The 57671-nt window shown below is 29.7% G+C and carries 56 protein-coding genes (2 of these 56 running past the window's edge); 29 read left to right on the plus strand and 27 right to left on the minus strand.

The features are described 5' to 3' along the window. The 3 genes in view from rfaE1 to gmhB are tightly spaced (each overlapping or abutting the next) and all read right to left on the minus strand, a layout consistent with a single transcriptional unit that may run on beyond the window. Positions 1-858 carry the 5' portion of a D-glycero-beta-D-manno-heptose-7-phosphate kinase gene (gene rfaE1 / locus CPIN18021_RS04375; RefSeq protein WP_078423315.1) on the minus strand. The gene continues 540 nt to the left of window position 1, outside the view, so the window shows 858 of its 1398 coding nt (coding positions 1-858); the start codon lies at positions 856-858; its stop codon lies off the left edge, out of view. After that, complete coding sequence (gene rfaD / locus CPIN18021_RS04380) at positions 851-1840, minus strand: ADP-glyceromanno-heptose 6-epimerase (protein ID WP_078423316.1); 990 nt, start codon at positions 1838-1840, stop codon at positions 851-853. Before rfaD ends, rfaE1 begins: the two co-directional genes overlap by 8 nt. Continuing rightward, positions 1837-2343: a D-glycero-beta-D-manno-heptose 1,7-bisphosphate 7-phosphatase gene (gene gmhB / locus CPIN18021_RS04385; protein WP_069636851.1), complete on the minus strand. Its 507-nt coding sequence runs from the start codon at positions 2341-2343 to the stop codon at positions 1837-1839. Before gmhB ends, rfaD begins: the two co-directional genes overlap by 4 nt. A 77-nt stretch (positions 2344-2420) precedes the next feature. Here gmhB and CPIN18021_RS04390 point away from each other — a divergent pair, with 77 nt between their 5' ends. The 12 genes from CPIN18021_RS04390 to pgtP all read left to right on the plus strand — a co-directional run bounded on the left by CPIN18021_RS04390 (position 2421) and on the right by pgtP (position 14247). Further along, positions 2421-2726, plus strand: a complete 306-nt coding sequence (locus CPIN18021_RS04390; protein ID WP_078423317.1) for a c-type cytochrome — start codon at positions 2421-2423, stop codon at positions 2724-2726. A 123-nt stretch (positions 2727-2849) separates the two neighbouring features. Further along, a complete protein-coding gene (gene cuyB, locus CPIN18021_RS04395) occupies positions 2850-3533 on the plus strand; it encodes a cysteate racemase (RefSeq protein ID WP_078424505.1) in 684 nt (227 codons plus the stop codon). A gap of 77 nt (positions 3534-3610) precedes the next feature. Further along, positions 3611-4318 carry a YebC/PmpR family DNA-binding transcriptional regulator gene (locus tag CPIN18021_RS04400; RefSeq protein WP_078423318.1) on the plus strand — a complete coding sequence of 236 codons (708 nt, stop codon included), beginning with the start codon at positions 3611-3613 and terminating at the stop codon, positions 4316-4318. Between the two features lie 19 nt (positions 4319-4337). After that, positions 4338-4826: a peptidylprolyl isomerase gene (locus CPIN18021_RS04405; protein WP_069632135.1), complete on the plus strand. Its 489-nt coding sequence runs from the start codon at positions 4338-4340 to the stop codon at positions 4824-4826. After that, positions 4826-6151, plus strand: coding sequence for a cation:dicarboxylate symporter family transporter (locus CPIN18021_RS04410; protein WP_078423319.1), 1326 nt, complete (start codon positions 4826-4828; stop codon positions 6149-6151). Before CPIN18021_RS04405 ends, CPIN18021_RS04410 begins: the two co-directional genes overlap by 1 nt. 14 nt (positions 6152-6165) lie before the next feature. Beyond that, on the plus strand, positions 6166-6825 hold the full coding sequence (gene nfsB, locus CPIN18021_RS04415; RefSeq protein WP_226995998.1) for an oxygen-insensitive NAD(P)H nitroreductase: 660 nt from the start codon (positions 6166-6168) through the stop codon (positions 6823-6825). A 178-nt stretch (positions 6826-7003) separates the two neighbouring features. Beyond that, positions 7004-8239 (plus strand): M20 family metallo-hydrolase, encoded by a 1236-nt coding sequence (locus CPIN18021_RS04420; protein WP_078424506.1) that lies wholly within the window; start codon positions 7004-7006, stop codon positions 8237-8239. Positions 8240-8269: 30 nt separating this feature from the next. Further along, entirely contained in the window at positions 8270-9595 is a 1326-nt protein-coding gene (locus CPIN18021_RS04425; RefSeq protein ID WP_078423321.1) for an amidohydrolase, read from the plus strand. Between the two features lie 3 nt (positions 9596-9598). Continuing rightward, entirely contained in the window at positions 9599-10297 is a 699-nt protein-coding gene (pepE, locus tag CPIN18021_RS04430; protein ID WP_078423322.1) for a dipeptidase PepE, read from the plus strand. Between the two features lie 9 nt (positions 10298-10306). Continuing rightward, positions 10307-11617, plus strand: a complete 1311-nt coding sequence (dcuC, locus tag CPIN18021_RS04435) for a C4-dicarboxylate transporter DcuC (protein WP_078424507.1) — start codon at positions 10307-10309, stop codon at positions 11615-11617. Between the two features lie 16 nt (positions 11618-11633). After that, positions 11634-12860 carry a peptidase T gene (gene pepT, locus CPIN18021_RS04440; RefSeq protein ID WP_078424508.1) on the plus strand — a complete coding sequence of 409 codons (1227 nt, stop codon included), beginning with the start codon at positions 11634-11636 and terminating at the stop codon, positions 12858-12860. Between the two features lie 49 nt (positions 12861-12909). Then, positions 12910-14247, plus strand: coding sequence for a phosphoglycerate transporter protein PgtP (gene pgtP / locus CPIN18021_RS04445; RefSeq protein ID WP_078424509.1), 1338 nt, complete (start codon positions 12910-12912; stop codon positions 14245-14247). Positions 14248-14275: 28 nt separating this feature from the next. Here the strand turns inward: pgtP and CPIN18021_RS04450 are convergent, their stop codons facing one another. The 3 genes from CPIN18021_RS04450 to CPIN18021_RS04460 form a co-directional block, all read right to left on the minus strand. After that, complete coding sequence (locus CPIN18021_RS04450) at positions 14276-15622, minus strand: sodium-dependent transporter (protein WP_078424510.1); 1347 nt, start codon at positions 15620-15622, stop codon at positions 14276-14278. Positions 15623-15796: 174 nt separating this feature from the next. After that, positions 15797-16513: an ankyrin repeat domain-containing protein gene (locus tag CPIN18021_RS04455; protein WP_078424511.1), complete on the minus strand. Its 717-nt coding sequence runs from the start codon at positions 16511-16513 to the stop codon at positions 15797-15799. A 149-nt stretch (positions 16514-16662) separates the two neighbouring features. Next, entirely contained in the window at positions 16663-18078 is a 1416-nt protein-coding gene (locus CPIN18021_RS04460) for a Do family serine endopeptidase (protein ID WP_078424512.1), read from the minus strand. 255 nt (positions 18079-18333) lie between these two features. On the opposite strand from CPIN18021_RS04460, the gene gatB reads away from it, so the two are divergent. The 4 genes from gatB to CPIN18021_RS04480 are packed head-to-tail and all read left to right on the plus strand — an operon-like array spanning position 18334 to position 22848. Next, positions 18334-19755, plus strand: a complete 1422-nt coding sequence (gene gatB / locus CPIN18021_RS04465) for an Asp-tRNA(Asn)/Glu-tRNA(Gln) amidotransferase subunit GatB (protein WP_078424513.1) — start codon at positions 18334-18336, stop codon at positions 19753-19755. Continuing rightward, complete coding sequence (locus CPIN18021_RS04470) at positions 19752-20642, plus strand: NAD(P)H-dependent glycerol-3-phosphate dehydrogenase (RefSeq protein WP_078423330.1); 891 nt, start codon at positions 19752-19754, stop codon at positions 20640-20642. The genes gatB and CPIN18021_RS04470 overlap by 4 nt, the downstream gene beginning before the upstream one ends. Then, positions 20639-21682: a glycoside hydrolase family 3 N-terminal domain-containing protein gene (locus tag CPIN18021_RS04475; RefSeq protein WP_078423331.1), complete on the plus strand. Its 1044-nt coding sequence runs from the start codon at positions 20639-20641 to the stop codon at positions 21680-21682. Before CPIN18021_RS04470 ends, CPIN18021_RS04475 begins: the two co-directional genes overlap by 4 nt. Continuing rightward, positions 21682-22848 carry an NAD(P)/FAD-dependent oxidoreductase gene (locus tag CPIN18021_RS04480; protein ID WP_078424514.1) on the plus strand — a complete coding sequence of 389 codons (1167 nt, stop codon included), beginning with the start codon at positions 21682-21684 and terminating at the stop codon, positions 22846-22848. Before CPIN18021_RS04475 ends, CPIN18021_RS04480 begins: the two co-directional genes overlap by 1 nt. Positions 22849-22884: 36 nt before the next feature. Here CPIN18021_RS04480 and CPIN18021_RS09155 read toward each other — a convergent pair whose 3' ends face one another. The 18 genes from CPIN18021_RS09155 to CPIN18021_RS04575 form a co-directional block, all read right to left on the minus strand. Further along, entirely contained in the window at positions 22885-24039 is a 1155-nt protein-coding gene (locus CPIN18021_RS09155; protein WP_193431658.1) for a methyl-accepting chemotaxis protein, read from the minus strand. 124 nt (positions 24040-24163) lie between these two features. Further along, complete coding sequence (locus CPIN18021_RS04490; RefSeq protein WP_078424515.1) at positions 24164-24673, minus strand: PAS domain-containing protein; 510 nt, start codon at positions 24671-24673, stop codon at positions 24164-24166. A 26-nt stretch (positions 24674-24699) separates the two neighbouring features. Beyond that, positions 24700-25944, minus strand: coding sequence for a type II secretion system F family protein (locus CPIN18021_RS04495; protein ID WP_078424516.1), 1245 nt, complete (start codon positions 25942-25944; stop codon positions 24700-24702). Then, on the minus strand, positions 25941-27683 hold the full coding sequence (locus CPIN18021_RS04500; protein WP_078424517.1) for a GspE/PulE family protein: 1743 nt from the start codon (positions 27681-27683) through the stop codon (positions 25941-25943). The genes CPIN18021_RS04495 and CPIN18021_RS04500 overlap by 4 nt, the downstream gene beginning before the upstream one ends. Next, complete coding sequence (locus tag CPIN18021_RS04505) at positions 27683-28228, minus strand: hypothetical protein (protein WP_078423336.1); 546 nt, start codon at positions 28226-28228, stop codon at positions 27683-27685. Before CPIN18021_RS04505 ends, CPIN18021_RS04500 begins: the two co-directional genes overlap by 1 nt. After that, positions 28228-29091 (minus strand): CDC27 family protein, encoded by an 864-nt coding sequence (locus CPIN18021_RS04510; RefSeq protein ID WP_078424518.1) that lies wholly within the window; start codon positions 29089-29091, stop codon positions 28228-28230. The genes CPIN18021_RS04505 and CPIN18021_RS04510 overlap by 1 nt, the downstream gene beginning before the upstream one ends. Then, the gene (locus CPIN18021_RS04515) at positions 29084-29902 is read right to left on the minus strand and encodes an ATP-binding protein (protein ID WP_078424519.1); all 819 of its coding nucleotides are present in this window, start codon (positions 29900-29902) and stop codon (positions 29084-29086) included. The genes CPIN18021_RS04510 and CPIN18021_RS04515 overlap by 8 nt, the downstream gene beginning before the upstream one ends. Next, positions 29892-31448 carry a pilus (MSHA type) biogenesis protein MshL gene (mshL, locus tag CPIN18021_RS04520; protein ID WP_078423339.1) on the minus strand — a complete coding sequence of 519 codons (1557 nt, stop codon included), beginning with the start codon at positions 31446-31448 and terminating at the stop codon, positions 29892-29894. The genes CPIN18021_RS04515 and mshL overlap by 11 nt, the downstream gene beginning before the upstream one ends. Next, positions 31429-31854: a hypothetical protein gene (locus CPIN18021_RS04525; RefSeq protein WP_141080412.1), complete on the minus strand. Its 426-nt coding sequence runs from the start codon at positions 31852-31854 to the stop codon at positions 31429-31431. Before CPIN18021_RS04525 ends, mshL begins: the two co-directional genes overlap by 20 nt. Further along, entirely contained in the window at positions 31854-32501 is a 648-nt protein-coding gene (locus tag CPIN18021_RS04530) for a pilus assembly protein PilO (RefSeq protein WP_078423341.1), read from the minus strand. Before CPIN18021_RS04530 ends, CPIN18021_RS04525 begins: the two co-directional genes overlap by 1 nt. Continuing rightward, positions 32501-33586 (minus strand): hypothetical protein, encoded by a 1086-nt coding sequence (locus tag CPIN18021_RS04535; RefSeq protein WP_078424520.1) that lies wholly within the window; start codon positions 33584-33586, stop codon positions 32501-32503. Before CPIN18021_RS04535 ends, CPIN18021_RS04530 begins: the two co-directional genes overlap by 1 nt. Next, positions 33583-34032, minus strand: coding sequence for a hypothetical protein (locus CPIN18021_RS04540; RefSeq protein ID WP_078424521.1), 450 nt, complete (start codon positions 34030-34032; stop codon positions 33583-33585). The genes CPIN18021_RS04535 and CPIN18021_RS04540 overlap by 4 nt, the downstream gene beginning before the upstream one ends. Before the next feature lie 60 nt (positions 34033-34092). Then, positions 34093-34962 carry a GTPase Era gene (gene era / locus CPIN18021_RS04545; RefSeq protein ID WP_078423343.1) on the minus strand — a complete coding sequence of 290 codons (870 nt, stop codon included), beginning with the start codon at positions 34960-34962 and terminating at the stop codon, positions 34093-34095. Beyond that, positions 34959-36281 (minus strand): ATP-dependent protease ATPase subunit HslU, encoded by a 1323-nt coding sequence (gene hslU, locus CPIN18021_RS04550; RefSeq protein WP_078423344.1) that lies wholly within the window; start codon positions 36279-36281, stop codon positions 34959-34961. The genes era and hslU overlap by 4 nt, the downstream gene beginning before the upstream one ends. Further along, on the minus strand, positions 36281-36826 hold the full coding sequence (gene hslV / locus CPIN18021_RS04555; protein WP_078423345.1) for an ATP-dependent protease subunit HslV: 546 nt from the start codon (positions 36824-36826) through the stop codon (positions 36281-36283). Before hslV ends, hslU begins: the two co-directional genes overlap by 1 nt. Before the next feature lies 1 nt (position 36827). After that, positions 36828-37277, minus strand: coding sequence for a 50S ribosomal protein L9 (gene rplI / locus CPIN18021_RS04560; RefSeq protein WP_078423346.1), 450 nt, complete (start codon positions 37275-37277; stop codon positions 36828-36830). A 23-nt stretch (positions 37278-37300) separates the two neighbouring features. Then, complete coding sequence (locus CPIN18021_RS04565) at positions 37301-38521, minus strand: argininosuccinate synthase (protein WP_078423347.1); 1221 nt, start codon at positions 38519-38521, stop codon at positions 37301-37303. Between the two features lie 777 nt (positions 38522-39298). Further along, positions 39299-41545 carry a glutamine--tRNA ligase/YqeY domain fusion protein gene (locus CPIN18021_RS04575; protein ID WP_078424522.1) on the minus strand — a complete coding sequence of 749 codons (2247 nt, stop codon included), beginning with the start codon at positions 41543-41545 and terminating at the stop codon, positions 39299-39301. Between the two features lie 596 nt (positions 41546-42141). Here CPIN18021_RS04575 and CPIN18021_RS04580 point away from each other — a divergent pair. From CPIN18021_RS04580 to CPIN18021_RS04595, 4 genes are read left to right on the plus strand one after another with little or no spacing between them, the layout of a single operon-like run. Beyond that, entirely contained in the window at positions 42142-42387 is a 246-nt protein-coding gene (locus CPIN18021_RS04580; protein WP_078424876.1) for an RNA-binding S4 domain-containing protein, read from the plus strand. Continuing rightward, positions 42384-42797 (plus strand): tRNA (adenosine(37)-N6)-threonylcarbamoyltransferase complex ATPase subunit type 1 TsaE, encoded by a 414-nt coding sequence (gene tsaE / locus CPIN18021_RS04585; RefSeq protein ID WP_078423351.1) that lies wholly within the window; start codon positions 42384-42386, stop codon positions 42795-42797. Before CPIN18021_RS04580 ends, tsaE begins: the two co-directional genes overlap by 4 nt. Continuing rightward, positions 42790-43518 (plus strand): LPS export ABC transporter ATP-binding protein, encoded by a 729-nt coding sequence (lptB, locus tag CPIN18021_RS04590; RefSeq protein ID WP_078423352.1) that lies wholly within the window; start codon positions 42790-42792, stop codon positions 43516-43518. Before tsaE ends, lptB begins: the two co-directional genes overlap by 8 nt. Before the next feature lie 3 nt (positions 43519-43521). After that, complete coding sequence (locus CPIN18021_RS04595) at positions 43522-44769, plus strand: RNA polymerase factor sigma-54 (protein WP_078423353.1); 1248 nt, start codon at positions 43522-43524, stop codon at positions 44767-44769. A gap of 1 nt (position 44770) precedes the next feature. Here the strand turns inward: CPIN18021_RS04595 and CPIN18021_RS04600 are convergent, their stop codons facing one another. The 3 genes from CPIN18021_RS04600 to CPIN18021_RS04610 form a co-directional block, all read right to left on the minus strand. Then, positions 44771-45595: an adenylosuccinate lyase gene (locus CPIN18021_RS04600; RefSeq protein ID WP_078423354.1), complete on the minus strand. Its 825-nt coding sequence runs from the start codon at positions 45593-45595 to the stop codon at positions 44771-44773. 109 nt (positions 45596-45704) lie between these two features. Beyond that, on the minus strand, positions 45705-47564 hold the full coding sequence (gene htpG / locus CPIN18021_RS04605) for a molecular chaperone HtpG (RefSeq protein ID WP_078424523.1): 1860 nt from the start codon (positions 47562-47564) through the stop codon (positions 45705-45707). 88 nt (positions 47565-47652) lie between these two features. Next, on the minus strand, positions 47653-50511 hold the full coding sequence (locus CPIN18021_RS04610) for an autotransporter domain-containing protein (protein ID WP_078424524.1): 2859 nt from the start codon (positions 50509-50511) through the stop codon (positions 47653-47655). A 165-nt stretch (positions 50512-50676) separates the two neighbouring features. On the opposite strand from CPIN18021_RS04610, the gene CPIN18021_RS04615 reads away from it, so the two are divergent. The 9 genes from CPIN18021_RS04615 to CPIN18021_RS04655 form a co-directional block, all read left to right on the plus strand. After that, positions 50677-51891, plus strand: coding sequence for a DUF2157 domain-containing protein (locus CPIN18021_RS04615; RefSeq protein ID WP_157888046.1), 1215 nt, complete (start codon positions 50677-50679; stop codon positions 51889-51891). Further along, a complete protein-coding gene (locus CPIN18021_RS04620) occupies positions 51888-52349 on the plus strand; it encodes a GDYXXLXY domain-containing protein (protein WP_078423358.1) in 462 nt (153 codons plus the stop codon). Before CPIN18021_RS04615 ends, CPIN18021_RS04620 begins: the two co-directional genes overlap by 4 nt. Positions 52350-52421: 72 nt before the next feature. Beyond that, positions 52422-53225 (plus strand): hydrogenase nickel incorporation protein HypB, encoded by an 804-nt coding sequence (gene hypB, locus CPIN18021_RS04625; protein ID WP_078423359.1) that lies wholly within the window; start codon positions 52422-52424, stop codon positions 53223-53225. Then, positions 53225-53518 (plus strand): HypC/HybG/HupF family hydrogenase formation chaperone, encoded by a 294-nt coding sequence (locus tag CPIN18021_RS04630; protein ID WP_078423360.1) that lies wholly within the window; start codon positions 53225-53227, stop codon positions 53516-53518. The genes hypB and CPIN18021_RS04630 overlap by 1 nt, the downstream gene beginning before the upstream one ends. Continuing rightward, the gene (gene hypD / locus CPIN18021_RS04635) at positions 53502-54587 is read left to right on the plus strand and encodes a hydrogenase formation protein HypD (RefSeq protein ID WP_078424526.1); all 1086 of its coding nucleotides are present in this window, start codon (positions 53502-53504) and stop codon (positions 54585-54587) included. The genes CPIN18021_RS04630 and hypD overlap by 17 nt, the downstream gene beginning before the upstream one ends. A gap of 3 nt (positions 54588-54590) precedes the next feature. Further along, positions 54591-55580, plus strand: a complete 990-nt coding sequence (gene hypE, locus CPIN18021_RS04640) for a hydrogenase expression/formation protein HypE (RefSeq protein WP_078424527.1) — start codon at positions 54591-54593, stop codon at positions 55578-55580. Next, complete coding sequence (gene hypA, locus CPIN18021_RS04645) at positions 55580-55921, plus strand: hydrogenase maturation nickel metallochaperone HypA (protein ID WP_069637408.1); 342 nt, start codon at positions 55580-55582, stop codon at positions 55919-55921. The genes hypE and hypA overlap by 1 nt, the downstream gene beginning before the upstream one ends. 10 nt (positions 55922-55931) lie before the next feature. Next, complete coding sequence (locus tag CPIN18021_RS04650) at positions 55932-56567, plus strand: DUF1722 domain-containing protein (protein WP_078423363.1); 636 nt, start codon at positions 55932-55934, stop codon at positions 56565-56567. After that, positions 56564-57671, plus strand: partial view of a cryptochrome/photolyase family protein gene (locus tag CPIN18021_RS04655; protein WP_078423364.1) — the 5' portion only. 230 nt of this gene lie beyond the right edge of the window; the window shows 1108 of its 1338 coding nt (coding positions 1-1108); the start codon lies at positions 56564-56566; its stop codon lies off the right edge, out of view. Before CPIN18021_RS04650 ends, CPIN18021_RS04655 begins: the two co-directional genes overlap by 4 nt.

Here is a 57671-nt window from a genome sequence, read left to right on the forward strand (position 1 = left end):
TGCCAAGTTTGCTGTTTTTATAGCATCTTTTATATCGTAATTGCTTGCAAGCATAAATCCAAGTGTGGCAAGTACTGTATCGCCAGCACCGGTAACATCAAACACCTCTTTACTCTCGGCTTCAAATATTTCTAAGTCTTCATTAAAAAGTGCTATGCCTTCTTCTGATAGTGTTATGATTGAATATCTTAGTGAAATTTCATCTTTAAGTTTTTTTATAGCTTTTATTAGGCTATCTTTGTCTTTTATATTTATATTTGTTGCTTGAGAAGCCTCTTTTTTGTTTGGCGTTAGAAGTGTTGCATTTTTGTATTTTGTATAGTCATCTCCTTTTGGATCAATTAATACATATTTATTATGCTTATTGCACTCTTTTATTATACTTTGACATACATTATCTGTTAAAACACCTTTTGCATAATCACTAAGCAATACAAGATCAAAATTGCCAAGATTTTTTGTTACCATAGAGACAAAATCATCTTGCATATTTATATCGCCGATACTCTCTTTATCTATTCTAACAACTTGTTGATGAGATGCCATAACTCTACTTTTTATAGAGCTTTCACGACCTTTTTCTTTTATAATAAGGCTTGTATCGGCACCAACTTGTCTTAAAATTTCTATTATTTTTTCTCCTGTACTGTCTTCTCCAATAACACTTGCTACATTTACTTTTGCTCCAAGAGATATTAGATTTTCTACAACATTTCCAGCACCACCAAGCTTATATGTTTCGTTTGTTGTTTTTACAACTTGAACCGGTGCTTCTGGAGAAATTCTATCACACTGACCCCATATATAATGATCAAGCATCAAATCACCAACTACTAAAATTTTAACATCTTTATGCATTGATTTCTTCTTTATGTATTCTTATTATTTCTGGTAGATAGTCTTTAATTCCGTCTTCTAAGCTCCATTCGCTTTTGTATCCAAGCTCTTTCTCGCTAGACTCAATATCAGCTTGTGTATGAAACTGATATGAGCCTAAAAATGGATTTTTTATATAGGTATTTCCTAGATTCGTGCCAAGTTCTTTTTGCAATATATCTGCTATATCTTGAAAGCTTCTTGCTATTCCAGTTGCTGCATTGTATGTGCCACTTTTTGCATTTATGGCTTTTATATTTGCTCCAATTATATCTTTTATGTATACAAAATCACGCCTTATTTTATCACTATTTTCAAAAAGGCAAGGTGCTTTTCCTGAGAGTATTTGAAGCCCAAATTGCAAAACCATGGATGCTGTTTTGTTTTTAAAAAACTCGCCTTTTCCATAAACGTTAAAATATCTAAGACCAACTATTTGCAATCCCTTTTTTAGATATATTTTGCTTATATTGTCCATACTTAGTTTTGAAAAACCATAAGCATTGTTGGGGCTTTCGCACTCTCCGACTTTTTGAGGACTTTTTGCGTTTCCGTATGTTGCAGCAGAGCTTGCATATATCATTTTTGAGTTTATATCTTTGCAAATATCAAGCAAATCAACAAAAGCATTTACATTTGTTCTTATTATCTCATCTTGTTCTTTTACTGTTGTGTCTGAAATAGCAGCTTCATGATAGATTATATCTGGTTTGAATTTTTTTATTTTTTCAAGAGTTTTTTTGCTGTTTATATCGCCTTCAAAAACCTCTCCTTTAAACCCCATTAAGTTCTTATAGTGTCCAAAACTCTTTAAATTTCCATTGCTAAATGTTTCGTTGTTTCTAAATTTATCAACAACTAAAACCTCTGTATCTTTAAAATTTTCATCAAAATAATGTGCTAAAGCCGAGCCTATAAATCCAGCCCCGCCAGTAATTACTATTTTTTTATTATCTAAGTTCATAAATTTTCCTTATCTTTTAAAAAATCAAAAACATCTTTTGCGTTTTTAAAATTTATATTGTCTATTAAAAAATTAAGCCCAACACCAGCATTTTTACCAGCCAAAATATCACTTTTTTTATCTCCTATCATTATAGAATCTTTTAATGATATATTAAATTCACTAGATGCATCTAGTATCATTTTAGGGCTTGGTTTTCTGCAATCACACATTTGTTCAGGAGAATGTGGACAAAAAAACACTTTTTGTATGCAAATTCCTTCATTTTTGAGCTTTTTAATCATAAAATTTGTGATGTTTTCAAAATCCTGTAATGTATAATAGCCTCTTTGTATTCCTGATTGATTTGTTATTATTATCAGTTTATATCCAAATGATATAAAACCCTTTAATGCTTCAAAAATACCATCACAAAATACAAAATTTTCAGGCTTATATACATATCCAAAATCTACATTTATAACGCCATCTCTATCTAAAAATATTGCTTTATTTTTATTCATAATCAAAATTATACCAAAAAATTATATTTACTTTTATGTTATACAATAAAAGCCATTTTATTAAAAAAGGATAATGTATGAAAAAATTACTTATTATTTCTGGAGCTATTGCTATGTTTGCGACCTGTAGTTTTGCTGCTGATGGTTCTACTTTGTATAAAAAATGTATAGCTTGTCATGGAGCTAAAGCGGAAAAGAAATTTAATAATAAAGTTGGACCTTTAAATATGCTTTCAAAAGAAGATATTGTTTCTTCTTTAAAAGGTTATAAAGACGGTAGCGTAAATAAATATGCTATGGGTGCTATGATGAAGCCTGTTGCAAAACCTCTTAGCGATGATGATATGAATGCTGTTGCTGAGTATATACAGACTTTAAAATAATAATTGGGTGGATTTTTCCACCTAATTTTGAAATTTTTCTTAATTTTTAAAATTTATTTTATTTTTTAAAATTAAAGTGATATAATTTGTTTTATTGTTCATAAATTATTTTTAGGAGTAACAATGAAGCAAATTGGAATTATAGGCGGAATGGGTCCGCTTGCTACTATAGATCTTTATAATAAAATAGTGTCTTTAACCCCAGCCACTTGTGATCAAAAACATATTCATGTAGTCATAGACAGTTATCCACAAATTGAAGATAGAACAAAATTTATCATAGATAATGAAAAAAGTCCTATCGATAAACTCGTTGAGAGTGCAAAGAGATTAAAAGCAGCCGGTTGTGATGCTATAATAATTTCTTGTAATACTGCTCATTACTTTGCCAAAGAGATTGAAAAACAAGCAAATGTAAAAATTTTATATATAACAAAAATAGCTGTTGAAACTATAAAAAAACTATATCCAAATGCAAAAGATATTGCTGTTATAGCAACTAGTGGAACAAAAAAAGGTAGGGTGTATGACAAGATACTAGAAGAAAATGGATTAAATAGTGTTAGTTTTACAAATGAGCAGCAAGAAGCTTTAATGGACTGTATATACAAGGGTGTAAAAGCTGGCAAAACCAAAGATTATATCTCGCTTTTTAATAAAACTATTTCAGAAATCAAGGCTGATGTTTATATAGCTGCTTGTACTGAAATTCCAATGTTTTTGGAGTATTTGGATAAACCATATAATTTTATAGATGCTACGTTAGAATTAGCTAAATATACTGTTGATTATGCATTGGAAAAATAGTATATTTTATATAAATTTTTAAGTTTAAGTATCTGTGATGTATAATTTGTGGATTTTATTTTAAGGATAGGACATATATGGGAAGAGCGTTTGAATATAGAAGAGCTGCCAAAGAAGCTAGATGGGATAAAATGAGTAAGGTTTTTCCAAAACTTTCTAAAGCTATAACAGTTGCTGCAAAAGAAGGTGGAACTGACCCTGATATGAACCCAAAACTTCGTGCAGCAATAGCAGCTGCTAAAGCTGAAAATATGCCAAAAGACAATATAGACTCTGCTATAAAAAGAGCAAATGGTAAAGATAGTTCTGATATAAAGACTATATTTTATGATGGAAAAGCTGCTCACGGAACACAAATAATAGTAGAATGTGCTACTGACAATCCAACAAGAACAGTTGCCAATGTAAAAGCTATTTTTAATAAAAATGGTGGCGAAATATTGCCAAGTGGAAGTCTTAGTTTTATGTTTTCAAGAAAAAGCGTTTTTGAGATTGTAAAGCCTGATTGCGATTTGGAAGAATTAGAACTAAATTTGATTGATTTTGGTCTTACTGAGCTTGAAGTAGAGGAAGATAGTGTTGTTATTTATGGTGAATATACTAGTTTTGGAACTCTTAGTGAAGGCATAGAAAAAAATGGGCTTGAACTTAAAAAAGGTTCGCTTCAATATATTCCAAACTCTACAATACATTTAAATGAGTCTGAAATGGTAGATATAGAAAAGCTTCTTGATAAGTTAGAAGACGATGATGATGTTCAATCAGTATATACAAATATAGAATAATAAAAAATTAGGAGATAAAATGAGAGAAGAATTAAAAGTTTATGATATAAATTTAGATGAACTAAAGAAAAATGAATTTGCTGTATTGCATACCGAAAAAGGCGATATAAAGCTTGAGCTTTTCCACGAAGAAGCACCACAGGCTGTTATGAATTTTGTAAGTTTGATAAACTCAGGATTTTATAACGGATTAAATTTTCATAGAGTGATTAAAAACTTTGTAATACAAGGTGGTTGCCCTCATGGAAATGGAATGGGTGGACCAGGATATAGAATCAAATGCGAATGTGATAATCAAAATGTAAGACACGAAAGAGGAAGTCTTTCTATGGCTCACGCTGGTAGAGATACTGGTGGTTCTCAGTTTTTTATATGCCATAGTGCTCAACCACATCTTGATGGCGTACATACTGTTTTTGGAAAATGTGCTGATAACGAAAGCTTGAAAGTTCTAGATAGTATAGAAGCTATGAATAAGATAGTTTCAGCTGAAATTTTATCAAAATAATGATTTTTGCAAACTTTGTCAATAAAAGACAGAACAGTAAAATCCTAAAGATTTTTACAAGTCTTGCTTTCTGGGTTATATTTGCTATTATAGCTGGTATTGTTGTTGGGATACAATTTCCAGACATAGGAGTTGGCAGTAAGCCTGGGATTGATTATTTTATAAAGACTCTAAAACTTCTTATAGGGCCAATTATATTTTTAACAATAGTTTCTGGGATAGTTGGTCTTGAGAGTTTAAAAGAGCTTGGTAGTATAGGTTTAAAATCGTTTATATATTTTGAGATAGTAAGCACGCTAGCTTTGTCTATTGGTATATTTTTTGGAGAAACAATAAAACCTGGACATGGCATGCATCTTGATTGGACAAAGCTTGATGCTAGTAGTGTTGATAAATATACACATATAGATAGAGATGTTGGCTCTATGTGGTCTATATTAAAAAGTGCCGTTCCTAGCGATCCTATAAGTCCTTTTATATATTCAAATACTCTGCAAGTGCTTTTTATGGCTCTTGTGGTTGCAATATTTTTGTCATTTTTAAACCCAACTCGTAAAAAACAATGTTTAAAACCTCTGGAATTTATACAACATTATGTTTTAAAACTACTTAGTTTTTTAATGCTTTTTAGCCCTATAGCTGCATTTTCTGCTATGGCGTATTTGATTGGAAAATTTGGCATAGGTTCTTTGCTTGGAATGATGGAACTGCTTGCTGTAATGGCATTATCTAGTTTGTTTTTTATATTTGTGGTTTTGGGTATTATATGCTATTTTGCTAAGATAAATATATTTAAATTTATGAGGTTTATTGCCAAAGAAGTTTTAGTTGTATTTGCAACTAGTTCAAGTGAAACAGCCTTAGGACCACTTATGCAAAAACTGGAGAATGCTGGTATAAATCGTGGTGCTGTAGGACTTATAATACCTACTGGCTACTCTTTTAATTTAGATTGCACAAATATATATCTTAGCTTAAGTGTGATATTTTTGGCTCAAGCTTTTGATGTGCCTCTTAGTTTTGAAAACCTTATTAGTGTTCTCATTGTTTTAATGATAACAAGTAAAGGCGCAGTTGGAGTAACTGGATCTGGTTTTATTGTTTTGGCCGGAACACTTGCTGCTTTACCAAATACCGGTATACCTGTTGTTGCTGTTTCTGTTTTACTTGGTGTTGATAAATTTATGTCAGAAATGCGTGCTGTTGGAAATTTATGCGGTAATGCCGTTGGTTGTGCTGTCATATCCATGTGGGATAAAAAAGTCGATCTTGCAAAATTTAAGTATGCTCTTGATAATCCTAAGGAATTTGAGTTTAAAGTTTAAATAAAGGAATATATATGAGAAGTATTAGAGATATTATGAATGAGCGTTATACGACAAAGGTATTTGATAGTAATAAGAAAATTTCTGATGAAGATTTTGATCAAATAGAAAGTATTTTGGAATTAACACCAACTAGTACAAATTTACAACCTTTATATTTTGTGATAGCAAGTAATGATGAAAGTAAGGCTAGAATTTCTAAAGCTACACAGGGTCAGTTTGAGTTTAACTTAAAAAAGATCCAAAATGCTTCTCATATTATAGTTTTTTGTTCTAAGTGTTTTGTAGAAGATGCTCATTTGCAAAATGTAATAGAACAAGAAGATGCCGATGGTCGCTTTTTAAAGCCTGAGTTTAAAGACAAGGTTAGGCAAACTAGGGAATATTTTTTAAATTTTCATAGATTTGATTTAAAAGATGAAGCTCATTGGCATGCAAAACAAGCATATTTATCTTTGGGTAGCGTTTTGATGGCAGCTGCTACCCTTGGTATAGATACAACAGCTATAGAGGGCTTTGACTCCAATGCTTTAGATAATGAGCTTAAAATTAGAGAACTTGGATATACATCTCAAATTATCTTAGCCTTAGGCTATAAAAAAGAAAATGGAGATTTTAATTATACTCTTCCAAAATCTCGCCTGAAAAAGAATTTAATAATAAGAAAAAATTAATTTTTTATACTTTAAATATTGTAATTTTTTAGATTATGTCTCATATTGTAATTTAAAATTTTACAATATCTTTTTATTTTTATATCTTTAAGTTTCGATTATGTTTGTATTTTATAAAATCAAATTTCTAGTTTATTTATTTTAGATTATTTTGATTTTAAATCACAAGGATTCCTTTATGATAAATACAAAACGACTTAAAGAAGAGTTTCAAGAAATATCTAGATTTGGTGCTTTAAAAGATAAAGGAATTACTCGTTTAGCTTTTAGTAATGAAGATAAAGATGCTAGGGAATATCTCATAAAACTCATAAAACAATCCGGACTTAAAATAAAAATTGATAATGTTGGAAATATGTACGCTAGGTTTGATGATGTAAAAGAGCCAAATTTATCCGCAATTAGTGTTGGTTCTCATATAGATAGCGTTCCAAATGGTGGTTTTTATGATGGAACATTGGGTGTTATGTCTGGACTTGAAGCCATAAGAAGCATAAAAGAGAGTGGTCTTGAGCTAAAAAGACCATTGGAGCTTATCGTTTTTGTTTGTGAAGAGTCAAGTAGATTTAAAATGGCTACGATAGGTAGTAAAATAATAAGTTCAAAACTAGATATAGCAAAGCTTAAAGATTTAAAAGATGATAATGGTATAAGTGTTTTTGATGCTATGAAAAATTTTAATCTAAATCCAGAAAATTTACAAGAGTGCATTTTAAAAAATGGCACATACCTAGCATACCTAGAGCTTCACATAGAACAAGGTCCAGTTCTTGAAAGGCATAATATTCCTGTTGGTTTGGTTAGCGGGATTGCAGCACCTATAAGATATGAGTTAAAAGTTAAAGGAAAGGCTGATCATAGCGGTGCAACTCCCATGAATATGAGAAAAGATGCTTTGGTTTGTTCTAGTGAAATAATTTTAAATATAGAAAAACTCGCAAAAACACATAAAACATCGGTAGCCACCGTTGGATATGTAAAAACTTCTCCTGGAGTTTTAAATGTTATACCGCAAGAGTGTGTTTTAGGTATAGATATAAGGGATATAGATAGTTTGCAACTACAAAAACTTGATAGCGAAATTTATAATTGCATAGTAGAAATTTGTAAAAATAGGGCTTGTGATTTCGAACTTTTGCAACTTACAAAAGATACACCGGTTGTTTTAGATGAAAAAATAATAAAATTAATGAAAGAACAAGCAGAAAAATTAAAAATAAAAACTCTTGTATTGCCAAGTGGTGCAGGGCATGATGCTATGCATATGAAGGGCATAGCTTATTTTGTCGGTATGATATTTATACCTTGCAAAGATGGGATAAGCCATAATGTAAATGAGGATATAAATTTTGATGATGCTTTTAAGGGCGCTGAATTATTAGCTAAAACTATGTTTAGTTTGGCTAATTTATAGTAAAAAAGATTTTACAACGGGGTAAATAAAATGGATGATATATCTAAAAAGGTTTTAGAGCTAAAAGATGAGAGTATTAAGTGTAGAAGATTTTTTCACTCTCATCCAGAAACTGGTTGGTTTACCTTTTTTACAACGGCTGTTATAGCTGATAAAATGAGTAGGCTTGGATATAACCTAAAAATGGGGCGAGATATTATCGTGCCAGAAGAAAGGACTGGGCTTGGTAGTGATGAAAATTGCAAACAAGCTATACAAAGAGCAAAAAGTTTATTAAATAAAGAGCAGATTAAATATCTAGACATTATGGAAGATGGGTTAACTGGACTGGTTGCTGATATAGATACCGGTAGAGATGGTAAGTTTATCGCTTTTAGATTTGATATAGATGGTGTTGATGTTACGGAGAGTAAAGATAGTGACCATAGACCTTTTGTAGATGGTTTTAGTTCTGACATAAATGGTATAACTCACGCTTGTGGACATGATGGCCATATTACTATAGGGTTGTTGTTAGCAAAGCTTATATCTGAAAATTTAAATGATTTTAATGGTAAATTTAGGTTTATATTTCAAACAGCAGAAGAAGGCACTAGGGGAGCTGTTGGTATGGAGCCAACTGGCATCTTAGATGGTGTTGATTATTTATTTGGCGGACACATAGGATTTCAAGCAAAAGATATGGGCGGTATTATATGTGGGACTAATAAATTTCTTGCTACAAGTAAGTTTGATATAGTTTTAAAAGGTCGTTCTGCACATGCAGCTGGTTCACCACAAGACGGAGCAAATGCATTACTTGCTGCAGCTCAAATAGCTTTAAATATGCACGGTATAACAAGACATAGTGATGGTGTTACAAGGGTAAATGTTGGTATTTTAAGAGCTGGAGAAGGAAGAAACGTAATAGCTCCAAATGCCTATCTTGCCTGCGAAACAAGGGGAGAGACAACAGAACTTAATGAGTTTATGAAAGCAAAATCTTTTGATATAATAAAAGGTGTTTGTTTGGCTTATGGTGTGGATTATGAGATTGTGCATACTGGTGGAACTTCTGGTGGTGATAGCGATGATGAAGTGACTTATTTGTATGAAGAGTGTGCTAAAGAGTCACCTTTTGTTCAAAATGAAAAAATAGTTCAAAAACTTGATTTTGGTGCTTGTGAAGATTTCGCTCATTTTATGCAAAGTGTGCAAAAAAGCGGTGGAAAAAGTGGTTATCTTATGATAGGAACTACACTTGCCGCAGGACATCACAACTATAAATTTGACTTTGATGAGGACTCTTTGTTGGTCGGAATAGATGTATTTTTAAGAGCTATTTATAAAACAAACGGAATTTATAATAAAGGATAAAATATGAAAAAAGCTTTACTTTTAAGTGCTTCAAGCTACAAAGACACTGGTTATTTAACTCACAGTAAGGGCTGGATAAATGATTTTTTAGGTAGCGCAAAAGATGATGAAATTTTATTTATACCTTATGCTGGTGTAAGAAGAAATAATGAAGAATACGAACAAAAAGTTATAACTTGCTTAGAAAATAAAAATATCAAATCCATACATAGATATGATGACAAAATATCTGCTATAAAAAACGCAAAAACAATAGCTGTTGGTGGTGGAAATACCTTTGTTTTAATGCACTATCTTTATAAATTTAATCTAATAGATGCGATAAAACAAGCCGTAAGTGATAGTTGTTTGTATTTTGGCTGGTCTGCTGGTGCAAATATAGCTGGTAGTAGCATGATGACTACAAATGATATGCCAATAATAATGCCAAAATCATTTGATTCTTTAAACATCTTTCCTTATCAGATAAATCCACATTTTATAAGCGGTAAGATACAAGGCCATAATGGAGAGAGTAGAGAAGAGCGTTTGGAAGAGTTTTTGATAGTAAATCAAAATAGTATTGTGTATGCTATGCCTGAGGGAACTGGACTTTTGATAAATGATAATGAAGTGGAAGTTATAGGCTATGCTGATTTGATTAAATTTGAGTATAAAAAAGAGAATACTTTTATAAAAGTAGGTGATAAAATCAAAATATAAAGGAACTTTGTGGAAAATTTAAAAGTTATTTTTGCTTTACTAGGTATAGTTGCCGTTGTTGTTTTGCTTGTTAAAAAGTATGAAACAAAGACGGTTTTAATAGGCATTGGTCTGCTTTTATGTATACTTTCTCTTAAACCAATGGATGCTTTCTCTGCATTTACTGCTAATATGACAAAAGCTGGTCTTATAAAGGCTATATGTTCTAGTATGGGCTTTGCCTTTGTTATGAAATACACAAAATGCGATAAGCATTTGGTCAGACTTTTGACAAGTCCGCTTAAAAATGTTGGATTTTTCTTAATCCCTATAACCATAGCAGTTACTTACTTTATAAATATAGCTATACCTTCTGCGGCTGGTTGTTCAGCAGCTGTTGGCGCTACTTTAATACCACTTTTAATGTCGGCTGGAATAAAGCCTGAGATGGCAGCAGCTTCTGTTTTTGCTGGAACTTTTGGTGGTGTTTTGAGTCCTGGCTCTGCACACAATATTTTTGTTGCAGATTTGGTAAAAAAGACAAATCCTGAATTTACAGTTCAAGAGATTATTAAAGTCCAGTTTCCAAGTGCTATAACTTCTCTTTTGGTTGTTCTTGTTGCTATAACAATCGTTGCTTTGTTGTTTAAAGACTATCAAAAAGGACAAAATTTTTCAGTTTCTGCAAATGAAGTTTCACAAACAAAACAAGATGATGAAAGTGTAAATTATTTATATGCTTTGATGCCTTTGGTTCCACTTGTTATTTTAATTATCGGCGGAACAAGCTTAAAAGAGTATCCTTTCCTAGCTTGGACAAAAATGGGTGTGGCTGAAGCGATGTTGCTTGGTGCTATTGTTGCGATAATTGTAACTTTAACTAATCCACAAAAGATAACAAAAGAGTTCTTTAATGGTATGGGTAGTGCATATGCTGATGTCATGGGTATTATTATATCAGCTGGCGTTTTTGTTGCTGGACTTAAGGCTTGTGGCGCTATTGACCTTGTGATAGAGTTTTTAAAGGCCGAACAAGGTTATGCGAAATTTGGAGGCACTTTTATACCGTTTTTAATGGGTGTTGTAACTGGTTCAGGCGATGCTGCAACTTTTGCATTTAACCAAGCCGTTACGGTTCACGCCGCTGATTTGGGTATGGATCAAGCAAGTCTTGGTATGGCTGCCGCTATAGCTGGATCACTTGGTAGGTCTGCTTCTCCTATAGCTGGCGCTTGTATAGTATGTGCTGGTATAGCTGGCGTGAATCCTATAGGAATAGCAAAAAGAACATTTTTAGGTATGTTTTTATCTGTTGTAGTTATAGCATTTTTTATATTATAAAATTAAGGATTAAAATATGTATATAGTTGATAGATTTTTAAACTATACAAAAATCAACACAACAACAAATAGACAAAATGGATTAGATGGCATAATGCCTTCTAATCCAAAAGAGATGGAACTTGCAAAATTTATCAAAGCAGAGTTTGAAGAGCTTGGCTTAAAAGATATAAGCTTAAACGAAAAAGCTATTTTGGTGGCAAAATTACCTTCGAATTTAGATAAAAAAGTTCCAAGTGTAGCATTTTTTGCTCATCTTGATACAAGTGCTGAGCAGCAAAACGATACAAAGGCTCAGATGGTAAACTATAAAGGTGGCGATATTTGCCTAAATAAAGAGCTTAATATCTATTTAAAACAAAGTGAATTTCCTGAACTAAAAGAGTATGTAAATGATGATATTATAGTTACTGATGGCACTAGCTTGCTTGGAGCAGATGATAAGGCGGCTATTGCTAGTATAGTAAATATGCTTGAGTATTTTACCTCAAATCCAGAGATAAAGCATGGCGAGATTATAGCTTGTTTTTTACCTGATGAAGAGCAGGGTTTGAGAGGAGCTAAAGCTTTAGATGTGAGTAGTGTAGGGGCTGATTTTGGATATTGTTTAGATTGTTGTGGGATTGGTGAGTTTATATATGAAAACTGGAATGCTGGGGATTGTGTAGTGACTTTTGCAGGAGCTTCTGCTCATCCTATGAATGCAAAAGGAAAGCTTGTAAACTCTCTTTTGATGGCTCATAAATTTATATCTTTATTGCCTAACGGTGAAGCGCCTGAATATACAGAAAATAAAGAAGGATATTTTTGGGTAAAAGAACTTAGCGGAAATAGTTCTAAAACAGTTCTTAAAATAGATGTTAGAGAATTTGATGATGTAAAATATGCTCAAAGAATGCAATTTTTACAAGATATAACAGATGGTCTTAATAAAATTTGGGACAATAGGGTAAAAATAGTTTTAAACGATAGATATAAAAATGTATATAATTATCTAAAAAACGAAGAAGCACCGGCTATCAAATATGCTAAACAAGCGTTTGAAAATTTAAATATTAAGCCTATTATAAAACCTATGAGAGGCGGTTATGATGGTGCTGTTATATCCGAAAAGGGCATACCTTGTCCAAATTTATTTACAGGTGCTCACAATTTTCACTCTATTTATGAGTATTTGCCTGTAAAATCTTTGCTAGCATCAACTAATGTTGTAAAAGAAATTGTTAATTTAATTACTAAATAATTATAATAAATTTGTGTTTTTTAAAATTTTAAAAATAAGGAGGGAATTTATGTTCTCATTTTTTAAGGCTTCTTTACCAAAAGAAGAGAAGGTTAGTGCGGATAAGATTGATAGCACTTATAAAAAGTTAAGATGGCAAGTATTTGCTGGTGTATTTATAGGATATGCTGCTTATTATCTTATTCGCAAAAACTTCAGCCTTGCTATTCCTCACTTGATAGAAGAATATGGCTTTACAAAAGCACAACTAGGTATAGTTGGCGTTGCGCTTAGTTTTGCTTATGGCTTTAGTAAATTTATAATGGGAAATGTGTCTGATAGGTCAAATCCAAAATACTTCTTGGTTGCTGGTTTGCTTGGTTCAGCTGCGGTTAGTCTTATTTTTGGCTTAGTTCCAGGTGTACTTTCTAGCATTACTCTTATGGTTATTTTGGCTGCTTTTAATGGCTGGTTTCAAGGTATGGGCTACCCTCCTGGTGCAAAGACTATGACTAACTGGTTTAGTACAGGCGAGCGTGGAATATGGTGGAGTTGGTGGAATGTCAGCCATAATTTAGGTGGTGGACTCATAGGGCCATTAGCTATTTTAGGTGTGGCTATTTTTGGTACCTGGCACTCTTTGTTTTATCTACCTGCTTTGATTGCTATTGTTCTTGCTTTTGTTTGTTTTTATTTTATGAGAGATACTCCAGAGAGCGAAGGTCTGCCTAGCGTAGAAGAATACAAAGGTGAAAAGCACATCCAAAAGGTTGCCGGAGCACACGAGCTAAGTGCAAGTGATATATTTTTCAAATATGTTTTAAATAATAAATTCTTATGGTCAATAGCCATAGCAAACGCCTTTGTGTATTTTATAAGATACGGCATAATTGACTGGGCACCAACATACTTAAAAGAGGTTAAACATTTTAGTTTTGATAAGCAAAGTTGGGCATATTTTCTTTATGAGTATGCTGGAATTTTTGATATGCTTGCAAGTGGGTATATGAGCGATAAGGTATTTAAAGGGCATAGAGCGCCTCCTATGCTTTTATTTTTAGTTGGTGTTTTGATAGCTGTTGTGATATATTGGAAAAATCCAGCTGGAAATCCTCTTATTGATAACATCTGCCTTATAGCTATTGGATTTTTGATATATGGTCCAGTTATGATGATAGGACTTCAAGCGGCTGATTTGGTGCCTCGTGTTGCAACAGGAACAGCTACAGGTCTTACAGGTCTTTTTGGATATTTTCTAGGTTCTGCAAGCGCTGGTTATGTTATGGGAAAGGTTGTTGATTTGTATGGTTGGGACGGAGGTTTTTATACTTTGATTATCTCTTGTGTTCTTGCTTTTATATTTATTGCATTTACTCTATTTCATAAAACTTCAAGGCAATTAGCTTAAAGAAAAAAAGGGGCTTTGCCCCTTAAACTTATGTAAAAAATAAAGTATTTATCATAATTGCAAAAACACATAGTGGAGTTATAAATTTAATTAAAAAATACCATACTTCAAATACTGGGCGATTCATATAATTTAAAAACAACTCTTCAAGTGTCTTTCTTTTCATTACAAAACCAACAAATATAGCAACACCTATACCAGCAAGTGGCATCATGATATTTCCTGTAATAAAGTCCATAACATCAAAGAAATTTTTATCTAAAAATATCTTTTTGTCAAGCCCCATGCCACCTACATTTGATAAAAGAGATAGCACACCAAGCAATAAAATACCACTACCTAAAAATGCAAGTGACTTTGTTCGGCTTATATTAAAATGGCGAACTAGATAAAATGTAAATGGTTCTATAATGGAAACAGCGGATGTGATACCGGCAAAGGCTAGAGCGATAAAAAATGCTACAGCCAAAACATTTCCAAGGACGCCAAGTTTAGCAAAAAGTGTAGGTAAAGATATAAATACAAGACCAGGACCTTGTGCTGGAGTAGCGCCAAATTCAAATATAAAGGTAAAGATAATAAGACCTATCATCATTCCAAGTAAGATATTTATAAAAAGCACACTAAGTGCTGAACTAGCAAGGTTTGTTTTGTCGTTTATGCTAGCTGAATATGTGATAATAACAGCAAGTCCGATAGAAAGAGTCCAAAATGCAAGACCCATCGCATCAAGAAGTACCTTAAAATCAATTTTACTAAAATCAGGAACAAGTAAAAACTTTGCCGAATCACTAAAGCCATTCATTGTTACTGAATATGCAAGCATAATTAAAAGTAACACAAATAAGCTTGGCATCATCCATACATTTAGTTTTTCTATACCACTTTTAACACCACGACTAAGTATAAACATACATAGTGTAAAGATTGCTAAAAAGCAAGCTATCTGTGCTATCACATTTTCTTTTCCACCAATAAAACCTAAAAATAGACCTTTTGATGCCTCTATGTCAGATGGTAATATCCCAAACGATAATATAACATAATATAAAATCCAACCGATAATAACAATATAAAAGCTAGAAATCAGATAAGCACTAAGCATTCCTATCATGCCGACATAGCTCCATAGCTTTTTGTTTGTATGTGCTAGTTTAGCAAAGCCTGTTGGAGCATCACTCTCACTAAGCTTACCAATACTCATTTCAGCTAAAAAGATAGGTACACCTACTATAAAACAAATACCAAGATAAAGCAAAATAAATGCCGAACCACCATTTTGTCCTACCATATAAGGAAATTTCCAAGCATTTCCAAGCCCCACAGCTGACCCAGCAACGGCTAGTATATAGCCGATTTTAGAGAATTTATCCATGATTCTCACCCTTTGTAAAAAAATAAAGTATTTGATTTTAGCGAAAAAAACTTAATTTTCAAACTTTGGAGTAAAAAATATTTATTTAAGAAATTTTTTATAAAAATAATTGATGAAGTTTAATTTTTATAAAAAATTTAAGGCAAGACTATAGTTGCCTTAAATTTTAAATAGTTATTTGCAAGTTGCCTTGCCTGTTTTGTGGTTTATCGCACCATTATCTACAAGTAGTTTTATCATATCAGGTAGATTTCTAGAACAAGCATAAGACAAAGCACTTTGGTTATAAGAACCTAACTTTTTATCTTTGGTTGTTGTTGTGTAGTTTAATTTTGCACCCTTGCTTATTAAAAATTTAACTACATCTAAGCGGTTGTTGCTAGCTGCTACCATAACCAAGGTTTCGCCATCACTTTCAACTTCTTGGTCGTTTAAATCATATGGCGAAAGATTGCCGTAAACCTTTTTTACTATGTTTACATTCTTTCCAAGAACTGCTGATTTTAATACATTATATACATCGCCTCTATCTGTCGCATTAAGACTAGCACCATTAGAGATAAGATAATCAACTATGTCCTCATATCCTATAAAAGTAGCCCAGCCAAGAGCTGTTTGCCCCAAGCTTGCTTCATCTTTTACCTCTAAATCTTGTCCATTTTTTACCATTTTTTTAACTGTTTCAAGATCACCTTTTTTTACAGCATCAAACCAAGCTGCATCTTTGCCTTCACTAGGTTTTTCATAAAAAATTCTCCAAGCAAGTCTAGATTTGTTTGCTATATCATTCATCTCCTCGGCATTAAATCTAAAATCATTGCTATATGGCTTTATCATATCCGCACCAAAAACACTAGCTGCAAAAGCTGCTGCTAAAAGTAATTTTTTCATTTTTGTCCTTTAAAATTTAAATTTATTTATCAAATTATTTTATAACAAGACCTTGCATTATAGAGTTTCTATTTACCCATACCAATGTTTTTTGTCCATTTGTTGATTTTATAGCTTTTGTCCTTTAAAATTTAAATTTATTTATCAAATTATTTTATAACAAGACCTTGCATTATAGAGTTTCTATTTACCCATACCAATGTTTTTTGTCCATTTGTTGATTTTATAGCTTTTGTAAAGCTATCTATATCTTTTATTATATCTTCTCCAACTTGAACAATAATATCGCCTCTGAGAAAGCCTATATCACTAGCTTTTGATTTTTGTTTTACATCTGTAACCAAAATGCCTGTGATATCTGAATTTAATTTATATCTTCTTTTTAATTCATCATTTATGTTAGAGACACTAAGTCCTTCTATGCTTTGTATATCTTTTGCATTTGAAGCATTGAGGCTCATATTTGCCAATTTCATTTTTGTTTTAGATATTTTTTTGCTTCTCTCATATGTTACACTTACTTCCGTATTTGGAGCGATTGAGCCTATTGTATTTTTTAAATCATTTGCGCTTTTTATATCTTTATCGTTTATGGCAATTATTAAATCACCTCTTTTTATACCTGCTTTATCGGCTGGAAAATCTTTTTCAACACTGCTTATTAAAGCACCTTCTTTATTTTTATATAGCTCTTTTTGATCTTCTGTTAAATTTGCTATCATTACACCTATGTAACCACGCTCAATTTTTCCATCACTGATTAATTTTTGCGCTACATTTTTTACCATACTAGATGGGATGGCAAAACCTATTCCGCTACTATCGCCACCTCTTGATAATATTGCTGAGTTAATTCCTATTAAAGCACCTCTGCTATCAACCAAAGCTCCTCCTGAGTTTCCAGGATTTATAGATGCGTCCGTTTGTATGAAATTTTCATATTGATTTAGACCTATATTGTTTTTGTTTAAGGCCGAGATTATACCTCTTGTTATACTACTTCCAACACCAAAAGGATTACCTATGGCAAACACAACATCGCCTTCAAGGATTTTAGAAGAGTCAGCTAATTTTATGGCATTTAAATTGTTATCTTCTATTTTTATAACAGCTAAATCGGTTTTTGAATCAGTTCCTATAATCTTTGCTTTATAATCCTTGTGATTTTCAGGTAGAGTTACTATTATTTCATCGCTATCTTCTATAACATGATTGTTTGTTACTATATAGCCATCTTTTGATATTATAACACCTGAACCAAGAGATGAACTTTTTTGTTGTCTTTCATAAGGTATTCCAAAGTTAAATCCAAAAAATTCTTTAAAGAATGGATCATTAAACATTTCTTCTATGCCATTTTGGGAAGTGCGAATAGTTTTTGTAGTTGATATATTTACAACAGATTTTTTGGCATTTGCTATAGAATCATGATATGACAAAATAGTATTTTCACTATTTTCTATTGGAGATATTCTTTTTATGTTAGAGTCTGCTTCGTTAAATGTTATACCATTTGAATATAGCAAACTTGCTGCAAAAATAGATATTATTGCAATTTTTTTCATTATTTATTCCTTTGTGTTAAAATATTTTTAAGATTTTGAATTATATGACTAAGATAATAATAAAATTTAAATATTTTTTTATTAAAACGTAAAATATATAATAAATATGTAATATTTTATGTATAAAAATACGTATTTATTGAGTGTATAAAATTATGAAATTTATTTTTTAATATAAATTAATGTAATCCCAAAGAAATAATTGATAAAATAGTAATTATATATTTTAAAAGTTTATAAAAAAAGGTTTTGTTTATGTTTGAAGTAATTATTGGACTTGAGGTGCATGCTCAACTTAATACTGATACAAAGATTTTTTGCTCTTGTTCTACAAGTTTTGGTGATGAGGCAAATACTCACGTGTGTCCAACTTGTTTAGCCTTACCTGGTGCCTTACCTGTGTTAAATAAAGAAGCTGTAAGAAAAGCGATAAGTTTTGGCGCTGCTGTAAATGCTACTATAAATAAAAAATCTGTGTTTAATAGAAAAAATTATTTTTACCCTGATTTACCAAAGGCTTATCAAATTTCACAATTTGAGATACCTATAGTTGAAAATGGAGAACTTTTTATAGAGGTAAATGGAGAAAAGAAAAGAATAGGTATAACAAGGGCACACTTAGAAGAAGATGCTGGTAAAAATATCCATGAAGATGGAAGAAGTTTGGTTGATTTAAATAGGGCTGGCACACCTTTGCTTGAAATAGTAAGTGAACCTGACCTTAGAAGTTCTGATGAGGCTGTTGCTTATCTTAAAAAACTTCACTCAATACTGAGATTTTTAAATATTTCTGATGCGAATATGCAAGAGGGAAGTTTTCGTTGCGATGCAAATGTTAGTATAAGACCAAAAGGCGATACAAAACTTTATACAAGGGTTGAGATTAAAAATCTAAATTCATTTAAATTTATACAAAAAGCTATAGATTATGAGGTAGAGCGCCAAAGTATAGCTTGGGAAGATGGCAATTATGATGAAGAGGTATATCAAGAAACAAGGCTTTTTGATACTGTAAATTTAACAACTCGTTCTATGCGTGGTAAAGAAGATAGTGCTGAATATAGATATTTTCCTGATCCTGATTTGCTTCCTGTTGAAATAAGCGATGAGATGTATAACGAATGCATAAAAATACCAGAGCTAGCAGATGAAAAAGTAATAAGATATCAAAAAGAGTTCGGGATAAAAGAAGAAGATGCTTTAAATTTAGTAAACAGTATTGAGATGAGTAGATATTTTGAAGATGTTGTGAGTGAAAATATATCGCCAAAACTTTGCGTAACTTGGATACTTGTTGAATTACTCGCTAGATTAAAAAATGGATTAACTATACAAAATAGTCCAGTAGATAGCAAAAAAATGAAAGAGCTTTTAAAAAGAATAGAAGATTCTACTATAAGTGCTAAGGCAGCAAAAGATGTACTTGATTATTTAATGCAAAATGATGTAAGTGTAGATGAAGTTATAGATAAATTAGGACTTAAACAAGTAAGTGATGATGGCGCAATCGTTGAAATTATTAAAAACATACTTGATAAAAACCAAGATAAAGTTTTAGAATACAAAAATGGAAAAGATAAGCTTTTTGGATTTTTTGTAGGACAGGTTATGAAAGAGGGTAAAGGTGCTTTTAACCCAGCTAAAGTAAATGAATTATTAAATAAAGCTTTAAAATGAAAATAGCTGTAATAGGAGCTGGTAAATGGGGTATGGCGTTATTTAACGCTTTTAGTGAAAATAACGAGTGTTATATAACATCAAGAACGCAAAAACCAATAGAAAATTTTGTTGATTTACAAGATGCTTTAAAATGTGATTATCTTGTTTTTGCCATACCTACACAAAAAACACATGAATGGCTTAAAAATAATTTTAAATTTAATGACCAAAAAATCTTGATAGCTAGTAAAGGTATAGATATAAAAAGCAAAAGATTTTTAAATGAAATTTATGAGGAGTTTGTGCCGGCTTCAAATTTAGCTTTTCTATCTGGACCAACTTTTGCAAAAGAGGTTCAAAAAAAACTACCTTGTGCTTTGGTTGTTAGCTCTTCAAATTTAGAATTGGCTGATAAATTTTGCAGTTTTTTTCCTAAATTTATGAAAGTATATTCATCAGATGATATTGTAGGCGCAGAAGTTTGTGGAGCCTATAAAAATGTTATAGCTATAGCTGGTGGTATATGTGATGGTCTTGGTCTCGGTAATAATGCAAGAGCTAGCCTTATATCTAGAGGTCTTGTTGAAATGACTAGATTTGGAAAATTTTTTGGTGCAAAAGAAGATACTTTCTTGGGTCTTAGCGGAGCAGGGGATCTTTTTTTGACAGCTTCAAGTGTTTTGTCTAGAAATTATAGAGTTGGTATAGGTCTTGCAAAAAACGAAAGTTTGGAAAAAATTTTAGATGAACTTGGAGAGGTAGCCGAGGGCGTAGCAACCTCATATGCAATATGTGAGATTTCAAAACAAAAAGGAATTTATACACCAATAGCTGATGAAGTTTCTTTAATGCTAGATGGTAAAGATGTTTATGAAAGCTTGGAAAAACTACTAGGTCGTAGATGAGATTTTTTCTTATATTTTGCTTTTTAATAAATTTATATTCAAAAGAAATGGGTTTAAGAGAGCAAATTTCTGAGATGATTATGGTTGGTTTTAATGGCCAAAAATATAGCGATAAAGATGTCAGAATTATGATTAGCGATCTTCATTACCCTAGATTTGGTGGTGTTGTTTTGTTTGGAAGAAATATACAAAACAAAAGCCAATTAACAAAACTAATAAATTTAATAAAGCAAGAACGTCAAAATATACTTGTAGCCATAGATGAAGAAGGTGGAGAAGTTAGTAGATTGGTCGATAGTAGTTTTGGTGAAAAAACTTTAAGTGCTTATAAAGTTGGTGCCAATTTTGATATAAATAGTGCAAAAATCATTTATGAAAAATTAGCGAAAAAACTACAAGATTGTGGTGTAAATATGAACTTTGCTCCAGTTGTTGATTTGCATGATGTAAACTCTAAAATAATAGGACAAAAAGAAAGAGCATATAGTCAAAATTCTCAAAAAGTAAGTTTATATGCAAATATTTTTGCAGATTCATTGCATAAGTTTAATATAATAAATACTTTTAAGCATTTTCCTGGTCATGGTAGGTCAAAACAGGACTCACACAAAGAGAAAACTTACGTTAATATAACCGCAGATGATATTTTTGCTTATAGGGAAGCTATAAGATTAAATAAAATAGACACTATAATGGTTGGTCATATTTTTGTTAATAATATAGATGATAAAAATCCAGCAAGTTTATCTAATACAATTATAAATTTAATGCTTAGAAAAGAGCTTGGTTTTGATGGTGTTGTTATTAGTGATGATATGCTTATGGGCGGATTGGGTAATTATACACTAAAGGAAAAAATTATAAAATTTATAAATGCTGGTGGGGATATTATGCTTTTTAGTGAGTTTAAAATCAAAAATAAAAGAGTAGGGGATGTTGTGTATGAGTGTATCTTGGATGCAATAAAAAATGGTGAAATTACAAAAGAACGAATAAAAAAATCTTATAAAAGAATAATGAAATTAAAGGAAAAAATATAATGAAAAAACCAAAAATAATTGTTATTGGTGCTGGTTATGCCGGCATGGCTTTTTTAAAAAGCTTAGATGAGGAGTGTTTTAAAAAAGGTGATTTTACTATAATAAATAAAAACTCATATCATTATCATTCAACAATGCTTCACAAAGTTGCAACTGCTGAAAAGAGCGGTAAGATTATGTTTGATTTAAGAGAAATTTTACACCCCGAGATAAAAATAATACAACAATTGGTTACAGATATAGATGAAAAAAATCATGTTATCACTACTGAATTTGGAAGTTATGAATATGATTATTTGGTTTGTGCAGCAGGGTTTGAAAAAGAGAGTTTTAACTTAGAAGGAATTTCAAATGCGATGTTTATAGATTCTTATTCTCAGTCTGCTAGAATATGTGAACAGATAAAATTAAAATTTGATCAAGCCTTAGAAAATGAAAAGGGCATGGAAGTAGTTGTTTGTGGTGGTGGTCTTACTGGTATAGAGTTTGCTGCATCTTGTGCTAATATGATAAAAGAAAAATGTAAATTTTATAATGTTTCTAAACAATTACAAGATAAATTTAAAGTCAAATTAGTTAGCTCAACTCCTAGACTTTTAACTTTTTTTAGCGAGAAGTTATCTAAAAAAACAGCTGATAAGTTAGAGGAATTAGGGGTAAATGTTATACATGATACAAAGATAAAATCTTTAGAAAAAAATAAAGTTATTTTTGAAGATGGCTCTTTTAATGCTGATTTGATAGTTTGGACAGCTGGTGTTAAAGGTGCTAGTATAGTAAGTGATAGTGATAGAGAAAATGAAAGAGGAAGAGTAAAAGTAGATGATAAATTAAGAGCTATTGGTAGTAAGCATATGTTTTATATAGGAGATGTTAGTGCGGTTAAAGACAAAAAAAATGGTGGATATTATCCTCCAACAGCACAGATAGCCTGTGAGCAGGGTGCTTATTTGGCAAGAGAATTTCGCAGTATTCTTTTTAATGAAGAATTTAATGAAGAATTTAATTTTAGAAGTAATGGTATTATATGTTCTATAGGGCATAAGTATTCTGTTGCAAAAGTGTTTGGTTTTGAGCTTTCTGGTTTATTACCTTCTTTTTTAAAAACAATAGTGGAAAAGAAATGGAATGTTAAGATTTTAGGAATAAAGGGTATATTTTTATAATCATTACAAAAGAAGGTTTTAAAACCTTCTTTTGTTTTAATCTTTTAATTCATCAACCATTTGGTTGTATATTTTAAATATATTGGTGCTTATATCTTCCAGTCTATAAAATTTATTTGCTATTAGATCTATATTTGATTTATTGTAGCCATTTTTTGCATTATCTGAGATTTCTAATACATTAATATTAAAATCAGAAATCAAATTTTTCAGAGCATTATATGATTTTGTATTTTTAAATTTATCATAACATTCCCCAGCATACCATTTTTCAAACTCATTGTTTATTTTTTCTAAATTTTCAATATGAATATTTTCATTTATTACATCTGAATACAAATTAGTTTTGTGTATTATTTGTGATATCTTTGCTATTATACTAAATGTTTTATTTTCAACATATTTTGATGTAATTGCTGTAGTTTCTGCATCAGAATTAAATTTATTTAATATATTTTTAAACATTTCAACACTTACATTAGCCTCTTGCGCTATCTTGTTAATTTCATCAGAATTTTGGCTAATTTCTTTTGTTTCTTGCTGTAATGTTTGTATGCTTATGCTTATTTCACTAGTTGCTTTTTGGGTATTTTCAGCAAGTTTTTTTACTTCATCTGCAACAACAGCAAAACCTCTTCCATGCTCACCAGCTCTTGCTGCTTCTATTGCGGCATTTAATGCTAATAAATTTGTTTGTTCTGCTATATCTTTTATTAATCCAACTACTGATGATATTTCATCGGTTCTTGATGTTAAACTTTTTATAGCATTAGTTGAATTATCAACTAAACTTTCTAACGAATTCATACTGGTACTTAATTTTTGCATACTTAACAAAGTTTCGTTTGCTGTGTCTGATGTTTGTTGTGCAATGTTGGTCATTTGTGTTAAATTTTTTATGCTTATATTTAAATCATTTTGTACATCTTCTATTCCATTGCTTCCATTTTTTAAATTGCCAAATTTTTCAGATAACACACCTCTTATCTTGCCTTTTTGTCCAGCTTTAATTCCATCTACACCGTTACTCATAAAAATGGCATTTGTTTTAAATAAACCTCTAAAACCCTCTGTAAAAATATTTCTATATGTAACACCACTTTCAGCCATACTAACACAAGTCGCCATCTCTCTTTGTAGTGCCTCGATTTGATCAAGCAAATCATTTATGCCAAGTGCTATCTCGCCCATTGGGTCGCTAGTGTCTGGATTGATTATACGGGGTTCTAGTATTCCATTTCTAGCTGATTTTATTACTTCTAATATTTCATTGTAATTAACTTTTTTCTTACTGCCAAACACAATCAACTCCTTTTTAGCTTCTTTGTAAATTATTTACAAATTCATCATAGGTTGTATTTTTTTCATTAAGTAAATTTTGTAAATATTTAAAAGAGGCATCAACGCCACCATTTTTTTCTAGATTTAGAAGTTTTTCATAAAGCGGCTTAATAACATCTAATGCTTTTTGATTTGGTTTTCTTCTTACTGAATAATAACCAACTATATTTTCACTTTGGTCTAAAGATGCAGTTATATTTGCAAAAACCCAATAGAAAGAACCATCAAAACTACGATTTTTTACATATGCAAAAATCTCTTGTTTGCTTTCAATCTTTTCCCATAGCATTTTAAATATAACTTTTGGCATATCTGGATGTCTTACTATATTGTGTTGTTTCCCTATAAGCTCATTACCTTTTGCTCCAACAATATTTATAAATGGAACATTGCAATAAGTTATTCTTCCACTCTTATCTGTTTTTGAGACCAAAAAAGCACTTTCGCTTACTTGTCTTTCTATATTTGTTGTTATATTAGACATTTATTTTCCTTGTTTAATGTTTTATACTATGATTTTACAGCTTGTGCCATATCCCACATAGGCATAAATATACCAAGTGCTAAAAATGTAACCATTATGGCTAAAACAGCCAAAAGAATAGGCTCTATATATGTTGATATATTGTCAATAATATCATTAAATTTCATTTTATAATAATCGGTTACTTTTTCAAGCATAGAATCCAAGCTACCACTTTGCTCACCAGCACTAATCATTTGAAGCAACATACTTTCGTATAATTCTGTATCTTTAAAACTTTCGGTTAAACTCACTCCTCTGCCTACTAATACTTTAACGCCAGAAAGTTTTGCTTTTAAATTTTCGTTTGAAACTGTTAAAACAGCAGTGTCTAGTGAGTCCGCTATAGGAATTCCAGCACGAACCAATTCTGTAAAAATTAGATTAAATCTACTCATTGTAGAAAAATGTATTATTTTGCCTATAAGATATACTTTTAAAACAAATTTATCAAATGACTTTTTAAATTCCATATTGCCGCCATATGCTTTTTTTAAAACTATCAATAACGCAATAAATGCCCCCAAAATAAAAAGACCATAGTTACTTAAAGCACTTTCCATTGCAAGTAGCATTCTCGTTGGTAACGGCAATTCAGCCCCTAGTTGTTCAAAAATTTCACGGAATTTCGGAACAACTGATAGCATCATAATTGCAAATGCTATTACAATGGCGACTATTACTGTTATTGGATATCGGATAGCTTTTTTAAATTTTTGTTGATTATCCCAAACATCTTGTAATATTTCAGCAAGTTTGGTCATTGATTCGGCCATATTACCTGTATTTTCTCCAAGTCTAATCATAGCTATTGTTACATCTCCAAATTCATCTCTAAATGAATTCATTGATTCTGTCAAACTTGAGCCTTGATTTAAATCTTCATTTATTTTATTAAAAATTTCTTGTAGTCTTTTGTCTTCAGATGATTTTGCAATTTCTTTGATACTATCGTGTATAGATATTCCAGCATTTGTCATAACACTTAATTGTCTTATGCTAGCAACTAAAATAGGTGTTTTTAATTTTGGTTTTATAAATATTTTAGATATTTTATCACCAAAATCGTTTATTTGCTCTGTTATTGGAATAGCTTTTGTTTCGCCTATTTTTACTATCATTCCATAATTTCTTGAAGTTGCTATATTTTTAACTTCATTTTTATTGTTAGCTTTAAGAATTATTTTTTGTCTTCTTCCGTTGTCTATGTATTCAACTTCAAAAAATTTCATGCTTTAGCCACCCTGTAAACTTCTTCTATTGTTGTTATGCCTCTTGCTGCACGCAAAATGCCATCTTTAAACATATCAATAAATCCTTCTTCGTATGCCACTTTTCTAATCTCTTCTTTGGTTGCTGAGTTTGCAACTAAATTTTGTACATGATCACTAATAGGTAAAATTTCACTTATCATTTCACGTCCCATATAACCTGTTCCTGAACAATGCTCACAACCAACATTTGTATAAAATTGATACTCTTGCGGTAAAAAATTTTCAAAATCTTTCATCGCTGTTTTTGACAAATTGATTTTTTGTTTACAGTGAGGACAAAGTTTTCTAACAAGTCTTTGTGCTTCTATACCAACCAAAGCACCACTTACAAGATATGGTTCTATCCCCATATCTATTATTCTAGGAAGCGCTGATATTGCATCGTTTGTATGGAGTGTAGAAAACACTAAGTGTCCAGTAAGGGCAGCTTGTATTGCTATGCGCAAAGTTTCTTGATCTCTTATCTCGCCTATCATTATAATGTCAGGGTCTTGACGTAATATAGATCTTAATGCTGATGAGAAATTTAAACCAGCTTTTTCATTTACATGTACTTGTTGAATTAGATTAAGTTGATACTCAACAGGATCCTCAACAGTAATTATTTTTGTATCCACACTTTTAATGTCATTTAGTGCAGCATACAGAGTAGTTGTTTTACCAGAGCCTGTTGGTCCAGTAACCAAAATAATTCCGTAAGGGGCTTTCATAGCCTTTTTAAATTTATCAAAATTTTCAGGGTGCATACCTAAATTTTCAAGATTTATTACAACTTTTGATTTATCCAATATACGAAGAACAATACTTTCACCGTTTAATATAGGTAATGTAGATATACGAAAATCATACTCTTTGTCTAAAATTTGAGCAGAGAAACGACCATCTTGAGGTTTTCTACGTTCGGCTATATCCATATTTGATAGCAACTTCATACGGCTAACCATAGGAGGATATATATCTTTATCAAAGATAAATGTTTCAGTGAGTAATCCATCTATACGACTTCTTACTATACAATTTGTTTCCGTTGGTTCTATATGTATATCACTAGCTCTACTTTGAATAGAAGTTTTTAGTATAACTTCTATTAGTTTAAGAATACCAGAGCTTTCATCAGCTTGATTGTTTATTGCTGAACTTGAAAGTTCTTTTCTGATTTCTATTATTAGATCTCTTATACTTTCATTTAGTTCTAGTTTATTTATGAATTTATCTATCTGATTTGGATTTGCTATCGCAACTTTTAATAATTTTCTATTGAATAAATTTTGGACCTTATCTTGTGTTATAATATCAAAAGGATTTTTAAAGATAACGTATACGTTTATTTCATCTTCTTTAATTGGTAATATTTCAAAATTTTTAATTTTTGAAATACCTATTTTTTCAGATATGCGATAATCTATACTTACATTATCAAGATCAAATAACTCTAAGTTAAATTCTCTAGAAATTATTTTCAAAAAATCATCTATCATGATTCCAATATCGTTAGTTATAGATGATATATCTAACCTATTTCTTCTATATAGCTCAACCGCAGACATAATTAAAGTCTCTTCATCTATCAAGTTGTTTTTTATGAGAATATCTACTAGCGATAAATTTTGATTTTGTAAGGTTGTTTCGTCTATATCTTTTGTTATTTTTTGATTATCCAATAAATGTTTAAATAATATATTTTCAGTTGAATTCATTACCAATACTCTATTTCTGAAATAAGCTCATCGTTTTTATATGTTTTTATATATATTCTTTGAATTTCATTATAATCATTACTTTTCCCTAACTCATAATAAGTATCTGAATTATTATCATTAAATATATATATATCTCCATCTTTTTCATAATCTTTTTTAACAAATCTATCAAATATCATTGATAGTATATAATCACTTTTTGGAAGTCTTATATAATCTATGTCTATACCATCTATTATAGCATGATATAATAGTTTTTTCTTGAATAATATATCAGCAAAATATGCTGCATTCTCTCTTGCTTCTTTTGTTTTTACTAATTTAAAAATAGGCAATGTTAGTCTATTTATCTGATGTGTATTAAGACAAGATATCGCATAAAGATTTAATATTCCATCGTCATTGTTGTCTTTGTAGAATTTCTCAACTGCATTTGAACAAACTTGTGAATAATTTTTATTGTTAAACCAGTTTTGAATATCTGCACCATTTATAGCAAAACATTGATTTGCTATAAATAAAAATATAAAAATATATTTCATTATAATGTATCGCTTTCTATCTTATTGATTAATTTGTTTATGTTTTCACTATTTTTAGATTTGTTGTAGGATTTTAGAACCTTTAAAGCATCGCTTTTTTGATCTAATTTGTATTTAGCTATTGCAAATATACTCCAGCTATCTTCGTTAGAATTATCAATCTCATTAGCATTTAATGACCATTTTAAAGCTTTTTCGTATTCTTTGTTTTCTAAAAAATACTTTGCCAATTGTATTGCGTATCTTATATCATTTGTTCTATAAAAATTATTTTCTAAAATTTTTTCTTCATCATTAGTTTCTGAATTTTTTATCTCTATTTGAAATTTTTTATTATTATTTTTATTATTGTATATGTATTCCTTGCTTTGATTGGTTGGTATAATTTGTTCATTGTCTTTTGATTCTAAAATTGATTGATCATTTGTAAAATTATCATAATTATATTCTAGATTTATTGTATTTATTTTCAGCCAACCTTGAATTGTGTTGTTATTTTTTTGTTGTTTTGTTGTTTTGTTGTTTTCTATATTGTTAATTTGTTTTTTTTCTTCTAATTTATCTGCTATTTTTTGTGCTAAATTATTTTGTTCTATTTCTTTTTCGAATTTATTTTTTGATTCAATATTTTTTATCTGAAATTCGTTTTTTATATCGCTTTTTATATCGCTTTTATCTAATGAGGTGTTATTATGTAAAAAACTATACGCAAGAATTATAATCATAACTAGAAAAAAAATTATTTTTTCATTTTTAATTAAAATAATATATTTTTGAAAATCAATGCGTTTTTTTGATCGCATTGATTTTTCGTATTGTTCGTATTTTTTTTCAAGTTCTTTTAGTTCTGAAAAATCAAGCATTTATGATCCCTAATGATATTGCTGCCATATGAAGTATTTTATAATTTTTTCTTAAATCGGTCAAAAATGATGGCTGGTTTACTTCATAGCTTTCACAAATTTCAAAAAATTTATACATAAGTTTATTTATATTTCTTAAATTTCCATCAGTAAAGTTGTATATTATTTGATAATCTTCATCATTAAAATTAATTTTGTTGATAAACTTTTCTATCTTTTTTTGAATATAAAGTCTTATCTCTGGCATTTCAGCACTTTTTAATTCTATGCTTTCCCAAATTCTAGTTTGAAAATAGTCTTTAGCTAGCAGGTCTTCATTTTCTGTCTTGTGAATGGTAAATAAAAACTTAAAAAATCTGCTATCAGCCATAAGCCTTATTTTTTCTATTAGTTCTGGTGGATATAATTGAGCTTCATCTAAAATAACTATTTTTTGATTGTTTATATGTTCTTCATCTGCTTTAAATTTAGAAGAATACGCTCTTAAAAAATTTTCAAAATTCTCAATATCTGGATTTTTATCTCCAAAAATTCTCTCATATATAGCATAAATAAAATCTTTCTCACTAAAAAATGGATGAGAAAAAAATATTATATCATTTTTATCTTTTAAGTCATTTTTTATTTTATTTAATAAAAATGTTTTACCACTTCCAGGTTTACCATAAAACAAAACTAACTTTAGAGGTTTTTTAAGGGCTGATACTATTTTGTTATAACAGCTGACTGATTTATCTAAATTAATAAACCAGTCTAAATTGTCATCTTCAATAAAGTTATTTTTTATTGTTGTATATACATTATCTTTCATATATCGACTTTGAGAAACCAAGTTCTTTTAGGCTATTTGCGACCGGCTTTTGATCTTCTATATCTATTACTCTAGGAGTAATAACAAAAATAAGTTCTGTTGTGGTTAGTGTATCATTTGTTGATTTAAATGCATTTCCTATAAAAGGTATATCGCCAAGAAGAGGAACTTTTGTGTTTCTTTTTGATTTTTGTTGATCAATTAATCCGCCCAATATTATAGTATCTCCACTATTAACATGAACAACTGTAGATATTTTTTTCTGTAAAGTGTCTGGTGCTATTGATCTTTCTCCGTTTAAATTTAGTCTATTGGTAGTTCCGCTTAAGCTACTTAGTGAAGGATTGATTCTAAGCATTATTCTATTATCTTCAGATACTTCTGGTAATAGGTTGAGTAAGATACCAACAAATGTAGAATATTGTTTGTATGTAACATTGAGTCTTCCCGATTCACTTGCTTCACTAGTTTCTTGAATTTTATAATTTATATTTTCTCCAACTGTTATTAGTGCCTGTTGATTATTTAATGTTGTAACTTTTGGGCTAGATATAACTTTTGTTTTTCCGTTTGTTTCTAAAAAATTAAGAACACCGTCTATGTTTAAATTTAAAGCAGCGCCTAATCTTAGAGTACTCTTAGAACCACCAAAATTAAGTGAATTTGTGCTTATTCTAAATGAGCTAGGGGTTGAAATTTCTGCTGTTCTTACTGTAGATTTATCATCTGCACCTTTTTGTTCTATGTTGCTAAACACATTAGAGTTAAAACCTAATTCAAATTTAGACCAATCAACACCCTTTTTGTATTGGTTGTTTAATTCGACAGATATAATAGACACATCTATAACAACTTGTTTTTTTAGTCTTTTTTGTATTTGATGTATATAGCTTTCCGCTCTTTTGATTTGAGATGGAGTTCCTGTTATTGTTATTAATCCAGCATTTGAATTAATAATAGGATCAGGAGCAGATATATTTTCTGTCGTATTGTTTAATATAGCTTTTAGTTCTACTCCGAGTTTTTCCCAGAAATCAAATTTTTCTATTGTACTTATTATGTTATCTTGGTTTTTTGTATCTGAAGATGATTCGTTTGAGTTAGATTTTTCTCCAAATTCAATAGGAGATGAATCAACAGAGGCTTTTGTTACAGCTCTTCCTTCTCTAACCGATGTTATATAATCTATTTTAAATGTTTTTGTTTTTAGCGCTGAAATTTTTAAAACATTATTTGAAAATTCATAATTTAAATTATTTTCACTAAGCAATATATTCAAGCTATCGCTCAATGACATATTTTTTATATTTATTCCAGATATCTTATCGGATAATATTTTTTTACTATAATTATCTTTTACAACAACACTAAAATAGCACATATCTGATATTTGATTAATAACTTCGCTAATTGTAATATCTTCTAGAATTTTTATATTAAAGCTTCTACTTAGACAGTTGCTTTCTTTTGCATTAAGAGCATCTGTTGTTAAAATTATTATTGAAGCAAATGTAAAAAGTAAATTTTTACTTAGAAATTTGAACATTTGGATTTTCCCTCGCTATTTTTAATGTTTGTTTTTCGTTTTGATTTGATATAACAACACTTTCGCTTGATATATTTGTTATAATAGCATTTTCTATACTATCACCTATTTTATACCATCTATCGTTTATTTTGGCTCTATTGCTCATAATAGCTTTTAATACAAATATATTATTGATACCGTCATTTAAATCTTGTGTAGTAATTTTATTTTGAACTTTTGAAGAAATAAAAGGATTTTCTACTATTTCTAACTCTTCTTTTTTTAAGCCAACTCTTACTTTTGATATTCTTTCAAATATTTGTTCCTGTGAAGCAGTCTCATTTTGTATAATATTATTTTCGTTGCTAATAGATGATGTATATAATAAAAACAATATTATAAAAAATTTATTTGATATTTTCATTAGTATTTCATCCCCCATACAGATATTCCAAGTTTTGCATCAAGATCATTGTCGGTAGAGTTTATATCTAACTTGTTGAGATCAACAACAAGCTTAGATTCTTCTATTTTATTTATATAGTTTATCAAACTTTTAAAATTTCCTTTTGCATATATGTCTATATTTAAAAATTGTTCTATTTTTTGATATCCGGGATTTTTGAACTCATTATGCAAATTTAGTATTTGAATCCCGGTACTCTTTGCTAGTAAAACCATATTGTCGACAAAATTAGCCCAATTTTGTTCATTAAATAATAAATAAGATAATTCTCTTAGTCTTTTATCAAAATAGTTATTCATTTCTATTTTATTGTATAAAGTTTTGTTTAGCAAATTTAAGGCTTTTGTTTGTCTATTGATTTCAAACTCAATATCCCCATCTGCAGAGCTGACTGATTTTAAATAGTGGTTTGTATTGGATAATTTTGTGTCTATATCAGCATGTCTATCTCTATTTGATTCAAAAAAATTAGTTGAAGAATCAAATGCAATAAGGTATATTATAATAATTGTAAATAAAGCAGCTCCAATAAAAATAATGGAAACTTCGCTCTGGTTTTTTTGTTCAAAATAATTGTCTAATTTATCTAATATATCACTTCCCATTATTTTATCTCCACGCTTATATTACTTTCGTAAAATTTAATAGGTTTTTCAATAAACGATATTTCTTTCGTTCCAACTGAATAATTTGGCGACTTTGCAATAGATTTTATAAATTCTGTTATTTTTTTATCACTATCACTTTGCACTCTAATGGTTATGTTTTTATCATTGCTATAAATTCTTTTTATTTTAATTTCTTCTTTATTTAATAAATTACTTAAATCATATAAAACTATACTTTTCATTTTATAATTATTTTTTTTATCATCTATTTCACTTAGTAATTTTTTTCTAAAATCAAATCTTTGTTCTTCTTCAGTCAATTTATCTCTAATTATGTTTTTTTCTTTATTTAGGTTTTCTAATTTTGACTTTATTCTTAGTTCATCATTGTGCTTAATATTATACTCTTCTTGCATTTTGTCAGCTTCTTTTTGTAAAAAAAATCCATATGAGTAATTAAAAATTGGATAAGAAAGAGAAAGTAAAAAAGATACTGCAAGAGTTGTGATAAACTTTCCACTTTTTCTTTGAAAAAATGGTGGAGGTCTTTTGAATATAGAAAAGTTAAGATCATCATTTTCCTCTTCTTTATAATTCCATCCTTCTATATTCATTAAATTGTGATTTTGTGCAAAATAAATATTGTTTTTATTTATGGCTAAATCGGCATTTAGATCAGAGGCAGGTAACTCTAATTTTTGAGAAACAAATTTGGATAATCCATTTATATTACCTACATCTGTATCTATAAATATATTGTTTATACTTATATCATAAATTCTGTTTAAGCTGTTTATTATGTCTGATATATAAGAAAAACAATCATCTAGTATGTAAAAAATATTTTTTGAAAAAACATTATCTTCGCTATCATCTTTAGAGATACCATTTTGTTTAAGCGTGTTAAAAAAAAGTTTATCGCTTGTTCGCTCGCCTGCCTGTTCACAAAATTTATCTTTTATATATGTTAAATTATATCTTAGTGTTCTTGATGTAAAATATTCGCCACCCTGATATACAGCTAAAAACGCATCATCTTTTGAAAGATTAATAAAACAATCAATATTTGATTTTTGTATCAAATTTTTTTATACATAGCACTATATAATAATGGTGCTATTCCTATATAATCAATATATTTTATATTTTCAATGGTATTTTGAAAAATACCATTTAATGTTTCTGTATCTATAACAAAAACATTAAAAAATCTATTTTCTGCATTTAATCCTGACATTTCTATATATGAAATTTTATAATCTTTTTCTGCATCCAAAGAAAGTTCTTCATAAGCTTTAATTGATAGTATATTTGCCAGATCATCATTGCTTATACTTTTTGGTATTTCTATTATTGCAGTATTTAAGCTTTTAAGTTTTAAATAAGATATAAAGAAATGATTTTTGTATGATAAATTCTTATTTATTTCAAATATAGTAACTTTATTATTGCTAAATTTGAAAGCTTCACCAATATAAGGATCGATGGTTATCATAGCATCATTACTTTCAACTTTGTTGTTGGTCATGCAAAACCTTAATAATTAATTATTAAAAAGTATATATTTTATTTGATTTTCATTTAAAAGTCAATATAAATTTTGGCTACTTATAAATTTTTCATCTTTAGTCCAGCCTTTTTTAATAATCACATTTGTCTTTAAAAATATTTTTTTTCCAACTAAATTACAAATTAATTTTCTAGCATGTATGCCTATTCTTTTTAAGGTATTTCCATCTTTGCCAATAATCATTGATTTATGTGATTTTTTTTCTGTTATTATTGTTGAATAAATCTCAACAATTTGATCTTTTTCTATAACTTTATCAATAATAACATCGCTAGAATAAGGTATTTCATCACTTAAATTTTCATATATTGATTCTAATATAAATTCTTTAAAAATTTCTTTTTCGTTCGTGTTTGTTATAAAATCTGGATCAAAAAAATACTCATGTTCTGGTAAAATTTTGACTATTTCATCTAAAAGCAAATTATTGTAGTTATTTCCCTTTATGCTAAAAGGTATTAAAGCTATAAACTTATCTTGAAATTTTTGATATTCTGATATTTTTTTTAGTAAAACATCATTTTTTACCTTATCTATCTTACTAATGACTAAAATATGAGGTTTTTGTGGGTTTAATTGTAAAAATTCCTCGTAATCCAAAACGCTATCATAAACAGATGCCATAAACACTATCGCGTCACAATCAGACATGGCTTTTTTTGCATCTTCTATCATAAGTTTGTTTAAAACTTTTTCGCTTTTATGAAGTCCTGGAGTATCTATAAAAATTACTTGATTATCTTTATGCATCACTATGCCATTAATTTTTCTTCTTGTGGCATTTTGTTTGTGCGAAACTATTGTTATTTTTTCATTAAGTAAAGCATTTAAGAGCGAACTCTTCCCAGCATTGGTTCGCCCTATGATGCTAACAAAACCAGACTTCAAAGTATATACCTTGCAAGATCTTGATTTTGGACTATATTTTCAAGTTTCTCTCTAACAAGTTCTTTTGTTACTATTATCTTTTCTCCAACCTTATCACTTGCTTCAAAACTTATATCTTCTATTACTTTTTCTATAACAGTATGCAGTCTTCTAGCGCCTATATCTTCCATATTTTCATTAGCATTTTGTGCTATTTTTGCTATCTCTTTTATAGCTTCATCATCAAAAACTAATTCAACATTTTCAGTTTTCAATAGTGCAATATACTGTTTTAAGAGTGAATTTTTTGGTTGAGTTAAAATTTTATATAAAACGCTTTCATCTAGACTATTTAATTCAACCCTTAAAGGAAATCTACCTTGTAGTTCCGGTATAAGATCGCTTGGTTTGCTTATATGAAAGGCACCTGCTGCTATAAAAAGTATATGATCTGTTTTTATATTTCCAAATTTTGTTGAAACCAAAGAGCCTTCAACTATAGGCAAAAGATCTCTTTGAACACCTTCTTTGCTTGGATCTTGTCTGCTGGAGTTGCCAGAGCTAACAGCAACTTTATCAATCTCATCTATAAATATGATACCTTCATTTTCAGCTCTTCTTATAGCTTCTGATTTTATATCATCTATATTTAAAATTTTTTCATTCGCTTCTGACTCTAGTGCTTTTTTGGCATCTTTTACTTTCATATCTTTTTTTACATTTTTATTTGTAATTCCAATGATTTTAATAAAACTTTCTTGCATTTGAGCCATATCTGGTGGCATATGCGAGTTTGTATCAATAGCACTTTGTTCTACTTCTATCTCTATCGTTAAATCATCTAAATCACCATTTCTAAATTTATTTACCATTTTTTCACGGCTTTTTTCATAATCAGCTTGTTTTTCTTCACTAGCACCTTTTGGAAGTGGTGGAAGTAATTTTTTGATAATTTTATTTTCTATGTATTCTTCTATTTTTTCTTTGTTTTTTTCGCTTTGTTCCGATTTTATTAGATTAAAAGAAGCCATAACAAGATCTCTAACCATGCTTTCAACATCGCGACCCACAAATCCAACTTCTGTATATTTGCTAGCTTCTACTTTTACAAAAGGAAGTCCCATAAGCTTTGATAGTCTACGAGCTATCTCTGTTTTTCCAACACCGGTAGAACCTATCATAAGTATGTTTTTTGGAACTATATCATCTTGTATAGATTTTTCAAGCTTCATTCTTCTGTATCTATTTCTTAAAGCTATGGCTATTATTTTTTTAGCGTTTTTTTGCCCGATAACATAATCATCCAAAAACTCAACTATTTGTTTTGGTGTCATATTCATTATTTTTCATCCTCTATAACATAAGTTTTTATATTTGTATTTGTATATATACAAATTTCTCCAGCTATATTTAAGCTCTGTTTTACAAGCTCTTCTTCATCAATATTAGTATCTACCCTGTCTAATGCTCTAGCTGCTGATAATGCGTAGTTTCCGCCACTTCCTATAGCTGCTATTTTTCCATCTTCTGGCTCTACAACATCACCAGTTCCACTTAGTAAGAAAATTTTTTCTCTATTTAAAACTAACATCATTGCTTCAAGTTTTCTAAGATACTTATCTTTTCTCCACTCTTTTGAAAACTCAATAACAGCCTTCAAAAGATCACCCTTAGCTTGTTCTAAATTCTTTTCAAACATATCAAAAAGATTAAAGGCATCGGCTGTGCTACCAGCAAAACCAGCGATAACCTTTCCATTGTGTATTTTTCTTATTTTTGTAGCATTGCCTTTAAGTATTGTATTGCCAAAGCTAACTTGTCCATCACCACCTATAACAGACTTATTTTTTCCTTTATATGCTAGTATGGTTGTTGCATGAAACACTTTATTCACCCTCTACTTCAACTTTTAAATTTGCATTTATAGAATGTCCTAGTTTTACATTTAAGTTATAAAGACCTGCATTTTTTAAGTTATTGTGATCTATTTCTATTGATTTTTTATCTACAATAAGATGAAATTTACTTTCAAGCTCTGTTGCTATCTCATCTTTTGAAACAGAACCAAATAAACTACCATTGGCGCCCAATGGTTTTTTTACAACAACTGTTACTTTTTCAAGTTCATCTTTTAGTTTTTCTAAATTAGCTATTTCATATTTTAGTTCTTCAGCTTTTCTTTTTTGAGAAGCTTCATATTGTCTTATAACATCAGGAGTGGCAGATTTAGCAAGGCCTTTTCCTATTAAAAAATTATTTCCATATCCATCTTTTACTTCTTTTATTTCTCCTGATTTACCTAAACCTTTAACATCTTTTATTAATAATACTTTCATTTTGTTCCTTCTTTATTTGTTTTTTAAAATTTTCTTCCGTTTTTAGATGCTATTATAAATCTAAGTGCGTGTAATTTTATAAATCCTTGTGCATCTTTTTGATCATAAACATTATCCTCTTCAAAAGTGCTATAAGCCTCATCAAATAAGCTATCGGTAGCGCTTGATCTACCTAAAACTATAACATTGCCTTTATATAGCTCAAGTTTAACTTCTCCGTTAACATGTTCTTGTGATTTATCAATAGCTGCTTGCAACATAACTCTTTCTGATGACCACCAATAGCCATTATATATAAGCTCAGCATATCTTGGCATAAGCTCATCTTTTAGGTGTGCAGCTCCACTATCTAGCGTTATACTTTCTATTGCTCTATGCGCTTTTAGCATGATAGTTCCACCCGGTGTTTCATAACAACCTCTGCTTTTCATTCCCACGTAGCGATTTTCAGCTATATCAAGTCTTCCTATGCCGTGTTTTGCACCAAGTCTGTTTAGCTCAGCCAAAAGCTCAGCTGGACTCATTTTTTTTGAGTTTATGCTTACTGGATCACCTTTTTCGTATCCTATCGTGATTATTTCACTTTCATCTGGTGCATCTTTTGGACTAACGGTCCATCTCCACATATCATCTTCTGGCTTTAATGCTGGGTCTTCAAGAACCAAACCCTCATAACTTATATGAAGCAAGTTTGCATCCATAGAGTAGGGGCTTTTGCCTTTTTTCTTGCTTATGTCTATTCCATTTTTTTCAGCATAAGCTAATAGTTTTTCTCTTGAATTAAGATCCCATTCTCTCCAAGGAGCTATTATTTTAAGATCAGAGTTAAAAGCATAGTATCCAAGTTCAAATCTTACTTGATCGTTTCCTTTTCCAGTTGCACCGTGGCTAACACCATCAGCTCCTACTTGCTTTGCGATCTCTGCTTGTTTTTTTGCTATAAGTGGCCTTGCTATTGAAGTGCCGAGCAGGTATTCGCCTTCGTATATTGCATTTGCTCTAAACATAGGAAATATATAATCTCTTGCAAATTCTTCTTTTAAATCTTCTATGAAAATATTTTCAGGTTTTACACCCAAATCTAGTGCTTTTTTTCTAGCTAATTCAATCTCTTCAGCTTGACCTATATCAGCTGTAAAGGTTACAACTTCACAATTATACTCATCTTGTAACCATTTTAGAATAATACTAGTATCAAGGCCTCCAGAATACGCCAAAACTACTTTTTTAACATCTTTTTTCATAACAATATTCCTTATGTTTTTATTGTATGTTAATTTTATACAAAAAAACTTTTAATGTCAATTTTGATAAATATTAATTTAAATACAAAATAGACCAAAGAATTAAAAAAATATATTTTATTTGATACAAAAAAGATAAAATAGTAATAAAAAATAAAAGGATGGAGTAAAAGTGTAATACCGCAAATGCTTAAATATAATTTATTTTGAGATCTTTATTTGAAATTTTATTACTTTTATTGTCTTTTAAATCACCCAAAAGTAATTTTATCATCTCTTTATAGTGTTTTATTGAATTATTTAAATTTAAAGTTTTATATCTTTGCAAAGCTTGTATTATTTTAGACTTTGAGTGCTCTCTTTTTTTATCTATCCAAAGTTTTATTTTTGCTTTTTTGTGTTTATTTATCAAATTGATTTTTACTTAATTATATTAAAGACAATTTTAAAAACTTTGCATATCAAATCTTGTACTTTTTGGTTTATTAAATAATCATTAAAATCTTTTTGTTAGCTATGTTACTAAAGATATTTTTTTATAAGTTTACCCCAGCTATTCCTTGGCTGGGAGTGTATCTATATAATTTAAATTTTAGCTATTTGAATTTTTAGCCCAGTTTATAAGTGTTGCAAGTGCTACCAATATAAAAATACAAATCCATATATCATCACAGCATTCCTTTCATAATCTTTTAATATATTGTTATAAAAGTAAAAAAATATTATTTCAATAATGACAAAAAATATTTATTAATACTATAATAATATTCGCAAATTTTAACCTAATTTCTCTTTTACAAGCTCATTTACGACCTTCGGATTTGCCTTGCCTCCACTTGCTTTTAGTACTTGACCTACAAAAAAGCCAAAAAGATTTGTATTGCCATCTTTGTATTTTTGTAAATTCTCACTATTTTTTGCTAAAACTTCATCAATCATAGGCATTATGATATTTGCATCGCTTATTTGAATAAGTCCTTTTTCTTCCACTATCTTTTGTGGTTCGTTGCCGGTTTTAGCCATAATCTCAAAAACATCTTTAACTATCTTGCTTGAAATTAGCTCATCATCAAGCATTTTAATCAAATTTGCAACTTGCAAAGGACTAAATTTAAGCTCATCTGCACTGCTATTTTTTATCTCTTTTGCCACTTGCGAAGTTATAATATTTGCTAAATTTATAGGGCTGTTTAACTCTAAAAGTGCTTTTTGGAAAAACTCAGATAAGGCCTTATCTTTTGCTAAGATATTTGCAACTTCATCATTTAAGCATAATTCTTTTGTGTATCTTTCAAAGATAATTTGTTCTTCTTTGCTTAAAGCCTTGCTTTCGCCTTGGATTTGCTCTTTCTTGACACTTTTTTCTTGATTTTGCTGTGCTATTTGTGGGCTTTTTGTGTAAGAGTCTTTAAGCCCTACTATTTTGTTAAACACAGGCTTATCATCTGTATAATCAACTGGATCAGCATAAAAATATCCAAGTCTTTCAAACTGAAATCTCTGGCTTATTTTTTCACTAAGTACAGCTGGTTCTATCAAGGCATCTTTTATAACTATAAGTGAGTTTGGATTTAGGTCGTTCTCATCTTTTGGGCTTTCGTTTAAAAACAATCTATCATAAAGTCTAAGCTCGGCTTTTTGGGCTGTCTTTGCACTTAGCCATTGTATAGCACTTTTTACCTTTATGCCACTTGTGTCATTGCCACTTTTTGAGTCTTTGTGATAATTTACTCTAAGCTCAACTATATCGCCGTTTTGATCTTTTATAGCCTCTTTGAAGCTTATGATATAGCCGTGTTTTAATCTCACGCTTTGAGTAGGAGTTAACCTATAATATCCCTTTGGTGGATTCTCGCTAAAATCATCTTTTTGGATATAAATTTCTTTTGAAAATACTAGCTTTCTACTGCCACTTTTACCAACATCAGGTGGAAAATAATCAGCCTCAAGCTCTTCATCCCCCTCGTAGTTTTCAATAATCACTTTTAAAGGCTCGCTAACACACATAACACGCGGTGCTTTGGTGTTTAAATCATCTCTTATACAAAACTCAAGTTGATTCACATCTACGGTTGAGTTTGCCTTTGCTACACCTATTTGTTCGCAAAAGTTAATGATAGATTCTTTTGTATAGCCCTTTCTTTTGTATCCTGCGATAGTTGGCATTCTAGGGTCATCCCAGCCACTAACTATGCCTTTTCTTACAAGTTCTATAAGCTTTCTTTTACTCATCATTGTGTAGTTTATATTTAGCCTTGCAAACTCATACTGATAAGGCCGTGGGCTAAGTCCTAGAGTGTCAAGTAGCCAGTTGTAAATGTCGCGATTGTTTTCAAACTCAAGGGTGCAAATAGAATGCGTAACGCCTTCTATATAATCAGACAAAGGATGGGCAAAATCATACATAGGATAAATGCACCATTTATCGCCTGTCCTAAAATGATGAGAGTGGCGAATCCTATAAAGCAAAGGGTCTCGAAGTTGCATATTTTTTGCACTCATATCTATTTTTGCTCTTAAAATATGCTCGCCGTTTTTAAACTCGCCGTTTTTCATACGCTCAAAAAGGTCTAAGTTTTCTTCCACTGTGCGGTTTGCAAACTCACTTCTTTTTCCAGCACTCGTTACCGTGCCACGGTATTCGCTCATTTGATCTTCACTTATGCTATCCACATAAGCCTTGCCCATTTTTATAAGCTTTACGGCATATTCGTAAAGCTCGTCAAAATAATCAGATGTATATCTAATATCTCCATTATATTCAAAGCCAAGCCATTCAACCGCATCTTTTAAGGCTTTTACATAGTCAGTATCTTCTGTGGTTGGGTTTGTGTCGTCCATTCTTAGGTTACAAAGTCCGTTAAATTCCTTTGCAAGACCGAAATTTAAACATATTGATTTGGCATGTCCTATGTGTGGATAGCCGTTTGGTTCTGGTGGAAATCTTGTTATTATTTTTTCATATTTTTTTGTCTGTAAGTCATTTTTTATTATAGTTTGTAAGAAATTTGTCTTTTTTTCCATTTAATTTAACCTTATTTAAAATTTATAGTATTTTATCAAATATTATCTTGTTTTCAAAATAAATATTTTTAATTGTTCTAATCCATAAATATAAATAATATATTAATATTTTTTAAAATTTGTCGATATACCGTAAAATATTTAATAAGGACATGGTGTAATGAATCTAGCAGCACCAAAAAACCACTTAATTTTAATCTCAAATTTATACCAGTTTCAACTAATAATCCTAAAAAAGTCATAAAAGCTTTAGGTTTTAAAAGTGTTAATGATAGTCTCCATAGAAATATTGATACAAGCAAAGGCAGATTTGAGAAATTATCTGATTTTGCAAATTTAAGTCAAAAAGAATAAGCTAAGGTTTTTAATAGATTTATTTACCCACTTAGTGGCTATGCCAATGGTGATGAAGCAAAAGTTAGTATTTGAGGCAAGATACTTGGATATGATGATGAGTTTGGTAAAGCCCAAATAGATGAACTTAAAGACAAATTTAAAGCTTAATAATCTAAATTATCAAAAAATTATAATACAAGATAAAACAAAACAGTCAAAACAATATAAATTTTAAGAGTTTTTTGGCTAAAATGGGTCTTATGAGAATAGATAAATTTTTAAATGTTGTAAATATAACAAAGCGTAGAGCTATTAGTGAAGATATGTGTAAAAGTGGTGTTGTAAGTATAAATGGTGTTATCGTAAAGCCAGCAAAAGATGTAAAAATAGGCGATAAAATCACAATAAAATTTATAACAAAAGATGTAAATTATGAAGTATTGGCTATACCTACAACTAAGAGCATACCAAAATCATCGCAAAGTGAGTATGTAAAACAAATATGAGTAAGAAATTTATTCTTGGCTTAGATGATATAAACAGCCTAATGGATATTTTGCCAAAAAACGGGATAATTTTGCTTCAAGGAACACTCGCATCCGGCAAAACAACACTTGTTAAAAACATAGTAAAATTTCATGGAATATATGAAGAGGTTACATCTCCTACATTTTCTATAATGCAATCTTATAAGTCAGAAGATATAACAATTTATCATTATGATATATATCAAAATGGAGTTAATGGCTTATTAAACAATGGTCTTTTTGAAAATTTGTTCGAAGATGGACTGCATTTGGTAGAGTGGGGCGATGAGAATTTGGAAAATTTGCTTAAAAACTACGAAATACAATATATAAAAATTGTTATAAATTTAAAAGATGATTTAAGAGAATATGAGGTTTTTGGTGCATAAATTAGAAGTAAAAGATTTAAAAAAGACTATAAAAAAGACAAATATTATAAATGGTGTATCACTAAATATACAAAGTGGCGAGATAGTAGGGCTACTTGGTCCAAATGGAGCTGGAAAAACAACTACTTTTTATATGACATGCGGGCTTATAAAACCAAGTAGCGGTGGTATTTTTTTAGACGGTGAAGATGTTACAAATACACCACTTCATAAAAGAGCCAGAATGGGAATAGGCTACTTGCCACAAGAATCAAGTATTTTTAAAGATTTAAGTGTTGAAGAAAACTTGCTTTTGGGTGCTGAGCTTGTATATAAAGACAAAAAAGAGTGCGCAAAAAAAGTAGATGAAATGCTTGATTTGTTAAATATAGAACCAATAAGGCTTAGAAAAGGTGTGAGTCTTAGTGGTGGTGAAAGAAGACGTTGTGAGATAGCAAGAAGTCTTGTAATAACACCTAAATTTTTACTTCTTGATGAACCTTTTGCTGGAGTTGATCCAATAGCTGTTAGCGATATACAAAGCATTGTAAGAGATCTAAAAAAACTTGGGATAGGGGTTTTGATAACCGATCACAACGTAAGAGAGACCTTGGCTATCTGCGATAGGGCTTATGTGATCAAAGATGGTAATTTGCTTGCAAATGGAACAGCCAAAGAGATAGCAAATGACAAAAGTGTAAGAACTTATTATCTTGGTGAAGAATTTAAACTTTTAGAGTAAAGTATGCTTCGTCAAAAAACATCAATAACCACCAAAAATAAGTTAAATCAGACACTCAGATCTTGGCTTGGTATACTTCAAAGTGGTCTTGATGAACTAAAAGAGACATTAGAACCTTTTGCTGAAAAAAATCCATTTATAACGATAGAACAAAATCCAAAATCCCCAAAAAAAGATTTTTTTAAACAAATTTATAGTAATTCAGCTACTGACAACATAGAAGCTTTAACAATAAACAAAGATAGCCTCTATGATATATTAAGCTCTCAAATAAATCCGCCTCTTTTCCCAACAAAAAAATCACAGAACATAGCATACAAAATAATACAATGTATAAATAGTGAGGGGTATTTTGAATACGATAAAGATATTTTTAATACTGAAAGCATGGATGAGATAGAAAAGATAAGAGATCGTTTTACATATCTTGAACCAGCTGGAGTAGGGGCAAAAGATCTAAAAGAGAGCTTTATGTTTCAGCTTGAAGCTATAAATATTGATGATGAAATTTATAAAATAGCAAAAAACATAATACTAAATTTTGATAGCTTACAAAGTCTAACAAAAACAAAAGACTACGAAAAGGCTATCGCTGTAATAAAAAAATTTAAAAACCCACCAGCTATTGAATATATCCAAGATGATGTTGCTATATTTGCTGATATTTTTATAGATACAAGCGATAACAATATAAATGTAAGTTTAAATAGCGATCAGTATCCAAATATAGTTCTTGATGTAGATGGACTTAATGAAAAAGATGATTTTGTAGCATCAAAAATAAAAGAGGCAAAAGAGCTTATAGATGCGCTTGAGTTAAGAAAATCAACACTTTATAAGATAGGACTAATGATAGTTGAATACCAGTATGACTTTTTTTTCGGTGGAGATATAAAGCCAATGAAACTAAAAGATATAGCAGATGATCTAGATAGAAATCCATCTACTATATCAAGGGCTATATCAAATAAATATCTACAATGTTCAAGAGGTCTAATACCACTAAAAAACTTTTTTGCAACTGCTTTAGATGATGATGTATCCAATGCTACAATAAAAAGCTATGTTTTGAATTTAGTTAAAAACGAGAATCAATCAAAACCATTATCTGATCTTAAAATTCTTGAACTTATCCAAGATGAATTTAAGGTAAAAATGGTTCGAAGAACCATCACAAAATACAGAAAAGCCTTAAATATAGCGAGTTCTAGCGAAAGAAAGAGAATTTACGCTATAAATAATGGCTCTTAATTTAAGCACTTATAAAGTTTTCTTGAGTTTTAAAGAATGATTTTAAGCTCTCATAAGCATTTTGAATTTGCTCAAATTTCTTTCTATACACATCTTTAATATTTTCTGATTTGTTGGCATGTCTATCTGGATGATAAATTTTTACAAGGTCTAAATAACTCTGTCTTATATCATCAAAACTACTGTCTATCTTACAGTCTAGTACTTTAAAGTTATCTTCAAGCAATGAAGCAAGTGCTGAAAATCTATTTATAAATTTAGCTGATTTTTTTACTTTGAAGTTTCTTTTAAATTTATCAAATTTGTCATCATCTTTATCAAAATCAACTATAAAATCCAAATACTCTTTTTTCTCAAATAGCGAGTTTAAAATATCACAATCACCATTAGATGTTATTTTAATGTTTAGCCTAGTTTTTGAATCATTTATTTTAAATTCTCTATTTTTAAAAGTTTGTAATAAGTATCCAAAAAACAGATTATTTGATTTTTGTAGTCTAAAAATAACTTCATCATCTTCAAAATATACCTTTGCAAATATTACATTTGTCAATGTATTTTTTTGCATATAGTTAAGTTTTATTGTTTTGTATTCAGCAAATTGTATATTTAATTCATCTTTATTTTGTTTTTCATAAATTTTTTTTATAAATTTTAAGAAATACTTTCTTTGTGGAATTTCAGTTTCTTCATAAAAAGATATCACTTTACCTTTGCTTGAAATTGTGTTTTGAAAATTTTTATTTATCATATTGCTTAGTTCAGTAAAAAGTTTATCATCATAAGTTTTTATACTTAAAGATTCCAAAGTATGAGTTATATGCATAGCAATCTCCATTTTTTACATAAATTATATAAAGACCATAAGCAATAAGTGTTCCATATGTATGTAAAAATAGTGGTTAAGTCAAAAAAAAAGACTTAACCGGATTAAATTATATGGCTTTTACCATAATTTTTGTTAAAATTTTACTAAATTCAGATGGGTTTTCTATGCTCATGCCTTCATTTATCTTTGCCATATCAAGCAATAATCTTGAAATATCATTTACCATAAGCTCATTTTTTTCAAGTTTGTTATAAATTTCGTGATTTGCATTTATTTCAAGTATAGGTTTTACTTTTGGTATATTGCTTTGACCCATCTGTTTTAATATGCCTTGCATAGCGAAGTCAGGATCATTTTTGTCATATATTAAGACAGCTGCTGATTCGCTAAGGCGAGAGCTTAGTTTTACATCTTTAACTTCATCTTTTAGTATTTCACGCATTTTTACAAGTGTATTTGCGATGGCACTCTCATCTTTTTTATCTTCATTTTCTGTTTTTATCTCATCGTCTATATCTGAATGTGAGATTGATTTTAATGGTGTCTTATCAAATTCATTAACCATAGGCATAACAATAGTATCAATCTCTTCATCCATTATTAAAACCTCTATATTTTTAGACTTGAAGCTTTCTAGTAAAGGAGAGTTTCTAAGCATATTTTCATTATTTCCACTTATATAATATATGCTTTTTTGATCATCTTTCATTGATTCTTTATACTCTTTTAAGCTTATTAATCCATCTCTTGTTGTTGATTTAAAAAGCACTAAGTCTAAAATTTGTTCTTTTTCTCCGCCGAAGCCATACAAGCCTTCTTTTAAGACTTTTCCAAAAAGTGTGTAAAATTTTATGTATTTTTCTTTATCTGACTCTTTTAGTTTTTTAAGCTCGTTTAAAATTTTCTTTACGCTTTGTTCTTTAACACTACGCATTATCGCATTTTCTTGAAGTATCTCACGACTTACATTTAAAGGCAAGTCTTCAACATCTAAAACACCACGAACGAAACGCAAATAAGGTGGCAAAAGCTCTTTTGCATCATCTGTTATAAATACTCTTTTTACATAAAGTTTAACACCGCTTTGATAATCAACTCTGAAAAGATCAAAAGGTTCTACACTAGGAATATAAAATAATGATGAATACTCTATCTTTCCTTCTGCTTTTGTATGTATATGTAAAATAGGATCGGCTGAATCATGGCTTATTTGTTTATAAAATTCATTATATTCATCAGCTTTTATACTTGATTTATTCATACGCCAAAGAGCTGAAGCTTTATTTATCTGAGTGTTTTTACTCTCATAAGTTCCTTCTTTTTCTTCATCTTTTGGTGGAATATACTCACTTTTGTCCATAAAGATAGGGTATGGAATGTGGTTTGAATATTTTTTGATTATGTTTTCAAGTCTCCACTCATCAGCAAATTCTTCATCGTTTAAGTGTAGTGTTATGCTTGTTCCGTGTCCTTGCTTTTGAGCATTTTCTATCTCATAGCTTTTAGCATCAGATGTCCATTTATAAGCATCTTCTTCTAAGGCTTTTTTGCTAACAACTTCTATTTTGTTTGCAACCATAAATGCAGAATAAAAACCAACACCAAATTGACCTATAAGCGAACTATCTTTTTTGGCATCGCCACTAAGAGATGATAAGAAGCCTTTTGTTCCGCTTCTTGCTATCGTTCCAAGGTTTGCTATAAGTTCATCTTTATTCATGCCTATACCATTATCACTTATGGTTAGCGTTTTATTTTCTTTGTCAAATTGTATGTCTATTTTTGCTGAATACTGAAGTTGTTTATACTTATCGTTTGTTAGACATAGATAGTTTAGCTTATCAAGAGCATCACTTGCATTTGAAATAAGCTCCCTTAAAAATATCTCTTTGTTTGAATAAAGTGAATGTATCATTAGGTTTAAAAGATCATTCACTTCTGTTTGAAATTCAAATTTATCTGCCATTTTATTTCCTTTTTTTGAAATTTTGGCAGATTATAACATAAAGTGATAAAATTATTTTTAAACTTGATATGAATTGTATCAAGTTTAATTAAAACCTATATAAACCACCAACATTAAATACTTTACTGTTATTGTGTGAGCTGTCAAAAGATAGATCAAATCCACAATTTAACATGATATCCTTGGTTAGATTATAGCCAAAGTTACTACCAAACCATATAGTGCTTTTGGCTTCTTTGATACCTGTTATTTTTACATTGCTATTTGAGCCTGTAAATTTTGCATCAAAGCTAAAATCATTAGGAGATAGCTTGTTGATATAAGTTAGATTTGAGCTTATAAATAGTTTGTCAAATTCAACTTTTGTTCTTACACCTGCTAGCAAAGATGTTAAGTTATATGTTTTTTTATCGGCTTGTAGTCCAAAAACATCTTTTTCAGAAATTTTATCTCTTTGTAGCCAGTCAAGCTGTGTAGCAAAAAATGGATTTATTTTAAATTTATCTAATTCAAAAATCTTACCAATTTCTGTATATGTGTTATAAAATTTACTGTCGTATGAAATTTTTGAGTTTTTATCTAAAATTTCTCTTTCTACCTTGCTTTTTGAACTATTTAATCCAACTCTACCAAGCATATAAAAATCATCAAAGTTGTATGAACCATACAAACTAACTGATGTATTTTTTATATTTGTACTACCTGCATTTTTATCAAAATCAGTTTTTGCTCTTCCGGAAAGAAAAGAAACGCCGAGTATATAATTGTCGGTTTTTTTATCAATCCCAAATGCTAAACCGTGTATATTTGTGCTAGTATTAGCATAGCCTTTATTTTTTAAATTTACATCTGCAAATATCTGATTGGCCCAAAAGCCACTTCTATCTTCATAAATCAAAGATGATAACCTGTTGCTTAATGTTTTACTGAAAGTCTCATTTTGTTTTGCAAGTATATTTTGACTCGATGAATAAATTTCACCAGAAAGCGTATTTATAGATTTAGCTAAAACAGGTTTTGGCATTTCAAACATCATCAAAGAAGCTTGATAGATTTCACTATTTTTATTACCACTTTCAGCTAATTCATCCAAAACGACATCTAAATTTTTTGCAGTTTTAAATGCTATATCATTAGACTGAAAACCTAATGCTTTTGCAACTATAGGAGCATCATTTCTTGAATACTGTGCATCTAATTTTTTATTTTGGTCTTTTAAATTTAAACCATATATATTTATAAATAGTGATATATCGGTTGAAATTTTAGCTCTATTAGAATCAAAATTTTCTATTTTATTAGCCTCAATAATAGTTCTTTGTTTTAAATCTTTTGACGGAATTTCATTTGGTTTTTGCACATCAGCTAAAAGATACCCATTGGTACCAAAATCAACACTACCACTTGCTTTTAATAGAGATTTATCTATATCTATAACTATTCTAGCTCCATTTTTTCCTTCATATTTTTCTTTTATATAAAGTCCTTTTCCGTATACATTTAAAGAACCTCCATTATTTGTTATTGACTTACCTATTTCTACCAATGTGCCATTTTTAGATTCAGCTCTTAAGGTTCCTTGTTTTTCTATAATTACATATGAATTCTTGAGTTTATTTTGAAGCACTATCTCACCATTTTGTATCCAAGTAGAACCCTTATATTGATTATCTCCGCTAAGATATAAAATACCTGTTCCTTTTTTATATATACCGCCGTCACCTTTGATATCATTACTCCAGGTTAGTTTGTCTTTATCTTGATAATTTCTATAATCAAAATCAACTGTAAATAAGTTTTGAACAAATTGCTCATCCTTGCTTAATGTTCTAAGATCCAAGTGAAGCAATGCGGGTCCTCTTAAAGCTCTTTCTTGATTTAAAATTCCCCATCCAAATTCAGGATTTCCTTGTTCTTTTTGTCCTGAATTTGGACCTTCTGTAGGAGTACCGGGCTTTCCTGGTTTATCAGCTGTTGATAGTATAGTAACAGTTACTAAGTGATTGCTCATCCAAGGAAACTGGTTCCATACATTTGCTACTGTTGCTGTAACTCTAGGAGCAGCAAAAGAAGTTCCTTGATTATTTTTGGTAATACCACTAGCTGCTATCCCCCATTTTTTTGATTTTTCATCAAATCTATTTGAATAACTAGCAAGTTTTGATTTATCTTTTTCATCATAAGCAGCAACTGCTATAAATCCATTTCTAGCATTGTCATTTACTATTGGGTAACTAGCTTCAATACTTGTATAATTTTTACTTTCATTTCCAGCAGCAAAAACAAATATACTGTCTGTCTCTGGCTTGTTGTTTATATAATATTCAAGAGTATTTAATCTATATTGATTCAAATTAATATTTTCTGTTTTTCCATATGAATTATTAAATATCCTAGCGCCTTTTTTATACATGGTATCAAAATAGTCGGGAATTAAAGATAAATTTAAGCCCCCGCTACCAGCATCTATTATATAAATCTGATTTTGTTTTGTATTGTCTTTTATAATATCTGTTACATATACCCCATGAGCTGTTTGGTATCTTGTATTAGAATTTGCTTTTTTTACTCTTTCGCTTAATGGGTAGTTATTAAAGCCGCTATCTATTATAGAGATAGTCTTATGATTATTTTCATCATTCTCTTTATCTTTTAACTGATCTCTGTTTATATTTTCATTATTTAAGTTCATTTTTTTTAGCAAATCAGTTTTAGGCAATAGTTTAATATTATCTTGTTGATCTTCTTTACCATTTCCTAGATTTTTCATGGGGGGGGGTGAGGGTAATACACGATTTGTTGGTGGTATATAAATATCTGTAGAAGATGGTTGAGAAGAGCCTCCTCCGCCACCTCCTCCGCCACCACAAGAAACCAAAAATGCAGATAAAGAGATAACCACACTTGGTTTTAAGATATAGTTAATGTTTCTTAAGTTTTTACCCATAAAATTATTCCTTTATAAATGTTTGATAAAAATTTAGTTATTTTATAAAATTTTCTTTGTTTTGATGATATTATAGATTATACCAAAAAATAACATAAATTATATTTTAACATTTTTTATGTTATAATTTTTAAATATAATTTTAACATTATTAGGTGGTATAAATTGAAAAACATATTAGCTAAAGAAATTTTAAAATGCAAACAAGAAGGCATAGCAAATGATGACTTTGTAAATAAAATATCAAAAAGATATGATTGTGGTATAATAAATTCAGAAACAAATTCTAATTTTTTACTAAATTTATTGGCTTATCTATTTTTTGGGTTATCGTTATTTTTTTTAGTTGGTTCTAACTGGGAAGAAATACCTGATTATATTCGTCTTATTTTACTTGTAAGTCTTACATTATTTTTAAATATATCAGGTCTTTACACTTATAAAAAAGGAAATTTCAAACGCTCTGAGATTATATTTTTCCTAGCTATATTGGTATATGGAGTTAGTATAGCTTTGATATCACAAACATATCATCTTGATAGATATATGCCAGATGGATTATTGCTTTATGCTATTGGTTCCATGGTCTTATCTGTTTGTCTTTTTAGCTCTTTTTTGACAGCTGTTTCACTTTTGATATCCATAACATGGCTATGTTTTGAACTGTCTTACTATGATATAAATTCAATATATTTTATAGGTTTTATACTCTTATCGACATTTGTTTGTTATAAAAAAAGTGGCAAGTTTTTGGTATTTAATATCATTTTAGGAATAATTATATATCTTTTTGCACTAGTATACAAAATAAGCGAAGTTGGCATAAGAGAGCCTATAGTGATGTATTGTTTTTGTATACTCATGTGTTTGTTGTTTTTTATATCACTAAAAGAACCTTTAGATAAAATAGGGCAGGTGCAAAACTCTCAAAATTTTTACAATATATCTCAAATATTTGCTTCATTGTGTTTGATATTTTTAAGTTTTGTGTTAGAACAAAAACCAGCACAGATGAGTTTTTATGATATTTTTAACAACATTTATGGTTTTATTTTTGTATCTTTGTTTGTGATAAATTCTATAGTAGCTTTTCAATTTAAAAATAAATTTTTATTTATTTTAAATTTTATTTTATTATGTTTACCTATCGCATTTTTTTATATTCAAAATGAAGGATTGTTTTTTTCAATCATATGTATAATACTTGGTGGACTTTATATAAAAAACGATAAACTTTTTTTAGGGCTTTTGCTTATTTTTAGCACATCTATTATTAGATATTTTGAGTTTAATGGAGATTATATATCAACAAGTGTGCTATTTTTATTTTTTGGGTTTGTTATGTTTATTATTTTAAAACTAAAAAAGAGTAAAAAATGAAAAATAAATTTATTGTTTTTGCAGCTTTATTACAGCCCGTTTTGCTTCTTTTGATGGTTTTTTATGCTTTTGTGCCTTTGTATTTTGGAAAAGAGATTATTATGCAAGTTCATGGATATGACCCAATGGATCCTTTTCGTGGGAATTATGTAAATTTAAGATATGATTTTAATGATATAAATAATATAAAAAAATCAAAAAATTATACTATACTGGAAGAAAAAAACAATATATACTACACTAAAAAAATTACAGATAAAAAACCAAAAAGCGGGATATACATACAAGGTATTTATAATAATTTTGGAATACAAAAATATTTTACCACTGAAAAAAATGCAATTATTTTACAAAATAAACTTTCTGATCCTGACTATAAGGCATATGCTAAGATTAAAATTTTTAAAGGTAATGCTAGGATTGTGGAGATAAATTTTATTAAAAACAATAAAAAATAAATTTATATTTATTTAATTACAAAGCGTTATAATGGTTGCAATGAAACTAAATTTACGATAAAAGGATAAAAGATGTGTAAAGATTGCGGCTGTAGCATGGGAAATCATATTCATACACACACTCATTCTGATGGCACTGTTCACTCGCATACCCACACTCATGATAATGAGCATGAGCTAGGAGAAGGTGATCACAATCACACCCATCAAAATCCAACATTAAATGATATAAAAACAATAAATGTTATAAGCAAAATATTATCTGAAAATGACAAAGAAGCATTAAAAAATAGAGAGTGGTTTGATAAATTAGGAATACTGGCTATAAATTTAATGAGCAGCCCTGGAAGTGGAAAAACGACATTGCTTGAAGCTACTATAAAAAACTCTGATCTTAAAATAGGTGTTGTTGAAGGAGATCTGGAAACAAATAACGATGCAAACAGAATACTAAAAGCCGGTGGAAAAGCACACCAGATAAGCACAGGGCAGACTTGTCATTTGGATGCTTTTATGGTTCATGAAGGATTGCATAATATCCCTATGGATGACTTGGATGTTGTTTTTGTAGAAAATGTTGGAAATCTAGTTTGCCCCGCTAGCTATGATGTGGGAACTCATCTAAATGTAGTTTTATTATCCGTAACAGAAGGTGATGATAAGGTAGCTAAATATCCCGTTATGTTTAGATCTGCTGATGTTATCATCGTTAGCAAAATGGATTTGATACAACATTTTGATTTTGAAGTAGAGCGTGTTAAAACTGAAGCTAGAAAACTAAACCCAAAAGTTGATATCATAGAAGTAGATAGCAAAAGCGGAAATGGTATTCAAAGATGGATTGATTATATAAAATTTAAAAAGGATTTTAGATAATGTGTCTTTCGGTCCCTTCAAAGGTTCTTGAAATAGATAAAGATAATGTCGCATTAGTAGAGACTCTTGGGGTAAAACGAAGAGTTAGTTTAGATCTTATATCTGAAAATGTAAATATAGGTGATTATATCCTTATACATGTTGGTTTTGCTATGGAAAAGATAGATACTAAAATAGCCGAGGAAAGTTTGGAAATTTATAGACAAATAGCAAAAGACATGGAAAATGGTGAAATTGATTCTTATGATAGAGATATGGGACTTATGGAGATTTTAGATGGATCTAATAAATGATTTTCGCGACAAAGATCTGATTTTTGCTATTTCAAAACTTATAAAACAAAAGAGTAATAAGCCTTTAAATATAATGGAAATTTGCGGAGGACACACTCATAGTATTATGAAATTTGGGCTTAATGAATTGGTTGGAGAGCATATAAATTTTATTCATGGTCCAGGATGTCCTGTTTGTGTAATGCCAAAAAATAGAATAGATGAAGCCTGTAAATTGGCAAGTATGCCTGATGTTATATTTTGTACACTTGCCGATATGCTAAGGGTTCCTGGCTCTTATGATAGTTTGCTAAAACTTAGATCTAAAGGGCATGATATAAGGGCATTGTATTCACCGCTTGACTCTATAAAAATAGCAACCCAAAACCCAGATAAAAAAGTAATATTTTTTGCTATAGGTTTTGAAACAACAACCCCAATGACAGCAAATGTTATAAAAAAATGCATTGAACTTGATTTAAAAAATTTATTTTTCCATATAAATCATGTAAGAGTTCCTGAGCCTGTAATGGCTATAATGAACGATAAAGATGTAAAAATAGATGGGTTTTTAGGGCCTAGTCATGTTAGCGTTATTATGGGGACAAAAATTTATGAAAAAATAGCAAATGACTACAAAAAACCAATAGCTGTAAGTGGATTTGAGCCACTTGATATACTTACTGGTGTTTTAAATTTAGTTCAACAACAAAACAATTCTACATATGAAGTTTTTAATGAATATTCAAGAATAGTAACAAGAGAAGGTAATATCAAAGCCCAAAATCTAATAGACGAATACTTTGAAATTTGTGATTTTAATTGGCGAGGTCTTGGAACTATACAAAATAGTGGGTACAAGCTAAGAGATAAATTTAAAAGACTTGATGCTAGAATAAATTTTGATTGTAGTGTTGTTAGCAAACCTGAATCAAAAGCATGCATATGTGGAGAAATTCTAAGAGCAAAAGCAAAACCTTATGATTGTAAAGTCTTTGCCAAAGCTTGTACGCCACAAACACCTATCGGATCATGTATGGTTTCAGGTGAGGGCGCTTGTGCTGCTTACTACAAATACACAAAAAGGTAAAATATGAATATTATGCTTAGCCATGGTGGTGGCGGTGTTGAAATGAACTCACTAATAAATGACATTATATTTGAAATTTTTGACAACGAAACGCTAAAAGAAGCAAACGATAGTGCTATATTAAACATATCAGGAGATATAGCTTTTAGTACTGATAGCTTTGTTGTTACACCTATTTTTTTTAATGGTGGTGATATAGGTAAAATCGCGGCTTGCGGAACTATAAATGATCTATCTATGGTTGGAGCTGAAGCTAAATTTCTAAGCTGTTCTTTGATATTAGAAGAGGGTTTTAGTGTAGATGAACTTAAAAAAGTTCTTGTATCTCTTGCTAAAACTTGTAAAGAATCAAATGTAAAAGTAGTATGTGGAGATACAAAGGTTGTCCCAAAAGGAAAATGTGATAAAATTTTTATCAATACATCCGGAATAGGGCGTATAATATCTCCAAATATAAATATAAAAAGTCTTAAGTCTAATGCCAAAATACTAATAAGTGGCGATATAGGAAGACATGGTGGTGTAATACTTGCAAACAGGGAAGAATTTGAGCTTGAAAGCGATATTCAAAGCGATTGCAAAAGTTTAAAAAATGTAGTCATGGATCTTTTGAGCTCAGGCATAAAACCACTATGTATGAGAGATGCTACTCGTGGTGGACTTAGTGCTGTTTTAAATGAATGGAGTAGTGCTTGCAAGCACGATATATTAATTTTTGAAGAAAATATCAAAGTTAGTGATGGTGTTCTTGGCATATGTGAACTATTTGGTTTTGAGCCTTATGAACTTGCAAATGAAGGTACTTTTGTATTGGCTGTAGAAGAAAAAGATAGCAAAAAAGCATTAGAAATTTTACAAAAATTTGATAAAAATGCAAATGAAATAGGTGAAATTTTGGAAGATAAAAACTCAAGAGTTATGATAGAAAATATATATAAATCAAGAAGATTTTTAGATGCTCCTAGGGGCGAATTATTGCCAAGGATTTGTTAATGCACGAACTTAGCATAGCGCAATCTTTACTTAAACTCTGTGAAGAGAATGCAGTAAAAAATAATGCAAAAGAGGTCACCAAAATAGAGATCAAAATAGGGCGTTTGAGTGGAATAGAGCCGCACTATCTAGAAAGTGCATTTAGCGTATGTCAGGCAGAGACAATATGTGAAAATGCAAAACTAATAATAAACGTGCAAGAGATAATTGTAAAGTGTAAAGAGTGTGGAAATCAATCAGAACTTAGCAAAAATGAATTTTTATGCCCTAAATGTAACTCTCAAGACCTTGAAGTTATAGATGGTGAAGATATGTATTTGATGAAACTTGAAATGATTTGAAAATAGGAAAATGATTAGATTGTATAAACAACATGAATTGGAAAAAATAAAAATATACATCAAAAAAAATAGAGTTGGAATTTTTACTAAAAACACAAAAGAAAAATGCTATGATTTTCACGAAAAAGAGAATGCCAGGTATGTATGGTTTCAACAATATTTTTTAATGCAAATTTTTGCATATAAAGATATATTTGAATTTTTACAAACAAAGCCATCGTTTAAAAGCTTGATTGAGTTTCATGCATCATACAAATATTTAATTTACTCAAAATCTCATAAACACTATAAACAACTTGGAAATATTGTAGCCAACCGTAGCAAAAAAAGCTTGTGCAAGGTTTTAGATGAGTATAAAATTATATTCTTAGATGCCATAAGCCTTAAAGAAAGTATTGCAAAGACATACAATATATTTCTTCATATGTATGGATATTTTAAAAACTACATAACAAAAGATGAAAAACAAAAAATATTAAAATTGCTAAATATGTTTAAACAAGGTTTGGTCTCATTAAAATCAGTATTAGAAGTTCTAGTTTTGTACATAAAAAAATTTGACATAAAATATCTAGAAAATCAAAAAATATTAAATCCATATCCAAAAAAATTAGAATTTTATTTATATAATAAGGATTTGTATTGAAACAAATTCTTTGGTTTAGAAGAGATTTAAGGGTAACAGATAATGCTATTTTAGCCAATGCAAACAAAGATGTTTTGCCTATATTTATTTTTGATAAAAATATTTTAGAAAAACTTCCAAATGATGATAAAAGAGTAACTTTTATATATAAATCTGTTCTAAATTTAAAAACGAACCTTAAAAAAATAGGGCTTGATTTGGCTATTTTTTACGATAATCCTAAAAGTGTTTTTACAAAGTTGAAAAAATATGGATTTGATGAAATTTTATGCTCTGTTGACTTTGATTCATACTCCATAAGCAGGGATAAAGAGATAGAAAAAATACTGCCATTAAATAGATATTTGGACTCTTTTATACTTAATCCAAATGAGCATTTAAAAAAAGATCAAACACCATATAAAGTTTTTACACCTTTTTATAAATCTTTGGATCCAATAACTTCTTCAAGCAAAATAAGCACTTTTGAATTAAAAAATAAACTTAACAAAATAGATTTTGATTATAGCTTTATACCAAGTCTTGAAATGATGGGCTTTATAGAGCAAAAACTTCCTGATTTTTTAGAAAAAAAACCTGCTGAACTGCTAAATACTTTTAAAGAAAAAATAGAAAAATATGACAAAGCTAGGGATTATTTTTATATGGATGACACATCTAAAATATCAGTTCATCTAAGATTTGGGCTAATTTCACCAAAAGAGGTTTTTAATTATTTAAAATCCGAACAAAACTTAAACAGCGAATCTTTTATAAGAGAGTTGTTTTGGAGAGAATTTTATAACTATATATTGTTTCATTTTCCAAGCAGTCAAACACAAAACTTTCAAGATATTAAGATAAACTGGAGCGACAATAAAGAACATTTTGAAAAATGGTGCAGGGGAGAAACAGGTGTTCCTATAGTAGATGCCGCAATGAGACATTTAAACAACACAGGAACAATGCATAATAGATTAAGAATGATAACGGCATCTTTTTTAACTAAAAATCTTTTTATTGACTGGAAAAAAGGTGAGAAGTATTTTGCTTTAAAGCTCCTGGATTATGAGGCTAGCTCAAATATAGGTTCGTGGCAATGGAGTGCTAGTACAGGCACCGATG

It is taken from the genome of Campylobacter pinnipediorum subsp. caledonicus (assembly GCF_002022005.1).
GTDB classification, from domain to species: Bacteria; Campylobacterota; Campylobacteria; order Campylobacterales; family Campylobacteraceae; genus Campylobacter_A; species Campylobacter_A caledonicus.

Excerpts from the sequence above, each read along its gene's own strand:
- rfaD (WP_078423316.1), bottom strand. The coding sequence starts at position 1,840 with ATGAACTTAGATAATAAAAAAATAGTAATTACTGGCGGGGCTGGATTT.
- gmhB (WP_069636851.1), bottom strand. The coding sequence starts at position 2,343 with ATGAATAAAAATAAAGCAATATTTTTAGATAGAGATGGCGTTATAAAT.
- CPIN18021_RS04390 (WP_078423317.1), top strand. The coding sequence starts at position 2,421 with ATGAAAAAATTACTTATTATTTCTGGAGCTATTGCTATGTTTGCGACC.
- cuyB (WP_078424505.1), top strand. The coding sequence starts at position 2,850 with ATGAAGCAAATTGGAATTATAGGCGGAATGGGTCCGCTTGCTACTATA.
- CPIN18021_RS04400 (WP_078423318.1), top strand. The coding sequence starts at position 3,611 with ATGGGAAGAGCGTTTGAATATAGAAGAGCTGCCAAAGAAGCTAGATGG.
- CPIN18021_RS04405 (WP_069632135.1), top strand. The coding sequence starts at position 4,338 with ATGAGAGAAGAATTAAAAGTTTATGATATAAATTTAGATGAACTAAAG.
- CPIN18021_RS04410 (WP_078423319.1), top strand. The coding sequence starts at position 4,826 with ATGATTTTTGCAAACTTTGTCAATAAAAGACAGAACAGTAAAATCCTA.
- nfsB (WP_226995998.1), top strand. The coding sequence starts at position 6,166 with ATGAGAAGTATTAGAGATATTATGAATGAGCGTTATACGACAAAGGTA.
- CPIN18021_RS04420 (WP_078424506.1), top strand. The coding sequence starts at position 7,004 with ATGATAAATACAAAACGACTTAAAGAAGAGTTTCAAGAAATATCTAGA.
- CPIN18021_RS04425 (WP_078423321.1), top strand. The coding sequence starts at position 8,270 with ATGGATGATATATCTAAAAAGGTTTTAGAGCTAAAAGATGAGAGTATT.
- pepE (WP_078423322.1), top strand. The coding sequence starts at position 9,599 with ATGAAAAAAGCTTTACTTTTAAGTGCTTCAAGCTACAAAGACACTGGT.
- pepT (WP_078424508.1), top strand. The coding sequence starts at position 11,634 with ATGTATATAGTTGATAGATTTTTAAACTATACAAAAATCAACACAACA.
- pgtP (WP_078424509.1), top strand. The coding sequence starts at position 12,910 with ATGTTCTCATTTTTTAAGGCTTCTTTACCAAAAGAAGAGAAGGTTAGT.
- CPIN18021_RS04450 (WP_078424510.1), bottom strand. The coding sequence starts at position 15,622 with ATGGATAAATTCTCTAAAATCGGCTATATACTAGCCGTTGCTGGGTCA.
- CPIN18021_RS04455 (WP_078424511.1), bottom strand. The coding sequence starts at position 16,513 with ATGAAAAAATTACTTTTAGCAGCAGCTTTTGCAGCTAGTGTTTTTGGT.
- CPIN18021_RS04460 (WP_078424512.1), bottom strand. The coding sequence starts at position 18,078 with ATGAAAAAAATTGCAATAATATCTATTTTTGCAGCAAGTTTGCTATAT.
- gatB (WP_078424513.1), top strand. The coding sequence starts at position 18,334 with ATGTTTGAAGTAATTATTGGACTTGAGGTGCATGCTCAACTTAATACT.
- CPIN18021_RS04470 (WP_078423330.1), top strand. The coding sequence starts at position 19,752 with ATGAAAATAGCTGTAATAGGAGCTGGTAAATGGGGTATGGCGTTATTT.
- CPIN18021_RS04475 (WP_078423331.1), top strand. The coding sequence starts at position 20,639 with ATGAGATTTTTTCTTATATTTTGCTTTTTAATAAATTTATATTCAAAA.
- CPIN18021_RS04480 (WP_078424514.1), top strand. The coding sequence starts at position 21,682 with ATGAAAAAACCAAAAATAATTGTTATTGGTGCTGGTTATGCCGGCATG.
- CPIN18021_RS09155 (WP_193431658.1), bottom strand. The coding sequence starts at position 24,039 with ATGGGCGAGATAGCACTTGGCATAAATGATTTGCTTGATCAAATCGAG.
- CPIN18021_RS04490 (WP_078424515.1), bottom strand. The coding sequence starts at position 24,673 with ATGTCTAATATAACAACAAATATAGAAAGACAAGTAAGCGAAAGTGCT.
- CPIN18021_RS04495 (WP_078424516.1), bottom strand. The coding sequence starts at position 25,944 with ATGAAATTTTTTGAAGTTGAATACATAGACAACGGAAGAAGACAAAAA.
- CPIN18021_RS04500 (WP_078424517.1), bottom strand. The coding sequence starts at position 27,683 with ATGAATTCAACTGAAAATATATTATTTAAACATTTATTGGATAATCAA.
- CPIN18021_RS04505 (WP_078423336.1), bottom strand. The coding sequence starts at position 28,228 with ATGAAATATATTTTTATATTTTTATTTATAGCAAATCAATGTTTTGCT.
- CPIN18021_RS04510 (WP_078424518.1), bottom strand. The coding sequence starts at position 29,091 with ATGCTTGATTTTTCAGAACTAAAAGAACTTGAAAAAAAATACGAACAA.
- CPIN18021_RS04515 (WP_078424519.1), bottom strand. The coding sequence starts at position 29,902 with ATGAAAGATAATGTATATACAACAATAAAAAATAACTTTATTGAAGAT.
- mshL (WP_078423339.1), bottom strand. The coding sequence starts at position 31,448 with ATGTTCAAATTTCTAAGTAAAAATTTACTTTTTACATTTGCTTCAATA.
- CPIN18021_RS04525 (WP_141080412.1), bottom strand. The coding sequence starts at position 31,854 with ATGAAAATATCAAATAAATTTTTTATAATATTGTTTTTATTATATACA.
- CPIN18021_RS04530 (WP_078423341.1), bottom strand. The coding sequence starts at position 32,501 with ATGGGAAGTGATATATTAGATAAATTAGACAATTATTTTGAACAAAAA.
- CPIN18021_RS04540 (WP_078424521.1), bottom strand. The coding sequence starts at position 34,032 with ATGACCAACAACAAAGTTGAAAGTAATGATGCTATGATAACCATCGAT.
- hslU (WP_078423344.1), bottom strand. The coding sequence starts at position 36,281 with ATGAATATGACACCAAAACAAATAGTTGAGTTTTTGGATGATTATGTT.
- rplI (WP_078423346.1), bottom strand. The coding sequence starts at position 37,277 with ATGAAAGTATTATTAATAAAAGATGTTAAAGGTTTAGGTAAATCAGGA.
- CPIN18021_RS04565 (WP_078423347.1), bottom strand. The coding sequence starts at position 38,521 with ATGAAAAAAGATGTTAAAAAAGTAGTTTTGGCGTATTCTGGAGGCCTT.
- CPIN18021_RS04575 (WP_078424522.1), bottom strand. The coding sequence starts at position 41,545 with ATGGAAAAAAAGACAAATTTCTTACAAACTATAATAAAAAATGACTTA.
- CPIN18021_RS04580 (WP_078424876.1), top strand. The coding sequence starts at position 42,142 with ATGAGAATAGATAAATTTTTAAATGTTGTAAATATAACAAAGCGTAGA.
- tsaE (WP_078423351.1), top strand. The coding sequence starts at position 42,384 with ATGAGTAAGAAATTTATTCTTGGCTTAGATGATATAAACAGCCTAATG.
- CPIN18021_RS04595 (WP_078423353.1), top strand. The coding sequence starts at position 43,522 with ATGCTTCGTCAAAAAACATCAATAACCACCAAAAATAAGTTAAATCAG.
- CPIN18021_RS04600 (WP_078423354.1), bottom strand. The coding sequence starts at position 45,595 with ATGCATATAACTCATACTTTGGAATCTTTAAGTATAAAAACTTATGAT.
- htpG (WP_078424523.1), bottom strand. The coding sequence starts at position 47,564 with ATGGCAGATAAATTTGAATTTCAAACAGAAGTGAATGATCTTTTAAAC.
- CPIN18021_RS04610 (WP_078424524.1), bottom strand. The coding sequence starts at position 50,511 with ATGGGTAAAAACTTAAGAAACATTAACTATATCTTAAAACCAAGTGTG.
- CPIN18021_RS04620 (WP_078423358.1), top strand. The coding sequence starts at position 51,888 with ATGAAAAATAAATTTATTGTTTTTGCAGCTTTATTACAGCCCGTTTTG.
- hypB (WP_078423359.1), top strand. The coding sequence starts at position 52,422 with ATGTGTAAAGATTGCGGCTGTAGCATGGGAAATCATATTCATACACAC.
- CPIN18021_RS04630 (WP_078423360.1), top strand. The coding sequence starts at position 53,225 with ATGTGTCTTTCGGTCCCTTCAAAGGTTCTTGAAATAGATAAAGATAAT.
- hypD (WP_078424526.1), top strand. The coding sequence starts at position 53,502 with ATGGATCTAATAAATGATTTTCGCGACAAAGATCTGATTTTTGCTATT.
- hypE (WP_078424527.1), top strand. The coding sequence starts at position 54,591 with ATGAATATTATGCTTAGCCATGGTGGTGGCGGTGTTGAAATGAACTCA.
- hypA (WP_069637408.1), top strand. The coding sequence starts at position 55,580 with ATGCACGAACTTAGCATAGCGCAATCTTTACTTAAACTCTGTGAAGAG.
- CPIN18021_RS04650 (WP_078423363.1), top strand. The coding sequence starts at position 55,932 with ATGATTAGATTGTATAAACAACATGAATTGGAAAAAATAAAAATATAC.